The sequence below is a fragment of the Ignisphaera cupida genome (assembly GCF_030186535.1).
Taxonomy (GTDB): domain Archaea; phylum Thermoproteota; class Thermoprotei_A; order Sulfolobales; family Ignisphaeraceae; genus Ignisphaera; species Ignisphaera cupida.
On the sequence record NZ_JASNVW010000004.1, the window covers coordinates 1 to 57671 of the forward strand.

Annotated in this window: 54 protein-coding genes, 1 tRNA gene and 2 pseudogenes (1 of these 57 running past the window's edge); 36 read left to right on the forward strand and 21 right to left on the reverse strand. The window is 33.6% G+C overall.

The window, feature by feature from the left end; all coding sequences use genetic code 11:
- Positions 1 to 655: TCP-1/cpn60 chaperonin family protein (locus tag QPL79_RS06670; RefSeq protein ID WP_285274030.1), on the reverse strand; the 655-nt coding region annotated here is incomplete at its 3' end.
- 192 nt (positions 656 to 847) lie between these two features.
- On the opposite strand from QPL79_RS06670, the gene QPL79_RS06675 reads away from it, so the two are divergent.
- From QPL79_RS06675 to QPL79_RS06715, 9 genes are all read left to right on the forward strand, one after another.
- Entirely contained in the window at positions 848 to 1072 is a 225-nt protein-coding gene (locus tag QPL79_RS06675) for a 30S ribosomal protein S17e (RefSeq protein WP_285274031.1), read from the forward strand.
- A 56-nt stretch (positions 1073 to 1128) separates the two neighbouring features.
- Complete coding sequence (locus QPL79_RS06680; protein WP_285274032.1) at positions 1129 to 1383, forward strand: MoaD/ThiS family protein; 255 nt, start codon at positions 1129 to 1131, stop codon at positions 1381 to 1383.
- Between the two features lie 13 nt (positions 1384 to 1396).
- Complete coding sequence (locus QPL79_RS06685; protein WP_285274033.1) at positions 1397 to 1930, forward strand: hypothetical protein; 534 nt, start codon at positions 1397 to 1399, stop codon at positions 1928 to 1930.
- A 224-nt stretch (positions 1931 to 2154) separates the two neighbouring features.
- Entirely contained in the window at positions 2155 to 3963 is a 1809-nt protein-coding gene (locus QPL79_RS06690) for a ribosome biogenesis/translation initiation ATPase RLI (protein ID WP_285274034.1), read from the forward strand.
- 120 nt (positions 3964 to 4083) lie between these two features.
- Positions 4084 to 5241 carry a fructose-1,6-bisphosphate aldolase/phosphatase gene (gene fbp, locus QPL79_RS06695; RefSeq protein WP_285274035.1) on the forward strand — a complete coding sequence of 386 codons (1158 nt, stop codon included), beginning with the start codon at positions 4084 to 4086 and terminating at the stop codon, positions 5239 to 5241.
- A 61-nt stretch (positions 5242 to 5302) separates the two neighbouring features.
- Complete coding sequence (gene tpiA, locus QPL79_RS06700; RefSeq protein ID WP_350309096.1) at positions 5303 to 5992, forward strand: triose-phosphate isomerase; 690 nt, start codon at positions 5303 to 5305, stop codon at positions 5990 to 5992.
- A 28-nt stretch (positions 5993 to 6020) separates the two neighbouring features.
- The gene (locus tag QPL79_RS06705; RefSeq protein ID WP_285274037.1) at positions 6021 to 6968 is read left to right on the forward strand and encodes a S1C family serine protease; all 948 of its coding nucleotides are present in this window, start codon (positions 6021 to 6023) and stop codon (positions 6966 to 6968) included.
- A 113-nt stretch (positions 6969 to 7081) separates the two neighbouring features.
- Entirely contained in the window at positions 7082 to 8344 is a 1263-nt protein-coding gene (locus QPL79_RS06710; protein WP_285274038.1) for a hypothetical protein, read from the forward strand.
- A gap of 231 nt (positions 8345 to 8575) precedes the next feature.
- Positions 8576 to 9538 (forward strand): S1 family peptidase, encoded by a 963-nt coding sequence (locus tag QPL79_RS06715; protein WP_285274039.1) that lies wholly within the window; start codon positions 8576 to 8578, stop codon positions 9536 to 9538.
- Between the two features lie 10 nt (positions 9539 to 9548).
- Here QPL79_RS06715 and QPL79_RS06720 read toward each other — a convergent pair whose 3' ends face one another.
- Entirely contained in the window at positions 9549 to 10220 is a 672-nt protein-coding gene (locus tag QPL79_RS06720) for a hypothetical protein (RefSeq protein ID WP_285274040.1), read from the reverse strand.
- Positions 10221 to 10505: 285 nt separating this feature from the next.
- Here QPL79_RS06720 and QPL79_RS06725 point away from each other — a divergent pair, with 285 nt between their 5' ends.
- The 3 genes from QPL79_RS06725 (at position 10506) to QPL79_RS06735 (ending at position 12660) form a co-directional block, all read left to right on the forward strand.
- Positions 10506 to 11213 carry a flavodoxin family protein gene (locus QPL79_RS06725; protein WP_285274041.1) on the forward strand — a complete coding sequence of 236 codons (708 nt, stop codon included), beginning with the start codon at positions 10506 to 10508 and terminating at the stop codon, positions 11211 to 11213.
- Between the two features lie 35 nt (positions 11214 to 11248).
- Positions 11249 to 11324: transfer RNA gene (locus tag QPL79_RS06730), tRNA-Gly, on the forward strand.
- Positions 11325 to 11973: 649 nt separating this feature from the next.
- Positions 11974 to 12660 (forward strand): helix-turn-helix domain-containing protein, encoded by a 687-nt coding sequence (locus QPL79_RS06735; RefSeq protein WP_285274042.1) that lies wholly within the window; start codon positions 11974 to 11976, stop codon positions 12658 to 12660.
- A 437-nt stretch (positions 12661 to 13097) separates the two neighbouring features.
- Here QPL79_RS06735 and QPL79_RS06740 read toward each other — a convergent pair whose 3' ends face one another.
- The 3 genes from QPL79_RS06740 to QPL79_RS06750 form a co-directional block, all read right to left on the reverse strand.
- Complete coding sequence (locus tag QPL79_RS06740; protein ID WP_285274043.1) at positions 13098 to 14129, reverse strand: ABC transporter permease; 1032 nt, start codon at positions 14127 to 14129, stop codon at positions 13098 to 13100.
- 42 nt (positions 14130 to 14171) lie between these two features.
- On the reverse strand, positions 14172 to 15725 hold the full coding sequence (locus QPL79_RS06745) for a sugar ABC transporter ATP-binding protein (protein WP_285274044.1): 1554 nt from the start codon (positions 15723 to 15725) through the stop codon (positions 14172 to 14174).
- A 76-nt stretch (positions 15726 to 15801) separates the two neighbouring features.
- Positions 15802 to 16932 carry a sugar ABC transporter substrate-binding protein gene (locus QPL79_RS06750; RefSeq protein WP_285274045.1) on the reverse strand — a complete coding sequence of 377 codons (1131 nt, stop codon included), beginning with the start codon at positions 16930 to 16932 and terminating at the stop codon, positions 15802 to 15804.
- A gap of 125 nt (positions 16933 to 17057) precedes the next feature.
- Here QPL79_RS06750 and QPL79_RS06755 point away from each other — a divergent pair, with 125 nt between their 5' ends.
- Positions 17058 to 17648 (forward strand): glucose-6-phosphate isomerase family protein, encoded by a 591-nt coding sequence (locus tag QPL79_RS06755; RefSeq protein WP_285274046.1) that lies wholly within the window; start codon positions 17058 to 17060, stop codon positions 17646 to 17648.
- Here QPL79_RS06755 and QPL79_RS06760 read toward each other — a convergent pair whose 3' ends face one another.
- The gene (locus tag QPL79_RS06760; RefSeq protein ID WP_285274047.1) at positions 17649 to 19196 is read right to left on the reverse strand and encodes a xylulokinase; all 1548 of its coding nucleotides are present in this window, start codon (positions 19194 to 19196) and stop codon (positions 17649 to 17651) included.
- Positions 19197 to 19221: 25 nt separating this feature from the next.
- Complete coding sequence (locus QPL79_RS06765) at positions 19222 to 19542, reverse strand: hypothetical protein (protein WP_285274048.1); 321 nt, start codon at positions 19540 to 19542, stop codon at positions 19222 to 19224.
- A gap of 144 nt (positions 19543 to 19686) precedes the next feature.
- On the opposite strand from QPL79_RS06765, the gene QPL79_RS06770 reads away from it, so the two are divergent.
- Complete coding sequence (locus QPL79_RS06770) at positions 19687 to 21519, forward strand: aldehyde ferredoxin oxidoreductase family protein (protein ID WP_285274049.1); 1833 nt, start codon at positions 19687 to 19689, stop codon at positions 21517 to 21519.
- A gap of 518 nt (positions 21520 to 22037) precedes the next feature.
- Here QPL79_RS06770 and QPL79_RS06775 read toward each other — a convergent pair.
- Positions 22038 to 22340, reverse strand: a complete 303-nt coding sequence (locus QPL79_RS06775; protein ID WP_285274050.1) for a winged helix DNA-binding protein — start codon at positions 22338 to 22340, stop codon at positions 22038 to 22040.
- Between the two features lie 761 nt (positions 22341 to 23101).
- Here QPL79_RS06775 and rgy point away from each other — a divergent pair.
- Both rgy and QPL79_RS06785 read left to right on the forward strand, forming a co-directional pair.
- Positions 23102 to 27088: a reverse gyrase gene (rgy, locus tag QPL79_RS06780; protein WP_285274051.1), complete on the forward strand. Its 3987-nt coding sequence runs from the start codon at positions 23102 to 23104 to the stop codon at positions 27086 to 27088.
- On the forward strand, positions 27079 to 27894 hold the full coding sequence (locus tag QPL79_RS06785; RefSeq protein WP_285274052.1) for a carbon-nitrogen hydrolase family protein: 816 nt from the start codon (positions 27079 to 27081) through the stop codon (positions 27892 to 27894). Before rgy ends, QPL79_RS06785 begins: the two co-directional genes overlap by 10 nt.
- A gap of 71 nt (positions 27895 to 27965) precedes the next feature.
- Here the strand turns inward: QPL79_RS06785 and QPL79_RS06790 are convergent, their stop codons facing one another.
- Positions 27966 to 28280, reverse strand: a complete 315-nt coding sequence (locus tag QPL79_RS06790) for a hypothetical protein (protein WP_285274053.1) — start codon at positions 28278 to 28280, stop codon at positions 27966 to 27968.
- Between the two features lie 100 nt (positions 28281 to 28380).
- Between QPL79_RS06790 and QPL79_RS06795 the strand changes: the two genes are divergently transcribed.
- The 4 genes and pseudogenes from QPL79_RS06795 to QPL79_RS06810 all read left to right on the forward strand — a co-directional run bounded on the left by QPL79_RS06795 (position 28381) and on the right by QPL79_RS06810 (position 31389).
- On the forward strand, positions 28381 to 28593 hold the full coding sequence (locus QPL79_RS06795; protein ID WP_285274054.1) for a ribbon-helix-helix domain-containing protein: 213 nt from the start codon (positions 28381 to 28383) through the stop codon (positions 28591 to 28593).
- Between the two features lie 102 nt (positions 28594 to 28695).
- Entirely contained in the window at positions 28696 to 29499 is an 804-nt protein-coding gene (locus QPL79_RS06800) for a tRNA (adenine-N1)-methyltransferase (RefSeq protein WP_285274055.1), read from the forward strand.
- A 17-nt stretch (positions 29500 to 29516) separates the two neighbouring features.
- Positions 29517 to 31032 (forward strand): annotated as a pseudogene (proS, locus tag QPL79_RS06805) (proline--tRNA ligase).
- Positions 31033 to 31104: 72 nt separating this feature from the next.
- Positions 31105 to 31389 carry a 30S ribosomal protein S26e gene (locus QPL79_RS06810; protein WP_285274057.1) on the forward strand — a complete coding sequence of 95 codons (285 nt, stop codon included), beginning with the start codon at positions 31105 to 31107 and terminating at the stop codon, positions 31387 to 31389.
- 2 nt (positions 31390 to 31391) lie between these two features.
- Here the strand turns inward: QPL79_RS06810 and QPL79_RS06815 are convergent, their stop codons facing one another.
- The gene (locus QPL79_RS06815) at positions 31392 to 31976 is read right to left on the reverse strand and encodes a CDP-alcohol phosphatidyltransferase family protein (protein ID WP_285274058.1); all 585 of its coding nucleotides are present in this window, start codon (positions 31974 to 31976) and stop codon (positions 31392 to 31394) included.
- Between the two features lie 294 nt (positions 31977 to 32270).
- Here QPL79_RS06815 and QPL79_RS06820 point away from each other — a divergent pair, with 294 nt between their 5' ends.
- The 5 genes from QPL79_RS06820 to QPL79_RS06840 all read left to right on the forward strand — a co-directional run bounded on the left by QPL79_RS06820 (position 32271) and on the right by QPL79_RS06840 (position 37215).
- Positions 32271 to 32780 carry a hypothetical protein gene (locus QPL79_RS06820; protein WP_285274059.1) on the forward strand — a complete coding sequence of 170 codons (510 nt, stop codon included), beginning with the start codon at positions 32271 to 32273 and terminating at the stop codon, positions 32778 to 32780.
- A 45-nt stretch (positions 32781 to 32825) separates the two neighbouring features.
- Positions 32826 to 34136, forward strand: a complete 1311-nt coding sequence (locus QPL79_RS06825) for a Clp1/GlmU family protein (protein WP_285274060.1) — start codon at positions 32826 to 32828, stop codon at positions 34134 to 34136.
- A gap of 174 nt (positions 34137 to 34310) precedes the next feature.
- The gene (locus QPL79_RS06830; RefSeq protein ID WP_285274061.1) at positions 34311 to 35597 is read left to right on the forward strand and encodes a UbiD family decarboxylase; all 1287 of its coding nucleotides are present in this window, start codon (positions 34311 to 34313) and stop codon (positions 35595 to 35597) included.
- A 5-nt stretch (positions 35598 to 35602) separates the two neighbouring features.
- The gene (locus tag QPL79_RS06835; protein WP_285274062.1) at positions 35603 to 36775 is read left to right on the forward strand and encodes an aconitase X; all 1173 of its coding nucleotides are present in this window, start codon (positions 35603 to 35605) and stop codon (positions 36773 to 36775) included.
- On the forward strand, positions 36757 to 37215 hold the full coding sequence (locus QPL79_RS06840) for an aconitase X swivel domain-containing protein (RefSeq protein WP_285274063.1): 459 nt from the start codon (positions 36757 to 36759) through the stop codon (positions 37213 to 37215). Before QPL79_RS06835 ends, QPL79_RS06840 begins: the two co-directional genes overlap by 19 nt.
- A gap of 79 nt (positions 37216 to 37294) precedes the next feature.
- Here the strand turns inward: QPL79_RS06840 and QPL79_RS09295 are convergent.
- Positions 37295 to 37561: pseudogene (locus QPL79_RS09295) on the reverse strand (Sjogren's syndrome/scleroderma autoantigen 1 family protein); the annotation flags it as partial.
- A 292-nt stretch (positions 37562 to 37853) separates the two neighbouring features.
- On the opposite strand from QPL79_RS09295, the gene QPL79_RS06850 reads away from it, so the two are divergent.
- Genes QPL79_RS06850 through QPL79_RS06865 form a run of 4 tightly spaced genes read left to right on the forward strand, consistent with a single transcriptional unit; the run spans position 37854 to position 42149 of the window.
- The gene (locus tag QPL79_RS06850) at positions 37854 to 39500 is read left to right on the forward strand and encodes a hypothetical protein (RefSeq protein WP_285274065.1); all 1647 of its coding nucleotides are present in this window, start codon (positions 37854 to 37856) and stop codon (positions 39498 to 39500) included.
- Positions 39491 to 41086 (forward strand): hypothetical protein, encoded by a 1596-nt coding sequence (locus QPL79_RS06855; RefSeq protein WP_285274066.1) that lies wholly within the window; start codon positions 39491 to 39493, stop codon positions 41084 to 41086. Before QPL79_RS06850 ends, QPL79_RS06855 begins: the two co-directional genes overlap by 10 nt.
- 44 nt (positions 41087 to 41130) lie before the next feature.
- Positions 41131 to 41472, forward strand: a complete 342-nt coding sequence (locus tag QPL79_RS06860; protein WP_285274067.1) for a hypothetical protein — start codon at positions 41131 to 41133, stop codon at positions 41470 to 41472.
- Complete coding sequence (locus QPL79_RS06865; RefSeq protein ID WP_285274068.1) at positions 41469 to 42149, forward strand: ABC transporter ATP-binding protein; 681 nt, start codon at positions 41469 to 41471, stop codon at positions 42147 to 42149. Before QPL79_RS06860 ends, QPL79_RS06865 begins: the two co-directional genes overlap by 4 nt.
- An 8-nt stretch (positions 42150 to 42157) precedes the next feature.
- On the opposite strand, the gene QPL79_RS06870 is transcribed toward QPL79_RS06865, so the two are convergent.
- The gene (locus QPL79_RS06870) at positions 42158 to 42454 is read right to left on the reverse strand and encodes a C1 domain-containing protein (RefSeq protein WP_285274069.1); all 297 of its coding nucleotides are present in this window, start codon (positions 42452 to 42454) and stop codon (positions 42158 to 42160) included.
- A gap of 118 nt (positions 42455 to 42572) precedes the next feature.
- On the opposite strand from QPL79_RS06870, the gene QPL79_RS06875 reads away from it, so the two are divergent.
- A complete protein-coding gene (locus QPL79_RS06875) occupies positions 42573 to 43280 on the forward strand; it encodes a nucleotidyltransferase family protein (protein ID WP_285274070.1) in 708 nt (235 codons plus the stop codon).
- 2 nt (positions 43281 to 43282) lie between these two features.
- Here the strand turns inward: QPL79_RS06875 and QPL79_RS06880 are convergent, their stop codons facing one another.
- Positions 43283 to 44380: a glycosyltransferase gene (locus QPL79_RS06880; RefSeq protein WP_285274071.1), complete on the reverse strand. Its 1098-nt coding sequence runs from the start codon at positions 44378 to 44380 to the stop codon at positions 43283 to 43285.
- Positions 44381 to 44535: 155 nt separating this feature from the next.
- Between QPL79_RS06880 and QPL79_RS06885 the strand changes: the two genes are divergently transcribed.
- The 3 genes from QPL79_RS06885 (at position 44536) to QPL79_RS06895 (ending at position 48545) form a co-directional block, all read left to right on the forward strand.
- Positions 44536 to 45228: an endonuclease III domain-containing protein gene (locus QPL79_RS06885; protein ID WP_285274072.1), complete on the forward strand. Its 693-nt coding sequence runs from the start codon at positions 44536 to 44538 to the stop codon at positions 45226 to 45228.
- A 138-nt stretch (positions 45229 to 45366) separates the two neighbouring features.
- Positions 45367 to 46584, forward strand: coding sequence for a molybdopterin molybdotransferase MoeA (locus QPL79_RS06890; protein WP_285274073.1), 1218 nt, complete (start codon positions 45367 to 45369; stop codon positions 46582 to 46584).
- Positions 46566 to 48545 carry a molybdopterin biosynthesis protein gene (locus tag QPL79_RS06895; RefSeq protein WP_285274074.1) on the forward strand — a complete coding sequence of 660 codons (1980 nt, stop codon included), beginning with the start codon at positions 46566 to 46568 and terminating at the stop codon, positions 48543 to 48545. The genes QPL79_RS06890 and QPL79_RS06895 overlap by 19 nt, the downstream gene beginning before the upstream one ends.
- Here the strand turns inward: QPL79_RS06895 and QPL79_RS06900 are convergent.
- The 5 genes from QPL79_RS06900 to QPL79_RS06920 form a co-directional block, all read right to left on the reverse strand.
- Complete coding sequence (locus QPL79_RS06900) at positions 48528 to 49178, reverse strand: endonuclease V (protein WP_285274075.1); 651 nt, start codon at positions 49176 to 49178, stop codon at positions 48528 to 48530. The two genes, QPL79_RS06895 and QPL79_RS06900, sit on opposite strands and share 18 nt — an antisense overlap.
- 13 nt (positions 49179 to 49191) lie before the next feature.
- A complete protein-coding gene (gene psmB, locus QPL79_RS06905; RefSeq protein WP_285274076.1) occupies positions 49192 to 49794 on the reverse strand; it encodes an archaeal proteasome endopeptidase complex subunit beta in 603 nt (200 codons plus the stop codon).
- A gap of 53 nt (positions 49795 to 49847) precedes the next feature.
- Positions 49848 to 50204, reverse strand: a complete 357-nt coding sequence (locus QPL79_RS06910; protein ID WP_285274077.1) for a metal-sulfur cluster assembly factor — start codon at positions 50202 to 50204, stop codon at positions 49848 to 49850.
- A 69-nt stretch (positions 50205 to 50273) separates the two neighbouring features.
- Positions 50274 to 50957: an orotidine 5'-phosphate decarboxylase / HUMPS family protein gene (locus tag QPL79_RS06915; protein ID WP_285274078.1), complete on the reverse strand. Its 684-nt coding sequence runs from the start codon at positions 50955 to 50957 to the stop codon at positions 50274 to 50276.
- 8 nt (positions 50958 to 50965) lie between these two features.
- Positions 50966 to 52564: a serine--tRNA ligase gene (locus QPL79_RS06920; RefSeq protein WP_285274079.1), complete on the reverse strand. Its 1599-nt coding sequence runs from the start codon at positions 52562 to 52564 to the stop codon at positions 50966 to 50968.
- Between the two features lie 105 nt (positions 52565 to 52669).
- Between QPL79_RS06920 and QPL79_RS06925 the strand changes: the two genes are divergently transcribed.
- Positions 52670 to 53413: a HesA/MoeB/ThiF family protein gene (locus tag QPL79_RS06925; protein ID WP_285274080.1), complete on the forward strand. Its 744-nt coding sequence runs from the start codon at positions 52670 to 52672 to the stop codon at positions 53411 to 53413.
- Positions 53414 to 53586: 173 nt separating this feature from the next.
- Here the strand turns inward: QPL79_RS06925 and QPL79_RS06930 are convergent, their stop codons facing one another.
- Positions 53587 to 55356 (reverse strand): DUF4910 domain-containing protein, encoded by a 1770-nt coding sequence (locus QPL79_RS06930; protein WP_285274081.1) that lies wholly within the window; start codon positions 55354 to 55356, stop codon positions 53587 to 53589.
- Between the two features lie 422 nt (positions 55357 to 55778).
- Between QPL79_RS06930 and QPL79_RS06935 the strand changes: the two genes are divergently transcribed.
- Both QPL79_RS06935 and QPL79_RS06940 read left to right on the forward strand, forming a co-directional pair.
- Positions 55779 to 56213, forward strand: coding sequence for an FAD-dependent oxidoreductase (locus QPL79_RS06935; RefSeq protein ID WP_285274082.1), 435 nt, complete (start codon positions 55779 to 55781; stop codon positions 56211 to 56213).
- A gap of 40 nt (positions 56214 to 56253) precedes the next feature.
- Positions 56254 to 56916, forward strand: a complete 663-nt coding sequence (locus QPL79_RS06940) for a geranylgeranyl reductase family protein (RefSeq protein ID WP_285274083.1) — start codon at positions 56254 to 56256, stop codon at positions 56914 to 56916.
- 38 nt (positions 56917 to 56954) lie between these two features.
- Here QPL79_RS06940 and QPL79_RS06945 read toward each other — a convergent pair whose 3' ends face one another.
- Both QPL79_RS06945 and QPL79_RS06950 read right to left on the reverse strand, forming a co-directional pair.
- Entirely contained in the window at positions 56955 to 57455 is a 501-nt protein-coding gene (locus tag QPL79_RS06945) for a hydrogenase maturation protease (protein ID WP_285274084.1), read from the reverse strand.
- Positions 57439 to 57671, reverse strand: the final stretch of a protein-coding gene (locus QPL79_RS06950) for a P-loop NTPase (RefSeq protein WP_285274085.1). Its footprint extends 550 nt past the window's final position; only the last 233 of its 783 coding nucleotides appear in the window; its start codon lies off the right edge, out of view; it ends in the stop codon at positions 57439 to 57441. Before QPL79_RS06950 ends, QPL79_RS06945 begins: the two co-directional genes overlap by 17 nt.

Here is a 57671-nt window from a genome sequence, read left to right on the forward strand (position 1 = left end):
GACCAGCACCCTTCTTCTTAATTATCTGAATATTGTCTAAATCTACATACCATCTATCTCCTCTCTTTTCAGCTACTTGCTTAATAGCCTTTACAACAAGATCAGCTATATGTTCTCTAGCACCATGAACAGCTTTGCTAGTTAATGCAGATAATGCAGTCTTTTTCAAAAGCTCATCAGCATTTGGATCTTCAACATTAACAGTTTCAGCAATTGATTGAGCAATTTGTATTGCATAATCCAATGCTCTTTTGTATCCAGATACTATTGTTGTTGGATGCAAACCTTTATCTAATAGCTCTTCAGCTCGCTTTAACAACTCTCCAGCAAAGATTACAGCAGTCTTGGTGCCATCACCAGCTTCCTCATCCTGGCCTTTAGCTATTTGAACAAGCATTTTTGCAGCTGGATGCTGAACATCCATCTTATCTAATATTGTTGCACCATCATTTGTTATAGTTACATCGCCTAAGGCATCTACAAGCATTTTGTCCATGCCTTTTGGTCCATATGTTGTCTTAAGCATTTCAGCTATCGTTAAAGCCGCCATCATATTAGCGCGTAAAGCATCTTTTCCAGCACTTCTAGATGTCCCCTCTTTCAATATTATGACAGGTATTCCAGTTGGTTCATATACAGGTTGAGCTGCTGCCATTAGATATTACACCTCTATGGGTAGTGTATTAAAGAGGTTCTATATAAGCTTTCATGCTTACTTCAGAAAAGCTTTCTACAGCTTTAAAGTTAGTATTAAATATCAAGTGAGTTAATGCAAAGCTAAAAGATAAACTAATAAGCTTGTACATAATTTACAATAATGTGTAAGCTAAAGTCAAAGGGGTCAGTAGTGGGTAAAGTTAGAATTAGTGTAGTAAAGAGAACAGCTCGCAAGTTACTTCAAATGTATCGTAATGAGTTTAGTGAAGACTTTCAACATAATAAAGAAATTGTTAAAAAACTAGTAAATACACCTTCCAAAAAGCTTAGAAACCAAATTGCAGGCTACATAACACACTTAATAAAAGTTGAAAAACGTAGAGAGGCATTGACGCAACAAGGATTGCAACAATAAATTGAAAAACATTAACTGGGGTGTGCTAAATAGCAAAACTAGTTTTTCTTGGTCATTTGAAAAATGTTGCTAATGTTTCATCAATAGAAATCAAGCTTAGCGAAAAAACTAATTTGAAAGAGTTTTTCCAAATAATCCTGGATAGATATCCTCAGCTAAAAAATTTATTAAGTGAAACCTCTCTTCATGAAGGAGAGTTTCTCATTCTAATCAATGGAATTGATATAAGAGTTTTTAACGATCCCTACAACGAGATTATTGTTGAGGATTCTGATGAAATTGTTTTTGTACCTGTAACACATGGAGGATAGGTGCATATCTGGCTTGTATTTTGCATTCATACATTTGAATTCCTGTGAAAGCTTATGCAATGTATTAAGTGAATTGCATGGTCATGAGGAATTTAAATGCATTACAACGAAATATTGTTCCTTGCCTTTGCAAAGCCTTATCATAGCCTTTGAAAAGTCTTTGAGTGCATTTAAAAATAAAGAAAATATTGCGAAAAAACAGGATCTAGAATTACTTATTAGATTATTTGGAATGAGACAAATAAAAAAACTGTTAAAGTTGATAAATGAAGAAATTTGTGTAAGCCAGAACTATTATGTGACGTTACTTTATATAAATAACTCATTGAAAGACGAAGAAATTGTAGATATAGGAAATATGTTGGTACGTAAAGCAAAAGAGCTTAAATGCAAAGTTGTTAGCATTGAAGATCTTGCTGTCGATAAAAATACTATTTCAAATAAATGCTATGCAGTGACAAAAACTTTATTTATTAATTGGAGTAATTACTGTAATGAACAGGTATTGATAGGAATTAGTGGCACTTCTGAAGTTCTTATTTTATAAAATAATATGCACTTGTTTAGAGAAATGCTTTTATTTACTCACTTGTTGTAGGATTGTTATGAGGTGTTTGTAGAATGATATTTGAAGAAGAGTGGGAAGAAGAGGAAGAGTGGTGGGAAGAAGAAGAGGAATGGGAAGAAGAGGAGTGGTAGCAAAATAATGAATTAAAATCGGTAGATCAAAAATTAGATGAAACAATAGTGTTTTTTAAAGGTGGGATTTAAATGGGTAGAATTGCTACAATAGATTATGAATTATGTCAACCTAACAAATGTGGCATTCCCTGTATACGTTTTTGTCCCATTAACAAAACAAGACCTTATAAAGCAATAGAGCTTAGTTCAGAAAAACAAGGAAAGCCTGTAATATATGAGGATAAGTGTATTGCTTGTGGAATATGTGTTAAGAAGTGTCCATTTAAAGCTATACACATAATCAATATACCAACTGAAATGGAGGAAAAAATTGTTCATAGATATGGGGTAAACGCTTTTAGTTTATATGGATTGCCAATACCCGTGGAAAATGAAGTTGTAGGTATATTAGGACCTAATGGAGCTGGAAAAACAACGGCTATGAGAATTCTTTCAGGGTTCTTAATACCAAATTTTGGAATTTTAGATAAAGAGCCTTCGAAAGAATATGTGCTTGAAAAGTTTAGAGGTACGCAACTCTATGATTACTTTAACAAGTTGTACAGTGGAAAAATTAAGGTTGTGTATAAGATTCAGTATATAGAAGCAATTCAAGCATATGTAAAGCAGGGAATTGTTTACGATTTGCTGAAGAAGTTTGATGAGAGAGGAATATTGAAGGAGGTTATAGATTATCTTAATCTTGGAAACATGTTGTCAAAAAATGTGAAAACACTTAGTGGAGGTGAGTTGCAGAAACTTGCTATTGCAATAGCTTTAGAGCGTGATGCAAATACTTATATTTTCGATGAGCCAACAGCTTTTCTAGATGTGAGAGAACGAATTAATTTAATGAAAGCCTTAACTGAGCTAAGGCCAAGAAATTGCTACATTTTTATAGTAGATCACGATATCATGTTTCTAGACTATGTAGCTGATCTTATAGTAATAACATATGGTGTTCCATCAGTTTTTGGATATTTCTCAAAAACATATTCAGCAAAAGCTGGTATAGACTATTATTTAAAGGGTTTTCTGCCTGTAGAGAACATGAGAATTAGAGAAGAGCAAATAACATTCAAACTACATGATACTAGAGACGATGTTATAGCAATTGGTGAAGGTGATGTAATTTTTTGGAGCCAGCTATTCAAGAAATTGGGAGATTTTGAGCTCTTAGTTGAAGAAGGTAAGGTTAAGAAAGGAGAGGTTATCGGGATTATAGGCCCTAATGCAACAGGTAAAACAACTTTTATTAGAATTTTAGCAGGTGAAATAGAACCAGATAAGGGATATGTTACATCACCTAGTTTAAAGATAAGCTATAAACCACAATATCTAAGTAGAGATAGTGTTAATTGTACAATTGTTAAAGAATGTTTAAAAGATGTGAATAAGGCTGCTCTTGAGGAGAGTAACTGGCTTTACATTGAGGTAATTAAAAGACTTGGTGTAGACAGAATACTTGAAAAAGAAATTGAGAAGTTGAGTGGTGGAGAGTTACAAAAATTTTTCGTGGCTAAAACACTAATTAAAGAAGCAGATGTTTACTTGTTAGATGAGCCATCTTCGCACATAGATGTTGAAGATCAGCTATCTGTTGCAAGAGCTATAAAAAGAATTGCTAGAATGAGGAAAACCCCTGTGTTTGTTATTGATCATAACATTCTTCTAATAGATTATGCTGTTGATAGATTAATGGTGTTTAGAGGAGAGCCTGGTGTTAAGGGTTTTGGCATGTCACCAACAGTTGTTTCAAGAGCTTTTAACAACTTCTTAAAAGAAGTTGACATAACTGTTAGAAGAGATCCAGAAACAGGAAGACCTAGAATAAATAAACCTGGTAGCTATCTGGATAGAGAACAGAAAACAAGTGGTCAATACTTTTACACAATTTAGAATGTGTTCTATTGTTTTTGATAAGTATTTTAAATAAAGTTTTAACTCAATATAAAAAGTATATTAAACAAGTTTATATTTGGAAATAAGTTATATGTATAAACTTGTGGTGAATATAGATTGGGTGAAAAGCAAACAACAACAATTTCAGTAATAAAAGCAGATATAGGTTCTCTAGCAGGACACCACGTGGTACATCCAGATACAATGGCTGCTGCTGCAAAGGTTCTTGCTGAGGCGAAAAGCAAGGGCATACTAATAGATTATTACGTCACTAACGCAGGCGACGACCTAGAGCTAATAATGACTCATAGAAAAGGTGTTGATGCTCCCGAGGTTCATGAAACAGCTTGGAACGCTTTTAAAGAGGCTGCAAAAGTAGCTAAAGAACTAGGACTTTATGCAGCTGGCCAAGATCTGTTAACAGATGCTTTCTCTGGTAATGTAAGAGGGCTAGGCCCATCTGCAGCTGAAATGGAGTTTGTTGAAAGGCCAGCAGAACCTGTAGTTATATTCATGGCTGATAAAACCGAGCCTGGAGCATTCAACTTACCACTTTTCAGAATATTTGCTGATCCATTTACAACAGCTGGTCTAGTCATAGATCCAAAGCTTCATGATGGATTCAAGTTCGAGGTATATGATGTTATAGCTGGAAAATATGTTGTGATGAATTGTCCAGAGGAAATGTATGACTTGCTTGCACTTATAGGCACACCTGGAAGGTTTGTGGTTAGAAGAGTTTATAGAAAATCAGATAACGAAATTGCTGCAGTTGTAGCTGTTGAAAGACTTAATCTAATTGCTGGACAGTATGTTGGTAAAGACGATCCAGTAGCGATTGTGAGAGCACAATCAGGTTTTCCAGCAGTAGGTGAAGTTCTAGAACCATTTGCATTCCCACATCTAGTTGCAGGTTGGATGAGGGGAAGCCACTTTGGACCACTAATGCCAGTATCGCAAAGAAATGCAAGGTGCACAAGATTTGATGGACCACCAAGAGTTGTTGCACTTGGGTTCCAAATTAAGAATGGTCGCTTAATAGGCCCAGCAGATCTCTTTGATGATCCAGCATTTGATGAAGCCAGAAGAACAGCGCAAGTAATAGCAGATTATATGAGAAGACATGGACCATTCATGCCACATAGGCTAGGACCTGAAGAAATGGAGTATACAACACTACCAGCAGTATTGCAAAAGCTGCAAAACAGATTTGTAGAGTCTAAGCTTTATCAAGTTAAAGGTCCAAAGGTAAAAACAGAGCTATTGCACGACTAAATCTTTAAACAAAATATTGTTTTTTTTAAAAATTTTTAACTACACAACCATGTGGTGATACATTTTGAAAACCCCTGTGCTTGCAATTAATTTCAAAGTTTATAATACATCATTTGGTCAAAAAGCTGTGGATATTGCTAAAGCAGGTGAAAAAGCCGCTAAAGAATATGGTATAGAGGTTATTGTTATTCCACCAGCTACAGAGCTAAGAAGAATTGCTTCAGAAGTTTCAATACCTGTATTCGCTCAGCATGCAGATCCCTATGACTTTGGTGCTTATACTGGTTGGTTGCCTATAGCAGCTTTAAAGGAAATGAATATTAAAGGGGTTCTTGTTAATCACAGTGAACACAGACTTAGATTAGATGAGATAGTAGCAATTGTTGAGGCAGCTAAAAAGCATGGGCTTGAAACATTGGTATGCGCAGACACACCAATTGCTGCAGCTGCTGTTGCAGCAATAAAGCCTACTGCATTAGCTGTTGAACCTCCAGAATTGATAGGAACAGGCATAGCTGTTTCAAAGGCAAAACCAGAAATTATAACAAATACTGTGCAGAAAGTGCGTGAAGTGAATAAGGATGTTATAATTCTTACAGGTGCTGGTATATCAACAGCTGAAGATGTTGAAGCAGCAATTAGACTTGGAACAGCTGGTGTTTTGGTAGCATCTGCAATAATGAAGGCTCAGAATCCTGAAAAAGTAATAAATGATATGGCAATGGCCGCTGCAAAAGCATATAGGAAATAAATATATAAAACTTTTTCAACATTTTTTGTTGGGGGTTGCCACGTCATTCATAACTAAAATTAGTTCTGATGTTGCAAAGCTAATAGATGAAGTTAAAGAATCTGTTGTCACAATAGTAACGGAGATACCACATCTATTCACATTATTTGGCTATAGACCTTTCACAGGTTTTGGCTCGGGATTTGCTATAGAACCTGGATACATTATTACAAATGCTCATGTTGTTAGAAATGCTGCTACTGTTAATGTGCTATATTACGATGGTTCATCAGAAGAAGCAACAGTACTAGCAGTGGATCCACATAGAGATTTGGCATTGTTAAAGGTAAGCAGAGCTATAAAACCAATTAAATTAGGAGACTCAGACAATGTTAAAGTTGGTGAATTTGTTTTAGCCATAGGCTCACCACTTGGGCTTCCGGGACCCTCAGTAACTCTGGGGGTTGTTAGTGCAGTTGGTAGAACAATAGTTGGTGAGGATATAATATTAGAGGACTTGATTCAAACAGATGCTGCTATAAACCCTGGTAATAGTGGGGGCCCCCTGGTTAATGCTGAGGGTGCTGCAATAGGGGTTACAACAGCAATAATTCCATATGCGCAGGGAATAGGCTTTGCAATTCCCATAAACACTGTGAAAAGATTTGTGGAAATGCTTAGAAGATTTGGAAGACCTGTTAGAGTATGGATAGGAGTTTATGTTGCACCAATAAACCCGTCAACAGCATTTGCATTGTCATTGCCCATTTCAGAAGGAGTGGTTGTGGTAAGAGTTGTTCCAGGATCACCAGCACATAGAGCTAGGCTAAGAGAAGGTGATGTTATAGTTAGAGCCAATGATAAAAAAGTAAAGAGCGTAAAAGATCTTAGAACAGCAATAGAAGACAGCATTGACAGAGGTTATGTTGAGTTAGAGATTTATAGAGGAAGATCATTGATAAAAATTGAAGTTCCTATTGTAGTAGAAGAACTCTAAAAATGAAACATTATCTCCAATTTTTATTTATTAGAACAACAATATCTACTTTTCATTGCTTATGTAAAAAAAGTTATATCCTGTAGAAGCTGTAGCAAAAAACTGTGGTAGCCGTGAATAAATTACTAAAAACATTTGCATTCGCATTAACTGCAGTTGTGTTATTATCAATATTATTTCTTACTTTGGATAATCAACATAAATTCAATATCATCAGTTCAGTGCCTCAGCAATTCAACTTCTTGAAGAACACAGTTAGAGATTTCATTATTAACGTTATCAGCAACTTATTTAGTTGTGCAACATGTAGCTATGGCGATACCGATTGCATTGTTATACCAGGTAAATACTGTAATGGCACAGCTGTTTTTGGAAATGAAATAATGATATTTCCAGGCACTAATGGCTCTATAGCTGATAGAGTTTACTTGCAAAGAATATATGTTGGTGTGCCAAACAACTACGCTTATGCCATAGCCGATTTCCTTAGATCTAAAGGGCTTAATGTGAATATTGATAAACAACATCTATATACAGTGGTGATTCGTATTGTTAAGCACAGCCCAGTTCAAGAAAGATGCGGTAACAACATATGTACTGTAATACATAGGGTTCCAAGTGATGAAGCTATAGTTGTTGTTGCTGTAAAGAATGAGAATGGTCGTATAGAAACTTTTATAGGTAAAGTTTTGGGGGGTAGAAATGTCAAGGTGCTCAAAGTTTCTAAGATTAGATATGTTGTGGTGAATCAATCGCTTGTTGAAGAATCTAAACAAGATTTTTCAATGGAAATAGCATCAAAATTAAATATAACTATTGAAGATGTGAAAAAATTTGGAATACCTTCAGAGACAATCAAAAAACTAGTTGTTTATTATTATAAGTTAGATGTAAATAGCTTAGATAAGGATCTAACTACAATTGAAGGCTTTGATATTTCACAAGCAGTTTACGAAAGCAGTCCTGGGTCTGTAACATATGAGCTTCGTTCACAAATAGCTACAGGCCCGGTAGTATATGCTGAGACAATACTTAGATTCACAGCCTATTGGTCTCCTGTAATACCAGAAATAGTTTTGGTGATAGATGAAAGTGAATGCAAATGTTATCTCCCACCAACAACAATGATTATAGCTGATTGTAGTCATAGAGTAGGTTTTACAGACGATAGGGTTGCGGGAAAGGCATATGGGAAATATGTTTTCTTTGTTTTACATGTTCCACCAATATATATAACGTATTGTGCTGGAGCAGAAATGGAGGTTGATAGATACACGGGTTATATATTAGCTAGAAATACTCGAGTGTGTTGGTGGTCAGGATCACCACCATATCCATCATGTGAAACTGCATGCCCTGTATATCTGTATATGTAAAGCATTTTTCAATTCTTAACTTTATAATTTCATGTTTCTGTTGCATTTAGTAAATACCTAGTCTTGTATTATCTATATGTGCAATGATTGAGTTTAATAATTCAATGTCAATGTGTAGAGAAAGCAAAATTGTTTTGGGTTAGTTTTGATAAGTTATCGTGTAAAGAAAGTAAATAAATTGTGATGGTACAGAAAATTAATGGTCCCTCCTTTGAATACAGGTAATGAGGTATGAATAACATTTTGAAGGTTGTGGAGGATTACGTGAAGAAGCTTATTGATGTAGTTGCTAATTCTGTTGTTATTGTTTCATCTAATAAAGATGTTTGTAGTGATTCAAATGTTGATGATTTTGGTGAAGCAATGGCTACAGGATTTTATGTTGATAGAAATATTGTTGTTTCTGTTTATCATGTTCTCAAGAAGAATGTTGGTAATGGTGAAGATGTTTGTATCTTGACGTTTGATGGTGATTTTTCAAGGGCTTCTATACTCGCTGATGACTCTGAAAATGACATAGTTTTTTTGGCTACAAACAGAAGTGGTAAGCCATTAGCTTTAAAAAACAATCTAATTGATATAGGCTCTATAGTGTTTTCAGTAGGTTTTGCATATGGTTTACTGAGATACTTCATAACATATGGTATTGTGAGTGGGTTGGATGTTAAGACAGTTGTAGAGAATATGGAAATTGAGGGTTTGATGTTATTGAATATGCCTATAGCGCTAGGAATGAGTGGTGCACCAGTGGTTGATATTAATGGAAATGTTGTTGGAATGATCAATTCAAGATCAATTCTCTTCAACGAACTTTCTTTAGCTATTCCATCAACTAAGATAGTAAGGGATTTAATTATGCTTAAAAGAATTGGTAAAATAGTTAATGCTAAACTTGGATTAAAGTTGCTGCAGTCCCCAAAGACATTAAAAAAAGCAGGATTAGAAAATGGGCTAATTGTTATTGATATTCAAAATAGAGAAATTAGTAATGTTTGTAAGATAGATGTTGGCGATGTCTTAATAGAAATTAATGGAGTTAAAATCAATTCTTTGGAAGATCTTCGTAACATAATAACTAATTCTATAATTAATAACCTTGTTATTCATTTGCTATTCAAATCTGTGAAAAACAATGCTATAAAACATTGCAGTATTGAACCAACGTCTTTCATAAAACAAAACAATATTTTGTAGCTATGATATTTCATGAAACTTCTTTTATTAATGGTTTTCCTCCACGTTCTCTCTCAACTTCGGATCTACTTTTTGTTTCCTTAATATTAAAGACAATTTCTGTTTCCTGAGGTACTAAGATTGATTTCTCCTCGTATATGTATTTTCCTTCACCAAGATCCTTATATACATAGATAATGTATTTTCCTTCTGGCACATCAACCTCTGCAAAGCCATTTTCATTTGTTTTTGCAGATGCTACAACTCTTCCCTCTGACTCTACGCCAACAGAAGCATTTTCAAGGTTTTTACCATTGAAAATAGATTTTATTCTAAGCTTATAATACCTTAGTTCCTTTACACATGGATTCATGCCTCTAGATGTAAAGAATGTGTTTGTTTTTTGAGCAAGCTCCTCTATTCTTTTTTTGCTTTCAGGATCAATGCTTTTATCAAACAATATTGTTTTGTAGACCTTGGAAAAAGAATCGCAAAAATCAATATATTTTTCATTATCAAAGTGAGAGGTAAGGGAAATAAGCTTATCTCTAACACCCTCTAGATATCGAAAAACATCAGAACTAAATTTAATTATATACACATTGAATACCTTTGTTAAAAACTCGTGAACTTCGTCTGAAAAACTCTTCTTTATCTCAACTTCAACTTTTTTGTATGTTTTCCAATCCTCAGTCATCATCAAACATTTCACCAAATCAACACACTTTCAGTATTAGATATTACCAGCATAAGGATTATAAAAATTTTATGAATAACTTAAGATAATTTAAAAGCTAGCATTTTTCAGTCAAAGTCTTGCTGTTCGTAACTAAAGAACATTATGAAAAATACCTGAGTTTTATTAATATATCCCTAGTTAAAAAAGCTTATAATTGTGTTCTTAACATTACAATATTGTTTATTTAGTGTTTGGATGAGTTGAGGAATCTTTGTATAAACAATTGCATTTTAATGTTGGTGTATATCTATGAAATCAGATACAACAATTTTAGTTGTAAGTGCCTCTCCAAGAAGGTATGGAAATGCAAGACTTGTTGCTGAAGGTGTTAGGAGAATTGCTATAGAGATTGAAAATGTAGAAGCTATTAAGATAGATGTTTATGACTATGATATAAAACCTTGTAAGGGATGTGTTTCAGATGATGTTAAATTATGTAAACTTCCATGTGTTATTGAGGATGATATGAGGAAGCTGTATAACCTTGTTGAGGAATCTGATGGAATAATTTTCATTACACCTGTTTACTGGTATAATGTTCCAGGGCCATTGAAAAACTTCATTGATAGGTTAACAGTATTTGAGAATGCTATTTTCATTGAAGGTAGAAGTAGGTTAGAGGGAAAAGTAGCAGGCTTCATAGCCATAGGAAACGATACAGGAGCCTTAGCTGTAATACAGAATTTAATGGCTATACTAAATAGCATGGGTGTAGCAATACCCCCATGGGCACTTGCATATCACGAATCAGAAGATGATCCCACAGAAAACAAAAGTTTCATTCTCGATGTAGCCAATGTAGTTCGAGGAGTAGTATTACTGATCAAGGCATTAAAAGGATCAGAAAAAGTTACATATTGGTATAGAACTGATGAAGAATATCAGAAAAAAGTACTGAACATATTCAAGAACGTGTCAGAAGAATTCAAAAAGCTAAAACAACACACAAACACTTAAAAATCCAAACAAAACTACTACACTCAGAAACAAAGGCGGCGGTCGTCTAGCCTGGTCTAGGACGCCGGCCTTCCAAGCCGGAGATCCCGGGTTCAAATCCCGGCCGCCGCATCAAACAATTGAGGTTTTTAATCATTTATTCTTAAAATGATTTACACGTGTTATACATAAACAAATTTGAATTAAAACCAATTGAATAAAGTATCTAAACAAAACATTATAAAAAAGCTATTCCTTAATGTATTAGGAAGGAAACAAGGAATAAGGTGTCTGACCTCCTCCCTACCTTAAATGGCGAGGGTTCCCCCAGGGTGGTTCATGGGTTTGTGGTTTACCACCTTCATCTTCATCGCTTCGTAGCTGGTAGGAGTTACCTACACTGCTCCATTCGTCCAGCGGTAGACCATAGGCGGAGCCTTCGGTCCATTACCTATCCCTCACCATGGAGAGCCTCCATCCATGGTTCTTTGGGGACTCGGGGATATGTAGAGCCCTTATTGGGTATCCCCTTATGGGGACACGTTTTATTCTACAATACTTTAAAGTATTTAGAATTTAAAAAGCTTTACCCCACCCCTGGAAGGGGGCGAGGCTTGCCGTTCTTTTGTCATGTAGAATGTGAAAACTACCATGATTGATCCTTAATTAGAATGATTAGGATTAGCATTGAAGGAATTATCGATAATATAGAATATTACTGAATGGCATAATAGCATATAAAGTTTTAAATTAAATAAAAATAATTTTTAATTGTGAAGCCATGGACTCAAAGTTACAAACAGTGTTCATATCAGTAAAGTCTTCTACCAATAGCTTCTTTGCTGAAGTAAGTAAAAGAATAGATAATAGAATAATTCTTTATGTCTATAAGTATCCCAAGGATTCTCTGTATTATGTTATAGCGTATATATCTGAGCCATTAAGTACTAATCTAATACTAGAGATTGCAAGGAATTATCGAAATAATATTCTTAAGATGCACAAATATACATATTTTCAAGAAACATATTTAACAATAATTAAGCAGCGATGTGAATTTTATGAACTTCTGGAAGACTACAATGTTGCTACTTTTGTGCCATATACTATTTATAAAGGTCAAAGAATATACTGTGTATGTGGAATTGCAAAAGATATTGATAGATACGTTGAAAATATGATAGCTAAGTATGGAAGGAAAAACATCAGCATTAGAAATGTTGATCCACATGTTTGTGTTGAATATCAGTTAAAAAATATTATAGATTCTTATATTTTTACAATGTTGACAGAGAAAGAAAAGCGGCTTCTTATGATGGCCTTTAAACAGGGCTACATATCTTCCAGGAGAAAGATTAACTTAGAAAGCCTAGCTGAATCACTTGACATAGCTAAGCCCACAGCGAGTTTAATGCTTCGTAAAGCTATTGAAAAAATACTTAAAAGGTTGATTGAATCAAGGCTTTAACATATTAAATAGCTTATATTTCTTGTTATTAGTTGTGAATTATTTTAATGCATTTTATTTACTTATTTTCATTTACTATATAAGCGCATTCAAGGCTATATCATTAACTTTGAATATGAAAGGCAAGAATAAATGTTGTTGACAATCAGAAATTAACAAGGTGATATAATACTATTCATATCAAAGATATACAAAAATTTATTCTTATTGAATTATGATTATGTTATCGGTTTATAAAATACTTCATTTTTTGTAAGCAATTTCTTTAATGCATTAATCATATGATTTATGTTCTCTTCTAGTTAATGTTCTCTTGTATGTGCCTTGGAAATCACATAAATCTTGCATTAAATATGTTCATGTAACTTAAAGTCCTGCATTTATTCGTAGACATGGAATAATATCATAATTAAAAATATGATGTGATATCATTTATTTTATTTAGCGAATCTAGCACCTCTGGTTAATGTCGAGGCAGCGGCTATTAGTATAATACCTGTTATTATTTGTTGAATAGAATATTGTGTAAACCCTATTAATAGAAGAATATCTATTAGTAGTGTTAATGTAAGAGCTCCTAGAAATGCACCAAAGGGATTTCCTATACCACCAGATAAAGCTATGCCGCCTAATACACATGAAGCTATTGCGTTTAATTCATATCCATAAGCAGTCCAAGGATCAATAGCTAAAGCTCCATGACCTATGTGTATAATTCCTCCTATACCATATAAAAGCCCTGCAATAGCAAATCCAATGAATTTTACTATATCCGCGTTAACACCTGCTATTCTAACAGCCTCTTCATTTCCACCAATAGCATACAAGTATCTGCCAAAAGTAGTGAATTTAAGTAATAGGAATATTGATACAACAATGAGAACAACTATTATGGTACCTATTGGTACAACACCTATTGGCATAGCTAGAGTTGCATAGGGTATTAACCCATATAGCAATTTTCCTGCAATAAGCCATACCACAACAGCTCGCCAAATTATCATACTTGCTAAAGTTCCTACAAAAGATAATATTTTTAATTTTGCTACCATAAATCCATTAATCATTCCTATAAGCAGGCCTATAAGAATACCTACCAATATAGCTAATGGAAAATTACCATATGTCAGATATGTCAAGGCAGAAAGAACTGCAGATGCTGCAGTTGCTGATCCTGCAGAAAGATCAATACTACCCATTAAAATAACTATCATCTCTCCCGTGGCTATCAATCCTAAAGGAGCTACAAACTGTAATATTAGTTTTTGATTAGATGCTGATAAGAAATAGTGAGGCGCTAAAATGGACCCTGCAAAATAAAGCATTATTACAACAGCTAAAGGTCTAAAGGCTTCAGATAACATAATCCTTGATAAGAATTGATATAATGCTGTACCCTCTATGCCTAACCTCTTCACTAAACTCATATTTATTTTTATTTCTCTTTTACTCCTAATACTGAGACCCATTTAACTCACCCATATTACCAAATGCAAAAATTAGGGTTAAAATTATAATGCATATTTTACTAAGGTTTCTCTATCTATATCTGCTCTTTCAAGTATTGCTTTTATTTTCCCATCTTTCATAACAGCAATTCTATCAGCAATTCCTAATGCTTCATCAGGGTCGCTTGTCAACCATAGTACGGTAATATCTTCACTTATTACCATATCACGAGTCAGTTTTCTTATTTCTCTCTTTGCATATATGTCTAGTCCAACTGTAGGTTCATCTAATATTATTATCTTTGGTTTAGAAAGCAAGGCTCTACCAACTAATGACTTTTGTTGATTTCCTCCACTAAGTTTGGTTATTAAAGCATTTAAGGAGGGTGTTATGATATTTAATTTATTTACAATGGTTTTTACAGCTGTGATTTCCTTCGTATTATCAATAAAGATTCCTTTACTAAATTGTTCAAGTGATGATATTGTAATATTCTGTGAAACTGTAAGATTATGTATTAATCCTTCATTACGCCTATCTTCCGGAATATAAAAAATGCCAAGACTTTTTGCATGATTAGGTGATTTTATTTTTACTTCCCTCCCCATTATGAGGATTTTACCGCTTTTAATCTTAGTTAGACCTATTAATGTTTTTCCAAGTTCTGTCTTTCCAGAACCCATTAAACCAAAAATTGCTGTAATTTCTCCTTTGTATATATTAAGATTAATATTGGCTAGCGGTACCTCTACTGGTGATTTGGGAATAGTTGATAAATTTTCTATTCTTAGGATTTCCTCCTTAGTCCTACTAACTTTTGTTTCATGTACGTCTTTAACATAGTAAAACTCTTTTGGATCAATGCCTAATATAGCTTCAATTATATCATATTCACTTATTTCACCTTTATCTTTTTCAAATGTTTTAATCTTTAATCCATTTCGTAGAACCGTTATTCTATCACATATACTCAAAGCCTCTTTAACTCTATGTGTTACGAAAATTATTCCTATACCTTTCTCCTTTAGCTGTTCTAGAATATTAAATAACTTTTTAACATCTTCAGGAGATAGAGGACTTGTTGCCTCATCCAGTAAAATGATTTTAGCATCAACACTTAGAGCAGCTGCTATTTGAACTAACATTTTTTCTGCTGCTCTAATATCTTTAACCTTTGCCTCAGGATCAATGCTTACATCAAGCATGTGAAATATTTTTTCAACTCTGTCCTTAACTTCACTATAATTAAATCTAGAAAAGCTTTTTTCATTCCATTTAAATCCTAAAAGAGCTATATTTTCCATCACAGTTAGGTGAGGTACTACTATAAGTTCTTGTGATACTAATACAATTCCATGTTTTCTTGCATCTGTAGGGGAATTAAAGTTTACCTCTTTATTATATACATATATTTTTCCTTCATCAGGTTTTAATGCTCCATATAAAATTTTGAGAAGCGTTGTTTTTCCAGCACCATTCTGACCTAGTAATCCATGAATTTCACCAGCTCTCAGATCAATAGATACTCTATTTAATGCTACGACACCCGGAAAAATTTTTGTAATGTTATGTACCTTAAGTATGATATTATTGTTTTCCTTGCTAGTATGTGTCACACTATCACCAAAGGATTTACGCTTAACAATTATAAAGTTAAAAAAGAAAAAATAGATGTAATTGAAAATCTATAATTTAACAATTCTTTGGATTAAGTGCTGGTGCATATATTCTTGGATTTTCTTTAGTCATTCGACCTACTAAGTCTATTATTAGTGTTGGATCTAAAATTATATGATCAACAAAATCTTTAACCCATGTAGCATTACATGGTAAGACTATATACGTTGGCGTGTGTATTACTGCGCCTCTAGGTGGTGTAATCTTCCCCTTCCATATGTAATATGCTGCCCATACACCCCAGTATCCCTCTAAGTGAGGAGTTTGTGTTATACTCCATGCAACATCACCAGATCTTATCATTTCTAAGAAGCTTTCAGGCTGCGCATCAAAACTTAGTACAAGAACCTCGGTTTTAGGATTAATACCTGCAGCTTTGAGTGCTTCAACAGAGGCTATTGATATTAAATTATTCACAGTGATAATGGCCGTCATCTGTCTACCCCACTTTGTAACAGCTGCTTCAGCACCTCTTCTGCACTCCTCAATTTTTCCAGAGTCAACCTCAATAGTATCTAGAATCTGTACCTCTCCTTTCTTAATTAGCGGGTCTAAAACCATCATATAACCTTCGTATCTGTAATCTGTTACAGGGATACCTGGTAGAGCTTTGATTATAACGAATTTATATGGCTTTGGAACTCCTTTCTGTTCTAGGTATGCTAGAAATCTTCTTAGCATCTCAGCAGCAGCAGCTCTATTGTCTGTACCAAGTGCTAGATCTCTGCAATCTGGATCAGGTAGTTGTCTATCAACATCAATAACTATTATCCCTTCTCTTCTAAGCTCTTTAAGCTTCTCAATAACGCCAACACCTCTAGCACCTATAACAATTGCATGAGGCCTCAAAGCCTTGGCTTGATCAAGTTGTCTTATTTGCTCATCTAATGTTGTAGCATCAAATCTTTGAAATTCAATTTCAATACCTTCTTTACTCTTTAAGTCTTGAACGCCTTTTTCAACACCTGCAGCTAATAAGTCCCACCATGGGTTTCCAGGCTCTGGATCATAGAAGAATATTTTAAATGTTTGTTTAGTTGGTCTAGTATATTGATATGCAAGATAACCTCCAACAGCAGCGATAGCAACTATAACAACTACTAAAATTAATAAGGTTGTTTTAGCAATACCTTTCTTAATTAACATCTTAATACCCCATGGGATAAAGAATTGTGAAAACATGCTTATAAAGACTAAATAAAAACGATTTTATTTTTATAGCATTTATAATTCGTGTAATCATAAATATTATATTGATTTGGTGTCATTACATGAATAAGAATGAATTTATATCAATAAAATTTGATTTAGTTAATGGATTAATCCAATGGTATACTAGAAAATATCACATTAAATTAAGTGAATTAAGAGACTATGCGTATGATTCAAATGAAGTTGATAAGCTCATTATGGAAAAAGGTGATTATGTTATTTATGAAGTTTATGAGATAGAAAGACCTGTTGTTGAAGGTGAAATGATTTTTGGTGTAACCAGGATATTTCCTGGAGTTATAGGACAGGAATACAACTTTACGAGAGGACATTATCATGTAAATAAAATGGCTGGTGAAATATATGTAGGTATTAAGGGATGTGGATTAATGTTGTTACAAGATTTGCAAGGCAATTTCTTTACTGAGGTGCTTGAAAGAGGTTCTCTAATTTATATACCTGGAAAGTATGCTCATAGAGTTGTTAATACATGTGATGAAGACCTAGTATTTTTATTTGCATATCCAGCTATTGCAGGTCATGATTATGAATTGATAAAGAAATGTGGATTTAAGAAAGTAGTGCTAAATATTGAAGGGAAACCTACTATTATTGATAATCCCAAGTACAATAAATGTAAACAATCATAACTATTGCTGTATAGCAGCAAGTTCGTCAAATAAATTCCAAAATGTGTTTCTGAATTTTTTAAATATAGCATAGAATTTATTATATATTTCATGCTCGTACTTGTCAGGTTTTAATATAATTTTAGGTTTTACAACATTATCAACTATGTTAACTATTTCGTTAATATTGAATATTTTCAATCCTATACAAACAAGTATCGCATCACCTAAAAGTGCACCTTCAGGAACGGCTGGTAAGAATACTGGCTTCCCAAAAATATTTGCTCTTATTTTACTCCACACAATGCTTTGGGCACCACCATTAGCTAAACGCACCTCTTCTATCTTGGTATTAGTATATTTCTCTATTTCATCTAAAATTTCTCGCTCAGCATATGCAATTCCTTCAAGTATAGCTCTTGCAATGTGGTATCTTGTATGACTTAAATGTAATCCAAATAAGACTACTCTTGAATTAACATTACCTGGGGGTCTTTCCCCCAATGGAAATGGATATACCAATAAACCTTCTGAACCAGAATTTATTGAAGCTATTTTCTCATCTAATACCTGATATACTGAAATATTTCTATTCTTTGCCTCCATGCTTTCTGGTATGGCAATATTATCTTTAAACCATCTATATAAAGCTCCAACTCCTTCTACTATACCAAATGTAATCCATCCATCAATAGAGTGATGCAGATTTTGTAGAGCTGGTGAGATAACAGGGTATTCAACAAAAGCTGCAACATCTGATGCTGTACCTGTCATTATAAAACATCTACCTTTACAAGTACATCCTGCACCTAATGCTGCTGAAAGGAAATCGCCTGCTCCAGCTATTACAGGAATACCTGGTTTAAGACCTGTTATTCTTGCAGCATTTTCGGATACTGTTCCTACTATATCATAGGATTTGTATATAGGTGGAAGTTTTTCATGATCAATATTTAGTAAACTAAGCATTTCATTAGACCAATCAAGAGTTCTAATATCCATGAGATAGGATCCCGATGCCTCAGTCCAATCAATTGATATGGATCCAGTAAGTTTATATACTATGAAGCTTGAAGAAGTTAAGAACTTAAATGTATTCTCATATAGCTTGGGGGCCTCCTCTTTAATCCAAGCTATGTGAAATCCCCACCAGGAAGGAGAAGCAAGGTTTCCTGTTACCTCCATAAGTTTTAGTTCATCAACTTTTTGTTTAACTTTAACACATTGAGGGTAGCTTCTTTTATCACACCAAAGTAGAACCCCTCTACTTAAGAGTTCACCATCTTTAGAAATAGGTACTGTGGCATGCATTTGACCACTAACACCTATGCCTATGATCTTATCTGGGCTAATGCCGGATTTGCTAAGAATCTCTCTAATACCTTCAACAGTGCCTTGCCACCATAACTCAGGATCTTCTTCAGCCCAACCAGGCCTAGGTGTTATCAGTATATTCTCTCTAAAGGCTTTTGAAATGATGTTTAAATTAGAATCAAACAATGCTATCTTGGTATTCTGAGTCCCAATATCAATAGCTAGTATGTATTCATCAGAATTTTTTACATGCATGCTAATCCCAATAATAGATCTGTATTCATAAATTTGTTGCATTATTTATCGAAGAGAATTCTATTGAACCTCCTGAAAGCTGTGGATATATGTATATTGATGTACATTCTCTTGGTATTGTATCATTATAATGTAAAACTTTAATAGCATTTCCATTTACATCCTCACATATGATAAAAAATTCGTTGGGATCTAATGTTACTTTAGCAATATTTTCAATAACTTTAATTAGTTCCTTAGTTAAAGAAACTTTACTAGATACTTCTATTATTCTCATTGTTGTATTAGAACCTGGTTGTGCAAATGAATGTGATTTTAATTTGACTAAAATTCTTTCACTTTCCATAATATAAACCTCTCACATCAACTATTAGAATTTGTATTAAGCTTTTAAATGCGTAATAAAATCTATTTTATACCTTGTATTTATATTGATAGTAATATTTTATCTTAGTGTCAGATATAATCTAAAATGAATTAGGATGATATAATGAATTATGAATCAAGATACTATGGTTACAGAGGCAAAATTCTTAGGATTGATTTATCAAAGAAAAAGTATCGAAAGGAAGAAATACCGAAAGAGTACTTAATTAAATACTTGGGTGGAAGAGGTTTAGCTGCAAGATATTACTATGATGAAATCTCGCCTAATATGGATCCATATGACCCATACAATAAATTGATTTTTATGACAGGTCCTTTGACAGGTGTAAATATTTTTAGTGGATGTAAATTATCTCTAGCAACAAAATCTCCATTAACTAATCACTATTTTTGTAGTAATGCTGGAGGATTTGCTGGAGCTGAATTGAAGTTTGCTGGGTACGATGGTATAATTATTGAAGGTAAATCGGATAAACCAGTATACATAACTATAATGGATGATGATATAGAATTCAAAGATGCTTCACATCTATGGGGATTGCCAATAGATAAAACCATTGATATAATTAAAAGAGATTTTGATGTTAATGCTAAGGTAATTGCCATAGGTCCTGCAGGTGAAAATTTAGTTAAAATATCTAATATTCAAGCTGATAATAGAAGTTTTGGTAGAGGAGGAATAGGTGCAGTAATGGGGTCTAAAAACCTTAAAGCTATTGCAATAAGGGGTACAAAGCCTGTACATGTTTTTAATGAAGAGAAGATGCGAAAACTATTAGCAGAGTCAGTATTGGACATCAAAAAAACTACAGCTTTTCATACACTATATGGTACTCTACAGTATATAGAACCTTTATCAAAACTTGGAGCCATACCTTTTTACAACTATCAAAGAACTTCATATAGAGATGGACATAATATAGAAAAGATTTTTGCTGAAACTATAAGAAGAAATTACCCAGTAAAAGATAAACCTTGTTTTAGATGTCCAGTAATGTGCACTAAGTATGTAACAGATGTACACACAAAAACTTCAGCTGAGTTAGACTATGAAATTGTTTGGGCTTTAGGCCCTAATTGTGGCATAGATGATGTTAGTACAATTATAACTGCTACATATTTATGTGACACATATGGTCTTGATGCTATAAGCACAGGAGTTGTAATAGGCTTTGCCATGGAAGCGTATGAAAAAGGCATTTTATCTAGGAGTTTAGCTAATGACTTAGATCTTAAATTTGGAAATGAAAAAGCTTTAATAGAATTAATCCATTTAATAGCGAAAAGGAAAGGATTGGGAGGAATATTAGCTGAAGGTGTTATGAGAGCATCAGAAAAAATAGGAGGAGGCTCAAATCATTTTGCTATGCATGTTAAAGGACTAGAAATGACAGGCTATGAGCCAAGATCATTCTTTGGAATAGCTCTAGCATATGCTACTTCCAATAGAGGTGCATGTCACAATGTTGGTGGTTGGACTATTAGAGATGAACTACTTCAACCTAGAATTGATAGATTTGCCATTCAAGGTAAAGGCCACTTGGTTAAGGAACTACAAGATACTAGGGCCTACATAGATTCACTTGGGTTATGTACAATTGTTAGAAGAGGACTTGGATTTACAGCTACACCTGAAAAAGGTGAAGAACTGTTATACTACGTTACGGGAATAGATTTTTCTAAAAAATTAATGCTAATTGGGGAAAGAGTATACAACTTGGAAAGAGTTATTTTAAATCGTGAAGGCATAACAAGAAATGATGATATACTTCCACAAAGAATATTTAAGGAGCCCCTACCAGATGGTATGGCTAAGGGCAGAGTTTTAACATATGACATGTTTAATTTCATGCTTAATGAGTATTACAACGTTCGTGGCTGGGATTCAAATGGAATTGTGCCTCAAGAAAAAATGTACGAACTTGAAATACCATAACTTAGCTAAAGATCGAGATAGGACAAATGTTATTTTTTGAATTGTTCTTGTATTTTTATAAAGTAATCAATTTCAAAATAAGAACTAATTTTCTAATGAATATTCAGATAATGTATAAAAGTCTAATCATATAGGAACATAAATTGTGTTCTTTATCCATGCTATGAAATTACAAAATATCTAAATAATTATATAGTTGTTATGCTACCATCATTTATTTCTGTAACAATTGTCAATAATATGGAAAATTATTATGACTAACTATATATTTAATTATGAACTAATTTGAAATCGATAAACATATCTTAATCTCTTTTGCAATAAAATGTGCATCAGTATAGAAAGATAATGCTAAATTGGAAAATTTTAGCATAGTTTTCATCATGCAATATAAATATATATTGTGAATTATATGAATAGCTTAGTAACTACTTAATGGAAATGGAAATAGTTAAATAAATGAATGTTGAAATTTATGAAGTCTCTGAAACAGAGCTCTATTGTAAGAATGATATAAGTTATACATATGATGAGCATTTAATACTTTGATTAACCTTCTCTATCACTGCTTTACCTTTTTCTGTTAACGTATATACTCCATTGAATTCTTTTATTAAACCTAAAACGTGAAGTACATTAACATCGTCAATTAGCTCTTTAATTGTTGTTCTTTCAAATGAAATTTCATTGCATTTTAGATTTTTTATTATTGAATATAGTTGTGATATTGTTAAAGCATTATGTTTAGCTAGTATTGCTAAAACTATAAACTGTGGTGGAAGGTTTTTATTAAGAGACATGTACTTAGCCTCTTGTGTCATTTGAAGACACAAAAAACATATGTTTCTAGTAATATTCTAAAAGCTGTGAGAAAGTTTAATTGATGATGAGAAAGGGGTTTAAATGAGATGGTGAAGAAGCCCTCGATCTCTGATAAAAATGATTTATTGTATTGTCAGTTCACATCCAAGTTTTGACTTTTCCTCAATTTTAACAGCTTATCAATTTTCAGTATTCATTTACCGCTGCATCTATTAATTTATATAAACTGCTGTGGCAATTGTATTCTATCTGCCTCTACCCTTATTTTAGCTCTAAGGCAATGCTTATTTAAGCCATTAATGTTAACGTAACTTGTCGTTAAAGAGATGGGGAGACCATTCTGGAGAAGCAAGACTTCTAGTTGTAAAAGCCCAAGTTATTTGTCTCTATTTGTGCTATAACAGATTTTTATGTTTGACGAAAATGTTTGCATGGTTTCCATGAGTCATGGATAAGATAAAAACCCTTAGATGTAACCATGGAATAATTGAAATGAGTATCTAGAAAGAAATGGATCAGGTGAGACAGGTGTCATCACAATCTCAGTTTCGCTGGGGTCATCATGATGTTGACTCTAAAATCATTTTAAGTTTTTATTTTGGAATAGGAATATATATTTTTAAGTGATGATACGACGGTCTCCTGAAATGTGATGAAACTTCTCTTCGCTGATGTGTTTAAGAGATAGATTAATAATGCTTGTTTTTACAAAAATGCTACTAGATATTTGGAAACTAAGAAAGGTTGTGTGGGCGATTTCATGAATTTCATACAAAGCAGAAATGTAGCTCAAAATGTGAGTTCCTTAAATAAGTTTATGTTTCCTCACTCAAGATATATGAGTTTATGTATTAACTGTTCTGGTCCTGTAGACGATGTTAGGGCTTTGAATAGAAATGCTTGTGAAAAATGTATGAATGTAAAAGATGTTGTTAATGTAAGTTCTATTAGGGATTTGCTTAAGTATTTGAATTCTCCTTCCAAGAAAGTGTTGGATCTTGTAAAAATAGAGGAGTTTGTAAATGATTTTATAGAGTTTTTTAGAAAAGCTGTTGGTGATTATCCGTGGAATCTTCAAATAAGTTGGGCATATAGAGTTGCTCAAAACATTAGCTTTGCTATGATTGCTCCAACAGGAGTAGGTAAAACAACATTTGGTTTGGTCATGTCGTTGTTTCTTTCATATAAATTCAATAAAAAAGTCTATGTTGTTGTACCCACATCAATTCTTGTTGAGCATTATTATAAGAGAATTCAGGAATTATCAAACAATTTAGGCATAGTCGTTGAAACTGTGGCTATACATTCAAAGATTTCGGCTAAGAGAAGAATGGAGTTAGAGAATATTGTAATGGATGGAAAGTTTGACATTTTAATAACAACCTCTAATTATTTACAAAGAAACTTTGCAGATGTGTTTAAACCTCTTATTGAAAAAGGTTTTGTGTTTCACTTCATATTTGTTGATGATGTAGATGCTGTTATGAAAGGTAGCAAAGCGATAGAATACATATTGACGCTTTTAGGTTTTTCTCAAGAGGATATGCAAATAGGATATAAATTATCAAGCTTGAAAATCAAGCAGTTGAGATGTTTATCGCAAAAAGAAAGAGTTGAGGAGTGTAAAGAAGGAGATACTCCAGTAGATGAGTTAATAAGAAAATATCAAGATCACATAGCAAAGAAAAGAGAAGGTGCTGGAATACTAATTGTAAGTTCTGCCACGGGTAGAGCAAGAGGACGTAGAATTAAATTATTTAAAGAACTTCTAGGATTTGCAATAGGATCTAGTGTAGAACTCTATAGAAATATTGTTGATGTTTACATACCTGTGAGCAGCTATGAACAAGCAGTTGAGGAAATGGCAAATATTATTAAGAAACTTGGTCATGGAGGATTGGTTTTTGTACCACTTGATAAAGGTGTTGAAGAGGCGCAGAAACTTGTTCAAGAATTAAGAAATAGAGGAATAGAAGCTGATATTGTAGTTAGCAAAAAAAGCAAAGCACTGAAGGAGTTTGTTGAAGGTAAGTTGCATGTTGTTGTAGGTGTAGCAACATACTATGGTCTTCTTGTTAGAGGTATTGATCTACCTGAGATTATTCGATATGCCATATTTTTTGGAGTTCCAAGACACAAAATATCAATTACAAAAATAGAGTATAACCCCAATACATTACTTAGAGCACTATCTGTTTTAATTGATGTTGTGGATGAAAAGAATAGAAATAACATCTTAAATCAGATACTGATATTGAGAAGAATAATAAGAAGAACTTCGCCATATGTGCTTAGAGATATTGTTGAATCCATTGAAAAAGGAGTGTATGATGAGAAAAATGAGATTGTAAAAACATTGCTAAAGATATATGACTATGTGTCTTCCTTGCTAAAACAAAATGAGATTATCGAGAAACTGAAGAAGAGTTCTACCATTACTATACAAGAGGAAAATGGTCAGCTTTACATGTTGTTACCTGATGCTCCAACATATATTCAGGCAAGTGGAAGAACATCAAGACTTTACATAGGGGGGATAACAAGAGGTTTATCAATAATTATAAGTGATGATGCTAGATTAGTTAATGGTTTAGAAAAAAGGCTTAGACTTTATATTGAGGATTTTAAACTTTATAGAGTTGATGAAGTTGATTTAGAGAAGGAATTGCAAAAAATTAATGAAGATAGAGATATTGTTAAAATGATAAAAAGTGGCAATATACCTACTCATCTACTGGGGAGAAGGGAAGAGCTGATCAAAACAGCCTTATTTATTGTTGAATCTCCAAACAAAGCAAGAACAATAGCATCCTTCTTTGGAAAGCCTGCAGCTAGAGATTATGGAACACTTAGAGTATATGAAGTAAATGTTGGCAAAATGCATTTACTTATAACAGCATCTGGTGGACATATATTTGAACTTGTTGAAGAGGAGTTATCGCCAGAGTCTATTTATGGTGTTGAAAAAAGGATTTATGACAATGTTAAAATATTTGTTCCGAGATATGACTACATAAAAAGGTGTATGGTTTGCGGAAACCAGTTTGTGAAAGGAGATAGATGTCCTGTTTGCGGCTCTTCTGAATATAAGTCATCTAAGGATGTGGTAGAATCTCTTCAAAAAATTGCTTTAGAAGTAGATGAAGTTATTATTGCTACGGACCCTGATTCTGAAGGCGAGAAAATAGCTTATGATATAGCTGTGGCATTAGCACCTTATGCAAAGAGCATTAAAAGAGCTGAGTTTCATGAGGTGACTAGAAAAGCTATTCTACAAGCACTTGAAAATCTAAGAGAAATAAACTTGCAGCTTGTTGAAGCGCAAATAACTAGGCGAGTAGAGGATCGGTGGTTAGGATTCTCATTATCAGAGTATGTAACAAAGCTTTATGGCACAATAAATAAGAAGGAGAAGCTGGATAGAAGATATAGTGCTGGAAGAGTCCAAACACCTGTTCTTGGAAAAGTAATAGAAACATTGATAAATAGATTAAACACACTTAGACGTAGCAAGTTAATAAAAGTTTCTAACTTACAATTTGAGGTACCGCTAGAAGTATTTGCTTCTGCAGGTGTAGAACAGCCCATAAGATCTTCTGACATTGAAATTATTCTCCATTATATAAACTCATACAAAGATGTTATATATCCTTTACCACCATTTACAACAGATGAAATGCTTGCAGAAGCCCAGAGGGTATTACGCATAAATTCTGTAGAAGCAATGCAAATTGCTCAAAATCTTTTCGAATTAGGTTTTATAACATATCATAGAACTGATAGTACCAGAGTTTCCACAGCAGGCATGGCTATCGCCAGAGAATATCTAGCATCACAAATTGGTGATGAAGTTAATAATGTTTTTGTTCCAAGAAGCTGGGGCGAGGGTGGCGCTCATGAGGCAATTAGGCCTACAAGACCCATAGATGCTAACAGATTGCGTGAACTCATAGCTGAGGGTGTGATAGAAACACCTATAACATTAACCCAAGCTCATTATAAACTCTACGACTTAATCTTTAGAAGATTTATTGCAAGTCAGATGAAGCAAGCTACAGTGGAGAGAACAGTATTTCTTGTTGAAATAATGTGTAAGGGGAAAAAGGTTCTGGAAACAACAATAGAGGTCATAACTAATATTGTAGACCCAGGATTCACCCTTTATTATTCCATTGCACCTGTTTTATCCCTTCCAAAAACTGATTTAGTAATGAAACCATCAAAAGTAAGATTGGTTGAGATGAGTGATGTGAAATTGCCAACACAAGGAGATGTTATAAAATGGATGAAAAATGTTGGTATAGGTAGACCTAGCACATATGCTAAAATAATTGATACAATACAAAAAAGAAGATATGTTTATGTCATAGGCAAGAATCAATATTTAGTGCCTTCGCTAACGGGAGTAATAGTATATGGCTTGTTAGCTGGAAATAACTTCCCAGAGGGAAAACATGATATCAATGTTTTTATAGAAAAGTTTGTTCAAAAATATCCATTTCTATTTAAAGAAGTGAAAAAAGAGGAAATAGTTGAATATGTGAAAGAAGCTATGAAAAAGGCTACAGATGTTATTGCGGAAATGGTTTCAACAACTAGAACAAAGTTATTATACGACAAAATGGAGGAGATAGAGAATGGAAAAATTGATTATAGGGTGATAATAAATGAGTTATTTAATGAAATATGTACCAAGGTTATTCCAATGATATATGAACCAGGTAAAGTGAAGGAGGTATGCATGTAAACAATAGTATTAGCATAGCAATAGTTCATACAATTATAGAGTTGGGATCTAGAAAAAAGAATTTGAGTAAAATTAAAAATGTTTTAGAAAGATTAATGCAACATCAAAAAAATGTTGATGTTGTGATACTGCCTCAAATGATTAATGGAGTTCCAATCTATGAAATTAACTTTAAAAAAATATTTAAAATTGTTAGTGAAACAATACCAGGTCCTACAACAGAGGACATGATTAAATTAAGCAATAAATACAATGTGGATCTGATAGTAGGTCCTCTAGTAGAGCGTCGTGGCTCTAAACTATATAGATCAGCAATCTATGTTAGTAAGGGGGGTAGCATAAAGGAAGTAGTTAGACAGGTTACACCTACAGATAAATTTAATGGCTATGCACAAATCCCATACATCACAATGAATAATGCTAAAATAGGTTTTTTAATTGCTGATGATATTTTCTATCCAGAGTTATCATTCATCTTTTCAATTTTGGATGTTGATATAATAATAGCGTTTCCCAGTATAAAACAGGATATTCGCAAACAACAGCAAATAGCTTCTCTCAGAGCTTTAGAAGCAAATACTATGGCCTTAGTGATTGGAGGAATATTTGAGTATAAACAAGATGTTATAGCAACAATTCCCACAATAGTTTTTGATGAGTATGGAGAAGAAATGGAGAAAATGGAGGTAGAGGAAAAAGTGCTTATTCTAAATATTCATATGAAATCTAGATCTGTAATGAGGAAAACCTTGAATTCTAGGCTTAAAATTATAAATGAATTAAAAAAACTCTTACGTACAAAGTAACTTAGGCTTTGCATCATGTTGCATTCTATACTAGCTTTGATTAAATGATGAATGCTAAACCTGATGATTTCTCATTTTTTAGTAACTAAGATGATGCGTCTGCTCTTTACACCTAGTTTTACAGAACCTTGTTTAATTAGGTGAAGCAACATCTTTTTTGCTAAGCCATACTTTATCCCAAGTTTTTGTGAAATTGTGAAAGTTGTTGCATATCCAGTATTGTTCACCTCCTCTAAAACCTTTGAGGCTAACCCCTCATCAACAACGCTTATTGCTGGGGCTGCTTTTTTCTCTTCTTTTACTACTTTCTTAACCTCTTCCTTTTTGACCATTCTCTTTTGTCTTTTCTCTAATGTTGAAAGTGGTTTTCCACCTTTAGTACCCATTAATGTAACCCCAGTTAATATAAAGTATTCCCTTATTGTTTAAGCAGTATTCTCACTTATAAATTATCATCACTTAAATAGGTAGATGGTGCTAGAGCAAATGCGTATTGTAACAGTAAAAATGCCTGAGTCTTACCTTGAAGCAATAGATGAATTAGTTAAAATGGGTAGATATTCATCAAGAAGTGAAGTCATAAGAACTGCGATTAGAGAATTGCTGAAGAAGGAGTTGTGGGGGAATGGATATAGTTTAGAAAAGCCAAGGAGGAGAGGGAACAGATCTAAGGTTGTTGAGGTCATAGAAGAGATTTGATTTTTGTTTTAGTTAATCAATAGTGATTTTGCTTTATTTACTCTCTTAACAATTATTCTATAGAGGTGATGATGAAGGTTGGTATTTTAGATGTGATGATATATGACACCAGTTCTGAGCCAGGACAACATTTTTAATTATGGTGATTATGTACTAATATATTTGGATAGAAAAAGAAGAATACTTGCGAAATTAGAGCAAAACAAGAGAATATCCTCGGATAAGGGTGTTATAATAGCTGATAACATTGTTGGAAAGGAAAAAGGATCACAAATAGTTACATCTTTAAATATCAAGGCCTGGGCGTTGAAACCTCTGCTTGTTGATTATATTGAGAAGGGAATAAAAAGAGTTACTCAAGTTATATATCCCAAGGACTTAGGTTTCATCATATTTATGCTAGGTATAGAATCTGGTGCTAGGGTTCTGGAGGCTGGTGTGGGTTCTGGCAATACTACAATAGTTTTAGCGCATTTCGTTAAGCCTACAGGCCATGTTTATGGCTATGATAATAGAGAGGATTTTTTGAAGATAGCCAGAAACAATATTGCTAAGCTGGGTCTGGAAAATTTTGTTACGTTGAAATATGGTGATGTAAGAAAAGGTGTTGATGAAAAGAATTTAGATGCAGCTGTAGTGGATATACCCGATCCCTGGGAAGCTCTAAATACAATCTACAACTCATTAAAACCATCTGCACCTGTTGCCTTCTTTATACCATCTGTTCAACAGTTACTGAAGCTCTATGAAGCTTTGGAAGATTTCAAGGGTTTTACAGATATTAGAGCATTTGAGTTAATACTGAGAGAATATGAATTATCAAAAACATCTATTAGGCCATCAACTCATATAGTTGGTCACACCGGGTTTATAATGTTTGCGAGAAAAATTATTAAAAGCTTATGAAGTCTGGATTCCATATAATGACAAGGTTGTGTGCTGAGAGTGGAAATGGCTATGTCAATCTCCAAGCAATATCTGCAGAAAAGTGGCAAAAACTTTAGTGAATGGTTTGACTGGATAATTTCAGAAGCTGAAATATATGACTATGGCAGATATCCGGTAAAGGGTATGGGGGTCTGGCTTCCATATGGATTTCAAATTAGAAGAAGAGTTATTGAAATAATTCGCAATTTACTTGATGAGAAAGGACATGAGGAAATATTGCTACCATTGCTAATACCAGATTTTTTGTTTAAAAAGGAGAGCGAGCATGTAAGAGGCTTTGAGGGAGAAGTTTTCTGGGTTACTAGAGCAGGTTTAGAGGATGTTGATGTTAAACTGGCTTTAAGACCAACAAGTGAAACAGCAATAAGTTACATGGAAAGTTTATGGATTAAGAGCTATAGGCAGCTTCCAAAAAAGTATTACCAAGTCGTAAGTGTCTTTAGATATGAAACCAAAATGACAAAGCCAATGACTAGAGTAAGAGAAATAACAACATTTAAAGAGGCGCATACAGTTCATGAGGATTTTGAGGATAGTGAAAGGCAAATTATTGAAGCTGTTGAGATATATAAGCAATTTTTTGACTCTTTAGGAATTCCATATATAATATCCAGAAGGCCTCAATGGGACAAGTTTGCTGGAGCATTGTACACAATTGCTTTTGATACGCTATTTCCTGATAAAAAAGCTGTGCAAATAGGAACTGTGCATAACCTTGGTCAAACATTTACAAGTGTTTTTGATGTTAAGATTCAAAAAAGAGATGAGTCAATAGACTATGCCTGGCAAACAAGTTATGGAATTTCTGAGAGAGTTATAGCATCTATAATAGCTTTTCATAGCGATGATAAAGGACTTGTATTGCCACCAAATATTGCGCCATATCAAGTGGTTATAGTACCAATATATCATCAAGATGTGAAAGAGAAAGTTATAGAGTATTGTAGTAAAGTAGCAAAGGTACTTAGAGAACATGGTTTAAGAGTATTTGAGGATTATAGAGACGATTTAAGACCTGTGGACAAATTCTTTAAGTGGGAGTTGAAAGGGGTTCCTATAAGAATTGAAATAGGGTTTAGAGAAGTTTCAAATGGTACTGTCACAATATTTAGGCGTGATGTTATGAGAAAAGAGGTAGTGTTTCTAAACCAACTTGTAGAGAAGGTTACTGAATTGCTGAATGAAATTCTTCAAAATGTGAAGAGCAGAGCATGGAAAGAGTTTTTATCTAGTGTAAAACTTTTCAATAACTTTAATGAAGCCATTAATTTCATTAATGAAGAAGGTGGTATAGCAATACTTCCATGGTGTGGAGATGAAAAATGTGTTCGCAATAAACTTGAGGGTGTAGAGGGTATTAGTGCTTTAGGTGAAATTCTTATTGATTCTTTAAATAAACTTGGAATTAGCGAGAAGATTAGTGAATATAGTTCTTGTGCATTTTGCAATAGAAAGGCAAAGACATTTATGAGTATAGCTAAAAAGTATTAGTTGTAGGTAAATAACTTGATTATCATTTTTAAGCTTTGCTTACAAAATATGTAAATTGCATAGTGGTGTTTTATGCCTAAGAAAAGAGAGAATAGAGGAAGAAGAAAAGGAGACAAAGGATCTGTTAGCAGAGTACATTGTGATAACTGTGGAGCTTTAATACCTGAAGATAAAGCTGTTTGTGTAACAAGAATGTACTCACCTGTAGATCCACAGTTAGCAAGTGAATTAGAGAGAAAAGGAGCAATAATAATGAGATATCCAGTAACGAAGTGTTACTGCATTAACTGTGCAATATTCTATGGAATTATAAAAGTGAGAGCAGAGGAGGAAAGAAAGAAAATAACAAAGCTATAATTTTATGCTCCATGCAATTTTTTATATATTGCATGAAGCCTTTGAACAATTGATATAACGCCAAGAATTATTAATGCATCCATTAGCAAAGTTGCTATATAAACACCATGCTTTAAATCAATAGCTATTACTAGTGATGAAAGAAACAATATTATCATTCTTTCTCCATGTTCGAGAATTCCAACACCTTCTAACTTAACTCCCTTTCCTTCTCCCAAAGCTCTTAAATAGCTCATGAGAAAAGATGTAACTAAGGCCAGGGAGACAAGCAGGGAATTGATTCCAATTAACATTAGTGATATTAGAAAATTTGCTTCAACAACTCTATCACAAAATGAATCAAGTACAGAGCCCCAGGCTGTAACCCTCTTCCTGGTTCTGGCAATAGCACCATCTAATACATCTGCTATGCCAGAGACTATAACCAGAAGTGGTACTATAATTAGGTTAAACCTGATTAATACAATCAATATTGATGCAAATGATGTAATCAATCCAAAAAGAGTAACAACATTTGGATTTACATTGATTTTTTTGGCAAAAGAATTAATAGTGTTTGAAACACTGTTTCTAAATTTGCCTAGCATTATTGCCCACTTTCAAAATTTATTTATGCTGTTTATGTATAAGGTATATTAGCTAAAGGTTTAAAACCACTATATAGATGAAGAAGAATCCGGGAACTGAGAAATGATGTAAGGGCTAAATAAAGTCTGATTATTGGTGAGTAGGGAATAGGCGTTGTAAAACAAAAAAGAAATGTATATATATCAATATATGATGCAAAAACACTTTACAAATTTTTAGAGCTATTAAAGACTTTTGGAGTTCTGTATCGAGGTGTTTACAATGTTTGTGAAGAAAGTGGTCTTCAAAATTGTGTGCTTGTAGTTGATGAAGATGGTTTAAAATATTTAGAATCGATAAAATGCATGTTCAATTGTATTGTTGTAAATACCAATAAAAATGCTGTTGAGAAAAGCGCTATAATGACTTTGGTTCTATCTAGAATAGATAAAGTAGATGTGACTACATTGATAGCTGGACTAGACTATGGCTCAAATATAGGTTTAGCTATTTTTGCAGATTCCAATCTTATTTTTGTTAATAGCTATAGAGGTGAGGAGAGCGTTATCAAAACATTGAAAATGTTTTTTGATGCTATACCAGCCAGTAAAAAAGTTATTAGAATTGGAATACCAAGTGAGTTGATACATGCTAAGCTAAGTAAATTTATTGATGATTTGCTGAAAAAATTTTCAGGCAATGTAGTAATTGAGTTAGTGCATGAACATAAAACCTCAAAATCATCATTAATTATAGATGAGAGTTTAGATGAAGACTCCATAGCTGCAATAAATATAGCATTAAAAGCTTTTCAAAATTATTAAAACCTTAAAACTTGATTTCCATTAGATAGTTCTTGGGCGTTCATGTTGAATACAGCAATTTCAGTGCCATTGCCACAAGGTCTACAAGCTAAGTTGGTTTTAGAAAAAGGAAAGATTATAAGGATTCTAGGACCTGCTAAAATATATGTTGAAAGTGGTTGTATTAGAATTCTTGGAGTTGATTTGTGTAAGGGTCAAGAGATTTGGATTAGTAAGTATAGAAGTTATGCTGTCAAAGCTGTTGATGTAAGTACTCTAAGCGTTATTATTGGTGAAGGTGGTGCTGTGGAAGAGCCATCTCCAGGAGAAGAACCTATTGATGAGTGGGAGAATATAGCTAGGGAGATTGTTAGTAGAGGTGGTAGAGTTGTTGTTTTAGGACCAATAGAAAGTGGAAAAACATCTTTTTCTACATTCCTATCAAATTTAGGAATAGAGAATGGCTTAAAAACTGTTTTAATTGATGCTGACGTGGGTCAATGTGATTTAGCTCCACCAGGATTTATAGCAATGAAGTTTATGGATAGAAAAGTTATTTGGCTTAGAGAACTTGTAGGCGATTTGATACGCTTTATAGGATTTATAACACCAGCATATAGCTTGGCAATGGCAAGAATCATAACAAGTGTAATGGAGTTAGTAAATATAGCTGAAGAAAAAGGGTCTCAGCTAATCATAATTAATACTGATGGCTGGTTTGGAGATTTAATGTCGATAGAATTCAAAATACAGTTAATAAGAAGTGTAAAACCATCATCAGTTGTTATAATGGGTAATAAGATACTTTGCGAACAACTCTCAAATATTTTCACAAAATTCTCTTTACCTAAAGTCTATTGTGTTTCTAGTCCTATGCATGTGCGAAAAAGAGATAGAGATGATAGACGCCAACTTAGAAGAATTAACTATATGCAATATCTTCAAAAAGCAAAGAAGAGATGTTTCAACATTAATAGCATAGCTATTTTAAATTCATGTTTATTCAACGGTACTTTAATTACTGATGATCTTGAGCAGCTGAGAATGAAACTTGGGATTGAGGCTATTATGGCAAGTAAATACGAAGATTTGTTGGTTGTTGCTGTATCCGATGATACAAAAGTTGATAGAATGCAGATAGGTTCTGACAATGTTTACATAATTAAACCATCACATGCAAAGGGGGCATTAGTAGCGCTTCTCAATGAAAATATGGAGGAGGTGGGTATGGGGATAATAGAATCTATAGATTTATTAAGAAAGGAAATATGCATATTAACGGAGTATGAAGGAGTTGTTAAAGGAGTTTCAATAGGTAGAATAATAGTAAGTGAAGAGTATGCTGATAAGGGAAAGGTAATGAAATGTATTATATGAGTTTTATAATTATGGCTTTGTAACATATGTTTAACCAAGTAAGTAATTTGATATGCATTTGAATAGTTTTGATAATAGCTTAGCACTAGTTACATAGCCTTATATTTTTAAATAAAGGAAATATTTAACTAAGTTAATACTAAGTTAATACCAAGCAAGAGGTAGGATGAGTAAATGTCTTTAAAATCTTTTATAAGAGAACTTGATTTAAATGAATTAGAGGACCATACTTCAAAGGAATTGGATTTTGAATTAGAGCCCACAAAACTTCTTTTTGAATTAGATAAGCAAGAGAAGGTGGCGCTTTTCAAGGTAAAATCATCGCAATTTATTTGTGTAGGCAATGTTTTGAATAGTAGAAGTAGGTTATATAGAAGAGTGTTAAGGGTTAAGTCAGATGAGGAGGCGTACAAAAAGCTCATTGAAGCAACAACAAAGCTTGTAAAACCAAAGGAGAAAAGTTTTCACGATCTTTTTCAGGTTGTGAAGGATTTCAACTTAAACTCTATACCATTTATAAAGTTTTATCCAGGTGATGGTGGCAGATATTTATCATCAGCAATATTCATAGCATGTCTTGATGATGTTTGCAATGCATCTATTCATAGAACAATGCTATTAACAAGAAATACTGTAGTTGCAAGAATTGTTCCACGTCATCTAAGATATATCTATGATCAGTACAAAAGAAATGGTAAGGAAATGCCTGTAGCAATTGTTGTTGGTGTGCATCCAGCAGTTGAATTAATGGCAGCATCTTCTCCACCTTTTGGAGTTTTTGAAATGCACTTAGTTCCCAATATTTTAAATGATTTTACAGTAACATATACACCCCTATACAGCATTCCAATACCTTCTCAAGCAGCACTTGTTCTCGAGGGTAGAGTCTCAATATCACAGTTTGTTGATGAAGGGCCTTTTGTGGATTTGCTCCATCTTTATGATGCTAGGAGAAAAGAACCTTTAATAACCATAGACGCTATGTACATAAATCCGGATGAGTACTTCAATGTAATATTGCCAGCAGGAAAGGAACATAAGTTGCTTCAGAGCTTCTATAGAGAAGCAATGATTTGGCAAACTGTAAGCAGTGTTGTTCCAAAGGTACATAAAGTGAGATTGTTAGAAGCTTCAGGTTCGTGGCTTATCATTGCCTTGTCCATAACTAAAAATGTTGATGGAGATGCAAAGAATGCTATTCTAGCTGCTTTTTCAGGACATCCAAGTGCAAAAATAGCTATTGTTGTTGATGATGATATAGATTTGGATTCTATTGATAAGATTATATGGGCTTTAGCAACTAGGTTTAGAGGTAGGGAAAGTATGGTAATTGTTGAAAAAAGTAGATGCTCCACATTAGATCCTTCTTCACCCAGTGGTATATGTGATAAGCTAGGTTTTGATCTCACAATACCTTTATCTGCAGATAAAAATATGTTTAAATATGTAAATGTTATGTGATGATAATGTATCTAAATGCAATTGAAGAAAAAATTCTTTCTGGTGAGTATGGAGAGGTTTTGAGGAAAGCCATGGAAGTTGTAGTCAAAGTTGGTGAGGTTCTTGGTGCAGAAAGACTCATAGATATAACTCATGCTCATATCTCAGGGGTGTCTTATTTTAATATAGGGGATGATGGGCTGGAGTTTTTAAAGGATTTAAAACAAAGAGGTGCAAAGGTTAGAGTATATACAACAGCTAATCCATATTCTCTTGCTGGACTATCGTTATACAAAGACGAGAATATAAATAAAAAGCAAATTGAGATAATAAAAACACTTATTGAATTAGGAATAGATCCAGGTAGTTTTACATGTACACCATACGAAATTAGAAGACCATCAATAGGAGAACACTTGGCATGGGCTGAATCAAGTGCTGTAATATATGCTAATTCTTTGTTAGGAGCCTTTACAAATAGAGAAAGTGGTATAACAGCTCTGATGTCTGCTCTAATAGGAAAAACATATGATGCTGGTATGCATAGAGTTGAAAATAGAGTGGCTACAGAGGAAATACATATACAATTTGATATAGATTCAATACTTTTTGCAAGTCTTTTAGGATTGTATATAGGGAGAGTTACAAAGGGCATTCCATACATTAAAGCAAGGTATCGTGCAGAAAACAATGCAATGCTAAATCTCTTTTTGAAAAACATGTTAGCATCAATAGCATCAACCTCGAATTCTTCCATGGCGATTCTAGATAGTATAACACCTCCAAATACATTTAAAAGAGATGACCATATTGAGAAAATCTCTATTGACGAGAAAGAATTGAAGTATGATGTTGCATGTCAAAGTGATACATTATTGCTTGGCTGCCCCCATTTATCATATGAGGAGATAATGACTTTATTTAGAAGTAAGTATATGGAGATATTCAAGAGATATGGAATAAATAAAATAGTGGTAACAGCTGTTAGCAACATCATTAGGTATGATGTAGAGATCAAGGAAGTAATTAGAAGAATTAGGGCTATGTACAATATTGATATAGAGGTATTGCCAGGAGCATGTGCAGTTGTCTCCAATTTAAAAATGCTGAAGATAGAAAGTATATACACACCTCATGGCAAAGCGCTGCACTACCTATACAATCTATCAGGTGCTATGCCATGTTCAATAAATGTGTAGAACTAAAAAATGTTGTGACTATTGGTGAAGGCAGGGTCTTTGGTGAGGTAATTAAGCTAAGAACATTATCATTTCTTGGAGATGTTAATAAAGAGAATGGTGAAATAATTGCTCAGGATCTAGAGGCTCGAGGAAGAAAACTAGGAGGCTCTATTTTGGTTGTGAATAGGTTTCGTGGAAGTACTGTTGGAGTTTATGTATTATACTCACTTTGTAAAAGAGGCTTAGCACCTAAGGCCATATTAATGGTCGAGCCTGATACAGTTGTGATTAGTGGAATAATACTTTGTAACATCATAGGAGTTATCAACATCTCTAGGGAACTCTATGAAATTATTCCTGATAAAGCAAAGATAATGATAGAATGTGGGAATAGTCTAGCTAGGTTATGCATATACGAAGGTAGTAATGCAAATTCTGAAAATAAAGCTATTCTTTAGCAGATCTTTTACTGCTACGCTGTTCTTGCTTTGGCTCAATTGATTTGCCTTTGCCTAATAATTTTTTTATTTTTTCAATTCTTTCTAGAGCATCTAGCCAAGCTATTATGTTTCTAGCATCATCAAACTCGGTCTCACTGCTGTTATTCTTCAATTTATTAACATATGTACTAAGTTTATTGGCAATGCTTTTTTCAAGCTCCATTAGCGTGGATATTACACCAGCTTCAGAAACCTCTTCCTCGCTTTTAACAAGCATAACCTTTCCATGTATAGGGCAAACAACTTCACCACTGGGAAGCTTAAATAATGGTGAACCACATAAAGGACACACATCAGCAAGCATAGTAGCGCCACTTCTAAGCAGTTCCGACGCTTTTCTAATTATTTCATCTCTATCTGTCTTTACTTGTTTGCTCACTATAAACACCTTTGTATGTATTTTAACGCATAAAGGCATATAATTTTTGCGTAAAATATTTATGGCATAATTAATTTTATTATCTTCCTATAATACAAAAAGAAATGGCGATAAAATGAAAAATATGTATTCAATAGTAATAGGCATTATTGTAGGCACTTTCATAAGTTTCATTAACAGTTATTCTTATGCGATCTCCGGCTATACAACATCTGAAATGTCTATAGTATGGGTGCCTATAATAATTCTATTTATTTTCGATAGACTAATGAAAATAAATTATGATATCTCAGATGTTGTAGTAGCTACAGCAATTGCGATAGGAATTGACATTACTACAACATTGACTTCTGGAATGTACATAACATTTGGTTTTCTAAAATATGTTTCTTCAAGACTCAAACCATTTGGATTTAACATTATAGTGCCTAAACATTTGTTTGCTTACAATGGATTTTTAGATGTTGAGGCAATGCCTACATATATAAGCTTGGCTGTAATATCTCTTGGAGGAGCTTTCATAGCCTATGCAATGAGGACTCACTTTCTGGATAAAGAAAGACTAAAATATCCCATAGCCGTAGCAGCAGCGACGATAACTCAAACATTGAAAAATATTAAAATAGGTAAAGGCTTTTTCCTAACATTTCTTCTATTAGGCTTTGCACTACAAATGACATATTTTGCAACAGGATTAAGCATTGATTATACACCTATCACTTCAATGCTTCTTCCAGGTGCAGTATTTGCTGTGTCCTTCTCACCTTTATTATTTGCATTGCTTATGCTTTTACCATTAGGCTCATTAAGATCTTTTTCCATAGGTTCTTTACTAACATATCTACTGTTTATACCCATGGCTGTAAAGCTGTTTGGTATTCAGTTACTGCCTTCACAAAGTTATGATGATATGTTGTTTAGTGTTGCTCCAGTTATTCTAAGCTATAATGTTGGATTTATTGTAATATTTCTATTGTTTTATATAATTAGATATTGGTCATTACTGGCAAGGGGTTTGTCAATAGTTTTCAAATTCAATGTAGAGAGAACAGCATTTGCAACAGGTTTAGCCTATATAATATTTTTAGGAGTACTTTCAATATTATTTGCAATAACCTTTATGCATGGTTTTAACATTGCCATACTGTTGGTAGTTGTAACAATAGTTGTCTTTCTTCATTTGATATTAATCATAGGTAATCTAAGAGTGGTAGGAGAATCAGGCACAGGGTCTCAGGCCCTTTTCCCCCTTGTAACTATAATTATGTATATATTTGGTATACGCAATGTTACTTTATATGCTATGCTAGATCCATATACAGGTATTCCCATGCCTCAGGTAGCAGCATCTACATCAATGAACCTATTCAGATTTGCTAGATTTAATAGAGCAAATCTCATTAATATTTTAAAGTATTTTTGTCTAGGGGTATTTGTAGGAAGCTTTATAACTTACATATATGGAAACTTGTTAGTAGGTGTATATGGCTTCAATTCTAGCCAAATGCCTTTAACACGATGGATACCAACTGTAGTGTGGATGGCTGCTGTGTATCAGGGGAAGCTAACAAGCCAATCTTTGAATGTGATATTTCTTGCATCATTAATTGCAATATTAGTGTTAATTGCAAATAAATTCGTTAATATTTTGATCTTTCCATTTCTAGTTGGAATTACACTACCTCCTGATATTGGAATACAAACATTATTAGCGTATGTAATAAAAAGTATTATAGTGAAATTTGGTGTATCACTTCATGAAAAAGTTATTATAGGTTCTATAATCTTTATGTTAGGAGCTGCTCTAGCTCTTATTGTAAACATTGTGCTTACTGTCATGGGTGTGAACATAGCATGGCAATAACACTAGAAGTAACATTCTTTGCATTAATAGGAGTGGTAATTCTATTTATAATTTCAATGCTATTAATAAAACATTTAAAAGGGCTTGTTGAAGAAGATATTCTAAGAATTCCAGTATTTGTATCACCTGTAACCAAAATAGTAAAGCTCATTTTTTTCAATATAATAAGAAGTGCTGAGGCAATACTAATTATAATTGCGTTACTCTTAATCTCATTTTCTACAGCATATTCATCGACATATCTTTATTCATCGACAGAAATGAATGTTTCTCACATTCCTAAGGTTTACAATGTTTTATTAATTTCAAATAGATATGTGAATAATACTGAAGAAATAAATGAAGATATTTCATTAATATCGCAAGGATTTGTAAAAATTGTTCAATTATTTAATGGACTGGTGATAGAGCAAGAAAATAAGAGCTACTATTTGTTGCCTTTGCTTATAAAATGTTACATAAATAAATCAACTGTAATTGATATTGATTATATGTGTAAATTGATAAGGCATGGAAATGTTGCGATAATCGATGAAAAGAGCGAAGTTGATTTCAATACAATTACAATAAAAAATCAAAGATTCGAGCTGAGAAAAGTTAATCTCTCTAATATTGCTAATGTAGAGATTTTGCCAGGCATATACCTTTTTCATTCACTAGGTATTATAGGAGGTTCACCAATCTTAGTTTCGTCTACAAATGTTATCATCTTTCCTGATAATAGAAACCTATTCGAAAATCTATGTGAGGGTGGGTGTGATGTTAAGACGATACTGCTTATAAGAGATAGCAATACAAGTAGGTATATGGAGCATATCAACGAGTTATTAAAGTATTTTGAAATTGTTGCTATAAGGCATAATAATAAAGTTATTGTGTACAGCCCTAATTTAATCCCATCCTCAAAGACCATTATAGGTATAGGTATTTCATTGTTTTTCTCGTTAATATTTTCAATATCAGTTTCAGGAGGGTTAGCTGAAAAGATTAATCAAATCTCTCAAAAATTAACATTATCTGGTATAACTCATAACATGTTATCATCGTCTTTAGCAATGGTAATGATTATAACATTTCTCATATTTTTTACTCCAATATTGGCTTTAGTATTATTGAATAGGGTATCGGCTATATCATTAGTCACATATCTACTATCGGCAATACTATCAACTATGGTGATAATGGTTAGAGCATCAATGGGTTTAAAAACAAGAGGAGCAAAAATTTCTGTGAAGTCTTCAATATCAATAAGCGTTCCTACTGAGTTAAACGTAAATGAATTTAGAATAGAATTAGAAAGAAGCTTCTCAGCAGATGACTTTTTCTTACTTACAGAACTTGAAACTATAGAAGCTACACCTAGTAATATTGAAATAAGAGTTGAGCTAATGTATAAAAAAAGCTTGTCATCGATAATTACTGTTGAAATATATGGAGAAAAAAGCAATGGCATTTGGAGTTACAATATATTGGTTGATGTTTGGAGCTTGGAAGAAATGAGTGTGCATGAGAATGTCAAATTAGCCTCAATGGCTTTATCAAAAGTTCAGGGGATAGTAATAAAATGCATTACAAAATCCCAGTAAATAGCATTAAATACTCCTATTCATGTAATGGCTTTAAATATATTATGCTTTATAGTATAGCATTATCCCTTTATCTCATACTATATAATGATATAGTTTCAAAAACCATTTCAATAGTACTAAGTTCTGTAGCAATTCTTGCTACATCATTATCTGATAGAAGCAACATTATTCAATTTGTTAATGCTTATCATCTTGTTGGGCTACGCAAGAAAAGCATTGCTTTTATTCTTTGGCTATTCTTTAATGTGAGAATAGTAATATTGTTAATAGTATATTGCATTTTTGCAATGAACATAATAATTTCATTAACATTTTTTATTACATCTAATGTTGCTGTAGCATTAATTATCTTTCAATCAGTATTTAAAGAGGTGAAATTATGAGGGAACCTGTTGTTATAGTAAGGAACTTGTGGAAATATTACAATTATATGGGTCAAAGAATAGCAATTCTTAAAGGAATTAATATGCTGCTCTATAGAGGTGACATAGCTGGGATTCATGGACCTAGTGGTGCAGGTAAAACAACATTACTAAAAATTTTGGCTGGTTTGGAAAGACCCGATAGTGGTGAGGTTGTGATAGAGGGCTATAACTTGACTATGCTGGGTGATGATGGTTTAGCTGAATTGAGAACAGGTGTTGTAAGCTTTATTCCACAAGACTATGGACTTATAGATGATTTTACAGTGTATGAAAATGTTGAATTGCCTTTATTAGTTGCAGGAGCTCCTGAGGAGGAGAGGAAAGTAATAATTAGTGATATTTTAAGGTACATGGGAATAGCAGACAAGATTAGAACAAAAGTTAAATTTTTAAGTGGTGGAGAAAAGCAAAGAGTTGCAATAGCAAGAGCATTAGTAATAACACCCTCACTTTTATTAGCAGATGAGCCAACAGCTAACCTAGATTGGGAAAATGCAAAAAAAGTGTTGGAGCTTTTTATTAGAATAAACAAAGATTTCCAAACAACAATTATTATAGTATCTCATGATGCAAGAGTTTTGGAATATACGAATAGAAGATTTGTTCTTCTCGATGGTATGTTAAAAGAGGTTTAGATGGCTCATTACTCTTTTTCCAATATTGCTAAATAGTTTTTCAATCTTTCAACAACATCATTTAACTTATTCTTATCACTCTTTAGCGAATTATGATAGGTTGTTACAATGGCGTCAAGCCAGTCTAACGCAGCTAAAGCCGCATCATAAGGGCACATCACATTTCCTTCAGCATCCTCTAGAATCTCTCTATCAACACAATCTTCATGCATTAAACTACCACATATACTGCACTTCACACTTTTTTCATCTTCCTTTATCTCCTTACCACATATGATACAATACCTATTACTGCCTCTTTCCAAGGGTATTCACACGGTCCGTGAATTCATCACTATTTCAGCTAACCCAGCGTAAGCACATCAGAAAAAGATTTATTTTTAGAGCTTAATAAATTATCATAGGTTTTTGTGGTGTAATGTAATGAAGGTGGCTATATTAGCTGGGGGTTTGGGAAAGAGATTAAGACCATTGACAGAGGATAGACCAAAGATTCTTGTTGAGATTTGTAAGAGACCTATTCTCGAGTGGCATATTTATTGGTTAAGTAAATTCGGATTCAAAGATTTTATATTGTTGATTGGTCATGCCAAGGAGAAAGTAATTGAGGTTATAGGTAGTGGGAAAAGGTATGGAATTAATGTTGCATATGTTGTTGAGGATGAGCCTTTGGGTACAGGTGGAGCAATAAAGAATGCTGAATCTGTTTTAAGAAATGAGGAATGGTTTCTTGTCATAAATGGTGATATAATTACAGATTTAAATCCAATGCTATTAGTTGATGAGGTAAAGGAAAACAATGTGGTCGCTGCCATAGCCTTAGTTCACATGAAAAGCCCATATGGAATTGTGAAGATAGTTAATAGCTATATTAAAGAATTTGTTGAGAAACCAGTATTGGAATACACAATCAATGCTGGTGTCTATATAATGAAGCCTCAGATTTTTGACTACCTGCCTGACAAAGGGGATATAGAAACAACAGCTTTTCCGGCTCTAGCCAGGGAAGGAAAGTTAAAAGGGTATGTATATAAAGATGTTTTATGGAAGTCTATAGATACAATAAAAGATCTTGAAGAATGTGAAACTCTTCTAAAGCAAAAATATCCTAGCTTTTGTAGAAATAATTAGTTTTAATAAACAGATTTTCTTTTCCATATACCAAGCTCGCTGAACACATAATTGAATGGAAACCCTATTAAAATTCCAATTAGTTGTGCAATAAAAGGATTCATTGCTAAGCCATATTTAATTGATATTGAAGATAGATACTGTATTAGAATAGCAGGTGCTGAGGAAACATGAAATAGTGCAAAACGTGTAAAAACATTTCCAAAACGCCTATCTCTAAATGTCCAAAGCTCGTGAAGTATAAAATTGAATATGACACTAGCTTCAATGGCAATTGCACTTCCAACTGCAAAGTATTTGCTTATAAGCAATGGAGTTAAGTATCCAATTAAGTTCAATATGCCTAGATTAACGCCAACCCCTGCTAACCCAACTAAAGCAAATTTAAATGGTCTCCAACCACTTAATTTCAACACATGAAATATGTATTGTATTATAGTTTTTGCTCCAAGCTTACTTTTACCATATCTTCGTGGTTTAAAGACATAAGGTACCTCAATTACCTTTTGTGGATTACAACGCTCAAGAATTTCAAGAAGAATTTTGAATCCATAGGGATTCAACTTGGTCAAGTTTTCAATAACGATTTTTCTTTTAACCATGAAGAATCCCGACATGGGATCAGCTATTTTTCTTGTTGATGGCAGAAACAGTTTCGCAATTAATGTAGCTGTTTTTGATATTATTAATCTTGTTCTTGACCAACCCTCAACATGCCCACCTTTCACATATCTTGAGCCTATAACAACATCAGCATCAGATCTACTAGCTTCAAAAACCATGTTTTTAATGTATTCAGGTGGGTGTTGCAGATCAGCATCAATTACAAGCACATAATCCTTAGCCGAAAACACCACACCATCTACAATTGCAGTTGAAAGTCCTTTAAACCCAATTCTTCTAACAACAAGTACATCATCATTTAAAAGCTCAACAGCTTTTCTCCATGTACCATCAGGACTATTATCATCAACAATAATTACCTCAAATTCCATATCCTTAGGAACATTTTTCCAAATTTCACTAAGTAATAGACTAATATTTTCAACTTCGTTATAAGTTGGAACAACAATAGATACATTTACAAATTGATTTGTCATATAATCACATCCAATCTATATGTAATTAAATACTGTTGCGTAAATATGCTTTGCACTGTTATTGCTTAGATTAGCTTTAAACTGAGGATTTGACATTTATTGTTAGTGAGAAACTTATTTTTGGTTTATGCAATAGATGATTTAGTGTATTAATTATGAACATCTTAATAGATATTTTAAAGAGATTGGAAACGAGATACAAACCAGATATCAATAACTTTATTGTTTTGCATTTACTGACTAATAACATTGTTATTAACCATTTTGAAATAATGCTAGGGATTATACTAAGTCAGAATACTAGTGATAAAAATGCTATAAAGGCATTGAATAATCTAAGAAGTGCTTTAGGGAAGATAGAGCCTGAAACTGTGTTAAAGACAAGCATGGATGTTATTGCAAATGCTGTTAGAGTTGCTGGAATTACTAATAGAAGAGTGAAAACAATTTATGAATTAGCTAAGTGGTTTATTAACAATAGAGATATCATTGAAAAACTGGCTTTGCTGGATATTGATGATGCTCGCAATATTTTAATGCAGATATATGGTGTGGGACCAAAAACAGCTGATGTATATTTGCTTATGGTTTTACACAAACCAAGTTTTCCTATAGATACTCATATCAGAAGAGTTCTAACTAGAATTGGCTTGGCATCACAAAATGAAAGTTATGAGAACGTGAGAAAAAGGGTTATGAAGATGATGAATAATGATGTTGACTCATTGAAGAAGCTACATATATTGTTAATAGAACATGGAAGAAATGTGTGCAAAGCTAAGAAGCCTCTATGTAGTGAATGTGTATTGAAAGACTTGTGTAGGTACTATAACTTGTTCAAGTATTGATTGAGTAGCTCAGCTACACCGGGTACATCACTCTTCAGAGCTCAGCTAAATCATCATTTTGCTCTGGATTTGTCTCTAATCTATGTTTATAAAAACAATTTTATATGTTGTTTCTAAAAAGTATTATGATGAAATACTATGAAATATGATTATAAGCCTATTGATGAAGCGTTAAAAACGTTGTTGGAATATAGCAGATTAGATATAGGTTATGTGGAAACAGATTTAATTGATGCAATTGGCATGGTTTTAGCTGAAGACATTTATGCACCCATAGATCTACCGCCATTTGATAGAAGTGCTGTCGATGGTTATGCTGTATGCAGCGATGCCACAACTTCTGCATCTCCTAGTAATCCAATACCATTAAAAGTGGTGGTTGGTGAAGCGCTTGCTTCTTGTGATGAGGCAATACCAGTGGCAACAGGTCAGAGAATACCTAAAGGTGCTGATGCTGTAGTTATGTTAGAGGATGTTATAAGGAAAGATAATGGTATCTATGTTATAAAATCTTTACCAAAATATGCAAATGTATCTAGAAAGGGAGAGGATGTTAAGGCAGGTGAAAAAATTGCATCAAAAGGAGAGATAATTAAGCCTATACATCTAGCACTCTTTTCAGCACTTGGAATAACAAAGCTAAGAATATTTAAGCATGTTCATGTAGGTGTTGCTGCAACAGGTTCTGAAATTGCTGAACCTGCCTATGGTGTTAGAGCATATGATGAGGGGTTAATACTAGACTCAACATCTATTCTTATACGCTCAACTCTTTCAAAGTATAGATTTATCAAAGTTAATTGGTATGGTTTTGTTAAAGATGATGAAAATGAAATAGCTAACATTGCTAAAATGGCTTTAGATGAAAACAATATTCTAATTCTTACCGGTGGTACCGGACCTAGTGAACAAGACAAAACATTTAGAGCCATTCTTAGCATTGATAGCAATGCAAAAGTTATTGCAAGAGGGTTGGCCATGAGACCAGGAAGACCAACATCAATAGTTGTTGTGAAAAGCAAACCTGTTTTCTTATTATCTGGTTTTCCAGTTGCAGCTTATATAGCATTAAATGTGGTCGTGCTAAACTTTCTATTTAGAGCTTTGAATATTAAGGAAGAGTTATTTATTGAAGTTCCAGCACAAATGACAAAAAGGATAAGCGGTTCTATAGGATATGATTCATTCATAAGAGTAAAGGTTTTTAAATGTGATGAGGATTTATGTACAGAGCCTATAATGATTCATGGTTCAGGGGTATTGAAATCGCTATTACATTCAAATGCCTTGTTGGTCATTCCAAAAAATGTTGAGGGTTTTGATAAAGGTGATAGGGTGTGGGTAAAGATGTTGTAAAGCAAAAAAGAAAGCTATTTCATACCCTTCTCTCAGTAGAGGAGGTGCTGTCAAAGCTTGAGCAACTGATAAAACCATTGGGTATAGAAACTGTTGATATATTAAATGCTTACAATAGAGTCATAGCTGAGGATATTTATGCACCTATGGACTATCCACCATTTGATAGATCAGAAGTAGATGGTTATGCAGTCTCCATAAAATCTGTTGAAGGTGTTGACGAGCTTCATTCAGTAGAGTTAAAGGTTATTGGAAAAGTTTCTATAGGTGAGAATCCTTCACTTGAGGTTAGCGAGGGAGTGGCTGTGGCTATAGATACAGGTGCGGTTATACCTAGAGGTGCTGATGGTGTTGTAATGGAGGAGTTTATTGACAAAATAAATGATAAGGTTGTTGTTTTCAGAGGTATTGCCCCAGGAGAGAATATATCGTATGCAGGAAGTGATATAGCTCGTGATGAAATTATTCTTTACAAAGGTTCTAGATTAACACATTTGGAAATAGGTGTTTTAGCTGCATTAGGAATAAAACATGTTAAGGTTTATAAAAAGCCTAGAGCAGTTGTTTTGTCTATAGGTAATGAATTGAAAATGCCAGGAGACAAACTGGATGTAGGAAGAATATATGATAGCAACGGTTATGCAATAACAACTTATCTTAAATCACTTGGTATTGAAGCTGATTACTATGGTATTCTACCTGATGATGAGAACATTGTTTATAATGCAATAAGTACTCTATTATCAAAATATGATATTGTTATCACATCTGGAGGAACATCAGCTGGCGAAGAAGATGTGACATATAGAGTTTTTGAAAAAATAGGTAACATCATTGTTCATGGAATTAGAGTAAAACCAGGAAAGCCTACAGTTATTGCAGTAACTGAAAACGGGAAGATTTTGTTTGGTTTACCAGGATTTCCATTTTCAGCACTATCTATTGCAATAACAATACTAAAATTTGTTATAGACAAGCTTGAAGGTCATGAATATACAAAAAGTAGCACAATTAAAGCATTAACAACATTCAAGATTAGAAAAGACATTGGAAGAAAGTGGTATATTCCAGTAGTTTTAAGCAATGTTGCTGGAAGAAAATATGCAATTATGTTGGCTTCTTCTTCTGGTAGTGTATCATCACTGTTAAAAGCAGATGGAATAGCTATATTGGAAGAAAACAGGGATTATATTGATGAGGGTGAGGAGATAGAGGTTATACCAGTGAGAGAAAGAGAAAGAGAAGCTGTAATAGCAGGTAGTCATGACATGTTACTAACAGCTCTCTTATCTAAACACAATTTAATAGAGAGATTCGCTCTTAGCTTTATTGGATCCTACAAAGGATTAGATTTGGTTAGAAGAGGTTATGTTGATATTGCCCCAGTACATTTATTTGATCCAGTTTCTGGCGAATACAATGTACCGTTTATAAAAAATGATGAGATTTTAAAGAAAATGGCTATTCTAGTTAGAGGTTATAGAAGAAGACTAGTGTTGGCATTTAGAAAAGGAAATCCAAAGAATATTAAAGGATTTGCTGATATAGTTAGAGAAGATATAAGGTTTGTTAACAGAAATAAAGGTTCGGGAACAAGAGCTTTAATTGATAAAATGATAATGAATTTGTCCAGGCAAATGGGAATAGAGTTTAGTGCTTTAGTCAAGAGAATTAATGGATATTGGTACGAAATTTCTACTCATACTGGTGTTGCAGCTGCTATTGCTCAAGGCAGAGCTGATGTTGGTGTTTGTAGTGAGTATGCCGCGATTAGCTACGGCCTAGATTATTTGCCATTAACTTGGGAATTCTATGATTTTCTTATCAATGTTAACAGCTTGGAGAAAGATGCTGTGAAAAAGTTTATTGATTTATTACTAAAAACAGAAAGTAGGGAGCTTATAAATAGTTTTAAAGGCTATGAAGCACCTAATGACATGGGTTCAAAGCTTTGCTGCTAATCTTCTAACCTCTTTTCTCGATATTTCATCAGCTAGTCTTATTGGTTCTGGCAAGGCATAAGCTTTTTTCCATGTTTTTAAAACAAGTTCCATTGCTTCTTCAGCTGTAACTTTATGGCCTATGGTAACATATATTTTGTGATTGTTATTTGTAATTACATAGCCAACAACATTACCATTTACAACTATCGCTTTTTTATCACCATATGCAATTATTTCACCATACAGCAAATTCTTTGCAACACCAATTGATGGCATGTTGAAAACAACGCCTATATGTGAAGCAATGCCAAATTTTCTTGGGTGTGCAAGACCATGGCCATTGACAAACAAAACATCTAATCTAGTTTTACTTAGTATTTTGTTCAAAGCTTTTATAATTAAAGGAGCTTCTCTAAATGCTAAAAAGCCAGGAATATATGGAATGGACACCTTATCGCAGTAAATTGTATAAGTAACAACGTTATCTTGTTGAATGTTATATGCAACAGCAGAGGCACATCCAAAATCTTTTTTATAACTAACATCAACTCCTCCAACAATTTTCAAATTACTTATGTTTAAGGGAGCTATAACAACATACTTGCTTAAAGTTATTTGTGCTCTTTTTGCATTTTCTATCAAAAAATTCATTAGAATATCAACACTACAACAACACACTTTTTTCGTTAATTCCATCTTTGCTTATAGTTATTATATCGATGCCATCACCTGAAACAGCATCTCTTGATATAGCAGCCTTTATAGCTCTTATAGCAAGGTCAGCAGCATTTTCTAAACTTAAGTCTTTTCTATATTCAGCTTCAATAATTCCAATAGCTATTGGAGCTCCAGTACCAACAGCTGCATAATCATCTTCAATTACAGAGCCTACAGGATCCAAAACATAGAGGTGGTAGCCTTCTTCATCATATCCTCCGAATATAATTTCCGATATGAATGGCATTAACTTGTAGCTATATAGAATTGCTGATAAAAGTTTTGCAGCTGCTCTTACACTAACCTTTAAAGATGTGACAAGCTCTCTATACATTATTTCAGCATTTAATATTCTGTGCAATGTCTGCATATCTCCAACAAGTCCAGCAGCAGCCATAGCCATTCTATTCCCTATTTTAAACACCTTTCTACCAGCTCTACTAACTATATATCCTCCATAGCTAATTCTTCTCTCAGCCCCGAGCACTACACCACTATCAACTCTTATACCAACAGCAGTAGCTCCCGTAACTAGCCTTTCATATGACATAAGTTTTATCACCTTAACAAAAATAGGTTATAACTCCAATAAAAACGTTGATGCTACTTTTGCATAAGCTCACTAGGATCATAGCCATAGAGTATTTTAAAAAGCTTTTTCCCTTCTTCAGTCATCATCGAAGGATTCCAGACACGCTCTAAATCTAATTCAACATGTATTTCCATATCTGGAAAAGCATTTCTTAAAGCATCTTCAGCTTGCTTAACTACAAGATGAGCAATGGGACAGAATGGTGATGTCAAACCAAGGACAACAACTATTTTATTTTTGTCTATGTCTATTGAATACACAAGCCCAAGATCATATACATTAATTGGTATTTCGGGATCATAGACATTTCTTAAAACTTCAACAACTTTTCTTTTTATTTCATTCGTTTCATTCTCTGTTGATGTCATTCTTGTCCAACCTCTTACTTTCACAGCATAATCTATTGGATCTATAATTAATATTTTTGACTACTATAACTACACCAACTGTTTTCTTTTAATTATTTCAACAGCTTTTTTAGCAGCCTCGTATGGATCACTACTTCTTGTTATTGCTGAACCCATTACAATTATTTTTGCACCACTTTGTAAAAACAACTCTATATCAGAATGCTTTATACCTCCAGCTACAGAAACTATAACATCGCTTTGCGATATTTCCTCAACCTCACGTAACAACTGCTTAGCTGACACCCCTCTTTTTCTCTGAACATCAACTCCTATATGTAAATTAACTATGTTTACTCCACAGCTTGCTAATCTAAGTGCTCGATCCACAGGGTTTTGAACATAGATCAGGTCAACAACTAAATCGATTCCAAGATTTCTACACATTTCAACAGCATCTTTAATTACATCATCATCAACAATACCAAGAATTGTAACTGCATGAGCCCCTTCACTAGCATAAGGATTGAACTCAAGTGCTATTGCATCAGCTGTCTTTAAATCAGCTAAAACAATTTTCTCTTTAACAATCTTCTTTATCTCTCTTAAAGCGTGAAGCCCAAAGGACTTTATTAGCGGGGTTCCAATCTCTATAACATCAACATCGGCATTAAAAACCTTTGAAGCTATATTTACAGCCATGTTTATATCTGTAAAATCAAGAGCCACTTGTAGAAGAGGTCTTTTCATTGCTTGTTGTAATAATAAACCCATTTACTTTATCACCATCTAAATTTAGATAATATTTTATCCAATAACACCTTCCCCTCTTTAGTTTTTGGATAACTAACTGTGGATATTGACTGTGGAAATGGAGTTTCTTTAACATAATCCACAAATTTCTTAGGCCAGTTATCAATATCAAAACCTTTTTGAGCTAACAAAGCTATAAGCCATCTTTCAGTGCCAAAACCTGAGCAACCAGTCCAAAGAGTTTCACCCTTGTTGTGCTTCACCTTAAATGGCTCTGTAAACTTTGTTCCATGAATCGATATGTTTCCTATTTCTAGCCAGTTCTTATTATCCTCCCTAGGCCCTCTATATGGAAGCCATGCCTCAAAATCAATGGTTCCTGGCACATTTATGTTTATTTCCCTCTCCTCTTCTTCTACAGTTCCACTCTGCTCATAAAACCATGGTGTTACCCATGCCATTCTCCACTCCAAATCAAGTACCTGATCCATGAATTTTTCGTATCCTTCTAAAAGCTTATTTCTAACATCTATCACTTGTTCTGGTTTACCTAGCCACACCACCTCAATTCTATGAAACTCTATAACTCTTTCAATTCCATGTATACCACCAGCCTCCCATCTGTATGAAGGACCACTCATATCATACCACTTCACCGGAAGAATAGAATCATCAACTATTTCATTCTCAAAAAACCAATAGAAAGGCTCGCACTGAGCAAAGCATAGAAAATAGGTTGGAGGCTTTAAATACTTTTGAAGCTCCTCTGGCTCTATTTCATCCATTACATACATGTAATCTATAAGCTCCTCATATTCTGAAATATCATAGCTTTTGGGTAATGAGGCAAACATCATAGAATTTATAACACCTTTTAAATGACCTGTTTTAAGCCCTACTTCAAGTGGATAGATCTTTGGAAATATTGCTTCTTGGAAACCCAAAGGCTTAACAACTTCATCTAGAAACAATTTTTTAAGAGCATTAATTAAGTGTGTTAATGGTGGTGTGAAAAGCCACTGTCCAATGCTCATTCTCTTTATCCATCCAATGTCTTCCAAGATCTTATTAGGGTCTTCACTAATGGGCTTCTCTATTTTAATTCTACTACTTTTTATAAGAGTCCAATGCTCCGCTTTTCCACCCCACTTAGCCCTTTTCTCTTTTTCTTCTATTAATCTGATTAATCGTAAAAATACAGGTTTTCTTAAATCATCTTCATGAAGCTCTGAAAGCTCTATCAAGTTCTTGCCATCTTCTACAGTGATGTTTTTCACAAAGGGTAATTTTAACGATATGCTTATTTTGCTTTCCATAATTACCTTAACATCCTTTAACACAAGATTACGTATACCAATCTTATATTTAGGTCCCAAATTACTGGCAAGCACATTTTTTATACGTAGAGAAGCTTCATCTGGTCTAACCTTGCTTCCTGTCTCTATTTTTATTATCAAAACATTGGAATTTATCTTATATTCCTTTATCGATGCAGCCTCTTCGGCTTTTCTAGTTCCTCTCTTAAGATAATCTCTATTGAGAAACTCAATTAGCTTCACAATATCGTTAACCATTTCATTATTTAATGGCTTATTAAATGTTATTTCTAGTGTGCCAGTAAAAATCATGTATTATCACAGTGTTTATAATTTTAAAATGAAAAGAGTGTAATAAGAATTTAAGCTATGATGAATAATGGTAAAGTTATGTATTGTTGTGGGTGGATACAGTATATGATGTTGGATGAATACGATATTTCTAGATATGATAGACAGATAAGAGTGTTTGGTGTGGAAAATCAGGAGAAGTTGAGAAATTCAACTGTACTAGTTGTGGGGGCTGGTGGGCTAGGGTCAGCTGTACTAACATATTTAACCTACATGGGAATTGGAAAGTTAATGGTTGTTGATGAAGGAATTGTTGAGTTATCAAATCTCAATAGACAAATACTCTACAATGATTCAGATATTGGAAAACTCAAGGCTGATGTTGTATGTAGAAAGCTGAAAGAGGCTAATCCAAGAATATATGTAGAGTGTTTTGCTAGAAAATTTGATAGGGTGCTAGGGGAGGAACTGGTTAAGAAAGCAGATGTTGTTATAGATGCATTAGATAACTGGGATGATAGACTGCTTCTAAATGAGCTTTGTGTTAAATACAAAAAGCCTTTGATACATGCAGGTGTGGAGGGATGGTACGGGCAGATAACAACAGTATTGCCAGGTAAAACACCATGTCTTTATTGTATAAAACCATCTCGTCGTCGTGCCAAATCCACTATACCTGTTGTGGGAGTTACACCAGGTGTTTTAGGAGTTCTAGAAGCAGCCGAAGCTATAAAAGTTATTTTAAATCTTGGTCAACCTCTATATGGCAGGTTGCTGCTTATTGATTTGTATACAATGGAGTTTAGAAGCATAGAAATTAAACGTAATCCATTATGTCCTGTATGCAGTATACTCTCGGCAGAGTCGTAACTTTGCATAAATAATAAATTGATTTTTGTCAAATTTAAATATCTACAGTTGTAGACCTCGTCACTTATGGTAGGGATGAGTGCTTTATAAACTTTTCTTGTTTTGTTATTCAGCAGATGACAGATGTAAACCTGGATAGATACTGAGAGTCAATGAACTCCCAGAGGGAGCTCTTATTCTTTATGGCTTGGAGGAGGTAAATTCTCTGAAGAAATTACCTCAATTAGATTGAGCTCAGTAAGATAGTGGATTAACTTTCTCAGTGTATCAGTATTTACATTTATGCAATATTCATTCCAAATACCTCTTCTTATCTCTTCCAAGCTCAGAGCATTATTCATTAGCAGTAGTGGTATGTATCTAGTTAGTAAGAAGGAGTTGAATTCTTTTTCTACTATATTTAATAATTCTTTTAACCTATGTTGAGGCATTCTTCTCACAATATATCTTAGGCTTAAAACACCCTTTGGGCCTTTATACCTATACTTTTCAGCATATATAGTTGTGCTTGCCTCATATTCCATATCACATAACTTAAGTGTTTTGTATCCATGTCTGAAACTCCTGTATTCATTAACTAATAGCTGTGGATTGATGTGTAAAGCATTTTCGGTTAACACAATGTATGAGAAGACTCCTATGGAAACACCAACTAGCTTAGCCATTTCAGGATCGAATTTGTGAATATCATCCAGATTTGTATGGTAAAATATATCTGGCCACTGATTTAGCATTACTGATGGAATTGAGAACTGAAGGTATATATCATGATCGCTACCACCCTCATATGGCAAAATATCAAATCTATATTTAGTAATGTTTGCGACCCCATTAAAGGATGGGTTATTAGTAGAAAGTGCATTAATCAATATTTTTATTAGAAGTGCTTCATATAATGGATTTGATATGAAACTTGGTGGAAGTACCAGATTTAAAGTTGATTTTGTTATATCCTGTTTTTCACCAATCATGTCCAAATTTATGCCAAAAACAATATTTGTAGCCTTATCAATTACTTTATTCATAAGATATGGTAAAGAGCCATAGTATTCAGGAAACCACACAAATACAAGCTTTTTCTTCGAAGAAGGCTTTAGAAATCCTTTAGAAACGAGTCTATCAATTGTTAAGACAAGTTCCAGAAGTGTAGCTGAGCCGCTTACATTATCATTAATTTCATAGCTTGGATGACAATAATGAGCAAATAAGTGAACTTCATCATTGCTATCTCTATCATCAAGCGACGCCTCAACTGTAACAATGTTTGCATTCAGTGAATAATTGGCTTTAACATCTATTCTAACAACAACTTTATCTCCTCTTTCAATAAATCTCAGAATTCTATTAGCAACTTTCCTTGGTATTGAAACAGCTGGTGCAGCATATTCATCAGCTTCACTGGGTGTGAGAAATAGCGATAAATAGGGAATAGCATTATCATCAACATTTGTTTTATAGAACATAAATCCTATTGCACCAGTTTTTACAAGAGTTTTATAAACTATGTATGGATTACCATGACTCAAAACAATCTTATTTCTTAGTTCATCACTTTTCAAAGATTCTATTTCAACACCACTACCCACATATATAACCTCTCCTTCGACAGAACCTGGAGGGGAATGAGCAACAGCACAGTTTTTTGAATGTATAGATGATGCTATGGTCATGTGAATAGGCTTTAGAATTTCTACTTCACAGCTTTCTAAATTCCAGCCAACAACAGGGTCGTGTAAACCATATGAATCCTTGTAGCTAAATTCATAGGTTTTTACATTAAAAGATTGTGTATGCTTTAAGATATTGTAAATGTATTTAGCACTGTTTTCAAGATCTTTAGAGCCTTGTATTCTATGAAACTTTGCCAATGTCACTACATATTCAATTAACTCATTCGCGGAGAAATTTTCATAGAATTGCGAAAATATGTTGCTTATTTTCATTAGTGCAACCCCTGCTTCACAGTTTAACTAAGGTTATTTAATTATGTGGAGATACATAAATAAAAATTCATTAAATGCCTATTGCAGCTGTTTTGAGTTTCATAAAAGTTTATAAGTGTTGATGCAAATCTTTTTTGATGAACCCTGGATGCGGGTATATCATGAAGACCCAAGAGGGGTGCTAAAACAAGCCAGGATGCGGGGGTTTCCCCACAGCTATGATCCAGAGGCTTCAATGAAGGAGGAGCTGTGGGCTGGGGTCACCCAAAGCGGGTGAAGCCCAATGATATGGATCCCGATGAAGAGGGATCCTGAGGGCGATGAAGCTAAGGGTGGAGGGCTTAACACCAAACAATACAAAGCCCTATGAAACCCGAACCCCTATTGCTATACAACTAATTCAGGTAGTTAAGTGAATAGCGATGGAGATAGCAATTATTGGTGCAGGAATTGCTGGCTTACTTTCTGCTTATAATCTATTGAGAAAAGGTGTAAATGTCACCATATTTGAAAAAAGAAGGTATTTTCCAAGAAAACATTGTACAGGTGTTGTTTCAAAAAATACATTGAATAATATGCCATATGCCAATAGGTTTGTGACAGGTAAATACAATACAGTTGCTTTATATCTTGACTTAGGCAACAAACTGCTTCAAATTAGGATATACTTTAATGAGTTTGCTGCTTATAAAATTGAAAGAGTGTATCATGAGCTATTGTTACTTGAACGCTTAAAGGAGTTAGGTGCTTCAATACAATCACTTCACAACGTCTTAGAGATTAACGAGTGTTGTGAAAAAGTTAAGCTAAGTGTTTTTCAACATAACTCTAACAAAGTTTTGAAGCTCTTTTTTTGATAGAGCTGTAGTTGCTGAAGGCTATCCAAGCAATCTCTCGTTGAAAATTGGGTGTAAATCTACTTCATTACCTTTAAATGCATTGCAAAGAGAATTTATTATAAAGGGATCTTACGACAAAAACTCCTTATATGTATATATAAATCCAAAGTATTTTGGCTTTGGTTTTGCATGGCTTGTTCCATATGGTGATGAGAATGCTGTTATAGGTTATGCTAGTGAAAAGATTACTCCCAAATACTTGTTTTCTCATGTAATAAATAAGTTTAGTAGAATTATGGACATAAAAATAGAACGTACTTTGAGTAATTTTTATGGAGGTAATGTGCTAATTGGGTATCCAATTAAATTTACTAGTAGTAAAAGGAAATGTATATGTATTGGCGATGCTGTAGCTATGGTGAAAAGCATTAGTGGTGGCGGTCTCTATGCAATAACTCATTTTGCAAATTCTTTATACAATATTATGATTGAATATGGTAAAACCAATGAAAAATCTCTGCATAAATTATCTAATGAGCTTATGAAACAATATTACTTAAAAAGGATTATATGGCAAGCAATTTCCAGCTCTGTGCTTAAGAAAATCCTAAGTTGTGTAACATTGGAAAAGAACATCATAGAAATTAGGGCTAGAGACATAGAACAATTTGACAAACATGAAAAAATTCTGTTATCAAAACCCAAATTTGCTAAAGTCTAGATTACCTTACTCAACTAATAAAGCATATTCAGAATGTTTCAATGCTGTCTATTCCTCAAACAATTTGTAATCTTATCAATTGTTTCCATAACTATGGGGCTTAACTCCATTTTAACACCTAAGTCATATGCAACAATACCAAAAATTTTGATATCACTCAAGGAAATAATGTTTTGAAGAATCTTCATAGAAAGTGATAATGGAATAGAATGTGTTGTTGCAAAAACAATATCTTCATTAATATCCTCAAAATTTAGATGAACTATGGAGCCTGGCTCAATACTTTCAGAAATTACAGCATCGCAAATTGCAATTTTATCGAATTTTTCTCTTGATATTTCAGATATACAATTTTCCAAACCAAATTCACAGTTGATAACATTTTCATAAATGTTGTAATCTCTTAACTTATTGCAGAACTCTAGACAAGCTCCATCATCACCTCTTAGCAATGTTCCTATGCAAACAATTAGGTATTTGGATAGCATTAGGTTTTGTATAAAGTTGCAAGCGTCTTCAATATTAAGCTTCTTTACCATTTTTACTTAACCTCGATACTATTTTTTGCAACATTTTTCTAAGTATAGGCTCGGCAATACCTCCAATTTTTTCTAATTGAGATCCAAAGAAGTTTTCTACATTATCTATATACGGTATACATCCAAGGCATTCTAGTTCGAGTTCTGTTGATGTTTTACATATCTTTTCAAAATCATGTTCATTCCTACACATATTTCCTAATATCCCTATTAGCG

Coding starts and splice junctions, on each gene's coding strand:
- QPL79_RS06690 (WP_285274034.1), top strand. CDS start 2,155: ATGGGTAGAATTGCTACAATAGATTATGAATTATGTCAACCTAACAAA.
- QPL79_RS06715 (WP_285274039.1), top strand. CDS start 8,576: ATGAATAACATTTTGAAGGTTGTGGAGGATTACGTGAAGAAGCTTATT.
- QPL79_RS06725 (WP_285274041.1), top strand. CDS start 10,506: ATGAAATCAGATACAACAATTTTAGTTGTAAGTGCCTCTCCAAGAAGG.
- QPL79_RS06735 (WP_285274042.1), top strand. CDS start 11,974: ATGGACTCAAAGTTACAAACAGTGTTCATATCAGTAAAGTCTTCTACC.
- QPL79_RS06740 (WP_285274043.1), bottom strand. CDS start 14,129: ATGGGTCTCAGTATTAGGAGTAAAAGAGAAATAAAAATAAATATGAGT.
- QPL79_RS06750 (WP_285274045.1), bottom strand. CDS start 16,932: ATGTTAATTAAGAAAGGTATTGCTAAAACAACCTTATTAATTTTAGTA.
- QPL79_RS06755 (WP_285274046.1), top strand. CDS start 17,058: ATGAATAAGAATGAATTTATATCAATAAAATTTGATTTAGTTAATGGA.
- QPL79_RS06760 (WP_285274047.1), bottom strand. CDS start 19,196: ATGCATGTAAAAAATTCTGATGAATACATACTAGCTATTGATATTGGG.
- QPL79_RS06765 (WP_285274048.1), bottom strand. CDS start 19,542: ATGGAAAGTGAAAGAATTTTAGTCAAATTAAAATCACATTCATTTGCA.
- QPL79_RS06770 (WP_285274049.1), top strand. CDS start 19,687: ATGAATTATGAATCAAGATACTATGGTTACAGAGGCAAAATTCTTAGG.
- QPL79_RS06775 (WP_285274050.1), bottom strand. CDS start 22,340: ATGACACAAGAGGCTAAGTACATGTCTCTTAATAAAAACCTTCCACCA.
- rgy (WP_285274051.1), top strand. CDS start 23,102: ATGAATTTCATACAAAGCAGAAATGTAGCTCAAAATGTGAGTTCCTTA.
- QPL79_RS06785 (WP_285274052.1), top strand. CDS start 27,079: ATGCATGTAAACAATAGTATTAGCATAGCAATAGTTCATACAATTATA.
- QPL79_RS06790 (WP_285274053.1), bottom strand. CDS start 28,280: ATGGGTACTAAAGGTGGAAAACCACTTTCAACATTAGAGAAAAGACAA.
- QPL79_RS06795 (WP_285274054.1), top strand. CDS start 28,381: ATGCGTATTGTAACAGTAAAAATGCCTGAGTCTTACCTTGAAGCAATA.
- QPL79_RS06800 (WP_285274055.1), top strand. CDS start 28,696: ATGACACCAGTTCTGAGCCAGGACAACATTTTTAATTATGGTGATTAT.
- QPL79_RS06810 (WP_285274057.1), top strand. CDS start 31,105: ATGCCTAAGAAAAGAGAGAATAGAGGAAGAAGAAAAGGAGACAAAGGA.
- QPL79_RS06815 (WP_285274058.1), bottom strand. CDS start 31,976: ATGCTAGGCAAATTTAGAAACAGTGTTTCAAACACTATTAATTCTTTT.
- QPL79_RS06830 (WP_285274061.1), top strand. CDS start 34,311: ATGTCTTTAAAATCTTTTATAAGAGAACTTGATTTAAATGAATTAGAG.
- QPL79_RS06835 (WP_285274062.1), top strand. CDS start 35,603: ATGTATCTAAATGCAATTGAAGAAAAAATTCTTTCTGGTGAGTATGGA.
- QPL79_RS06840 (WP_285274063.1), top strand. CDS start 36,757: ATGTTCAATAAATGTGTAGAACTAAAAAATGTTGTGACTATTGGTGAA.
- QPL79_RS06850 (WP_285274065.1), top strand. CDS start 37,854: ATGTCTATAGTATGGGTGCCTATAATAATTCTATTTATTTTCGATAGA.
- QPL79_RS06855 (WP_285274066.1), top strand. CDS start 39,491: ATGGCAATAACACTAGAAGTAACATTCTTTGCATTAATAGGAGTGGTA.
- QPL79_RS06860 (WP_285274067.1), top strand. CDS start 41,131: ATGCTTTATAGTATAGCATTATCCCTTTATCTCATACTATATAATGAT.
- QPL79_RS06865 (WP_285274068.1), top strand. CDS start 41,469: ATGAGGGAACCTGTTGTTATAGTAAGGAACTTGTGGAAATATTACAAT.
- QPL79_RS06875 (WP_285274070.1), top strand. CDS start 42,573: ATGAAGGTGGCTATATTAGCTGGGGGTTTGGGAAAGAGATTAAGACCA.
- QPL79_RS06880 (WP_285274071.1), bottom strand. CDS start 44,380: ATGACAAATCAATTTGTAAATGTATCTATTGTTGTTCCAACTTATAAC.
- QPL79_RS06885 (WP_285274072.1), top strand. CDS start 44,536: ATGAACATCTTAATAGATATTTTAAAGAGATTGGAAACGAGATACAAA.
- QPL79_RS06890 (WP_285274073.1), top strand. CDS start 45,367: ATGAAATATGATTATAAGCCTATTGATGAAGCGTTAAAAACGTTGTTG.
- QPL79_RS06900 (WP_285274075.1), bottom strand. CDS start 49,178: ATGAATTTTTTGATAGAAAATGCAAAAAGAGCACAAATAACTTTAAGC.
- psmB (WP_285274076.1), bottom strand. CDS start 49,794: ATGTCATATGAAAGGCTAGTTACGGGAGCTACTGCTGTTGGTATAAGA.
- QPL79_RS06910 (WP_285274077.1), bottom strand. CDS start 50,204: ATGACATCAACAGAGAATGAAACGAATGAAATAAAAAGAAAAGTTGTT.
- QPL79_RS06915 (WP_285274078.1), bottom strand. CDS start 50,957: ATGGGTTTATTATTACAACAAGCAATGAAAAGACCTCTTCTACAAGTG.
- QPL79_RS06920 (WP_285274079.1), bottom strand. CDS start 52,564: ATGATTTTTACTGGCACACTAGAAATAACATTTAATAAGCCATTAAAT.
- QPL79_RS06925 (WP_285274080.1), top strand. CDS start 52,670: ATGATGTTGGATGAATACGATATTTCTAGATATGATAGACAGATAAGA.
- QPL79_RS06930 (WP_285274081.1), bottom strand. CDS start 55,356: ATGAAAATAAGCAACATATTTTCGCAATTCTATGAAAATTTCTCCGCG.
- QPL79_RS06935 (WP_285274082.1), top strand. CDS start 55,779: ATGGAGATAGCAATTATTGGTGCAGGAATTGCTGGCTTACTTTCTGCT.
- QPL79_RS06945 (WP_285274084.1), bottom strand. CDS start 57,455: ATGGTAAAGAAGCTTAATATTGAAGACGCTTGCAACTTTATACAAAAC.